Here is a 57,671-nt window from a genome sequence, read left to right as displayed (position 1 = left end):
ATCCGCATCGCCGAGGATCGGCACCGTTTCGTGCTGACCAATCACCACATCGTGCTCGACGGCTGGTCGATGCCGATCCTGCTGAACGAGATCTTCGCCGGGTATGGCGGGCATCGACTACCCCCGGCCGCGTCGTACCGGAAGTTCATCACCTGGCTGGCCGACCGAGACCTCGATGCCGCCCGCGAAGCCTGGCGCGACGTCCTCGCAGGCTTCGACACACCCGCACTGGTCGGTCCCCAGAATCGGCTGCAAGATCGGTTGGGGCTCGGGCGCAGAGGGTTTGCGTCGTTCCAGGTACCCGAACAGACCACGCAGGCACTTGGCGAACTGGCCCGCTCGTCTCACACCACCGTCAGCACCGTGCTGCAGGCCGCCTGGGCGGTGCTGCTGTCCTCGTTGACCGGCAAGCACGACGTTGCCTTCGGAACGGCGCGGTCCCGGTTGGGCCAACTCGAGGTGGCCGACGCGGAGACGATGGTCGGCCTGCTGATCAACACGGTGCCGGTGCGCGCCAACATCACCGCGGCGACCACTGCCACCGATCTGCTCGAGCAGCTGCAGACCGCCCACAACGACACACTCGAGCACCAGCACCTGGCGCTCAGCGAGATTCACCGCGCCACCGGCCACGAGATGTTGTTCGACACCCTCTTCGTGTACGAGAACTACCCGGTCGACACCAGCGTGCCATGGGGTCACCAGGAGTTGGGTATCGCCGAGTTCACCAACCGCGAATACAACCACTATCCGCTGACGGTGGAAGCCCTGCCCGGCCGCGAACTCAGCCTGCACCTCGAATACGACACCGACGTGTTCACCGAGGCCAGCATCGAGGGGCTGACCGAACGGTTGAGCCGGCTCCTGGTGGTGATGACCGCCGATCCGACGCGGAGGCTGTTGTCGATCAACCTGCTCGATGCCGGCGAGCAGGCTCAGTTGCAGCGTTGGTCTGGCGCCGGACAACTGGCGCCGATCGCGACGGCGCCGCAGCTGCTGGCCACGGCCGTTGCGGCCGACCCCGAGGCGGTGGCAATCGTCGACGGCGCCCGCAGCTGGTCGTACCGCGAACTCGACGAGTGGTCGACCCGGTTGGCGCGGTTGCTGATCGAGGCGGGAGTCGGTCCGGAGCGTGCCGTCGGCGTGGCCGTGGACCGATGCGCCGAACTGGCGGTGACATGGTGGGCGGTGATCAAGGCCGGCGGGATCTACGTTCCGGTGGATCGTACGCATCCCGTCGAACGGATCGCCACCGTGTTGGATTCGGTTGCGGCCGTGTGCGTGTTGACGTGCGATGCCGACACGGTTGCCGGCGCCGGGCCGCGCCAGGTGGTGCGCCTCGACGGTCTGGATCTGTCCGAATACAGCGCGGAGACAATCACCGACGGCGACCGACTTGCGGCGCTGGCCGTGGACAACACCGCCTATGTCATCTTCACGTCGGGGTCGACCGGCGAGCCAAAGGGTGTGGCAGTCAGCCATGCCGGTCTGCTGGGATTCGTAGCGGCGCAACGCAACATGTACGGATTGGGCGCAGCCGACCGGGTCCTGATGGTGGCCTCGCCGACGTTCGATGCGTCCCTGTTCGAGATGTTGATGGCGACGGGCTCGGGTGCCGCGTTGGTGGTGGCGCCCCGGGATGTGTATGCCGGTGAGTCGCTCACCGCACTGATGCAGCGGCACCGGGTCAGTGCGACACTGCTGACCCCGACGGTGGTGGCGTCACTGGATCGGGCACGCCTGGACGACCTGACGACGCTCATCACGGGCGGGGAGGCCTGCCCGGACGAGTTGGTGCACGCCTGGGCGCCGGGCCGTCGCATGTTCAACGCGTACGGCCCCAGCGAGGCCACCATCTGGGCAACCGGCGCGCCTCTGTCGCCCACTCGACGGGTCAACATCGGCACCCCGATTGCGGGCGTGCGGACGCTGGTGCTCGACGCGCAGTTGAACCCGTCGCCCATCGGTGTGGTGGGCGAGCTGTATCTGGCAGGGCCGGCCCTGGCCCACGGCTACCTGGGCCGCGTGAAGCTCACTGCCGAACGGTTCGTGGCCAATCCCCATGGCGCGCAATCGGCGCACGGCACGCGCATGTATCGCACCGGTGACCTGGCGCGGTGGAATCCGGACGGCACCCTTGACTATCTGGGTCGCGTCGACACGCAGATCAAGTTGCGCGGACAGCGGATCGAGCTCGGCGAGATCGAGAGCGCCCTGCTGGCCTGCCCACAGGTCAGCCAGGCGGCCGCCACCGTGCACCACGGCACCACCGGCTCCCAGCTGGTCGCCTACATCACCTTCGAGCACGCATCGACCGCCAACCGCGACACCGACCACGACGCGGAGATCGTCGGTGAGTGGCAGAGCATCTACGACGAGCTGTACGGCGCGGACGGCGAGGCGCCCGAGTTCGGGATGGACTTCCGGGGCTGGAACAGCAGCTACACCGGTGAGCCCATTCCGCTCGAGGAGATGGAGGAGTGGCGCTCGGCCACGGTCGATCGGATCATGGCCCTGCAGCCGCGCAGGGTGTTGGAGATCGGCGCAGGCTCCGGGCTGGTGTTGTCCCAGATCGCTCCGCAGTGTGAACGCTACGTCGCCACTGACGTCTCGGCGGCGGCCGTGGACAAGCTCGCACATGAGTTGCAGGAGTTGAAGATTCCTTGGCGCGACCGCGTCGAGCTGCTGACCCGCCCTGCTCACGACACCGAAGGGCTGCCGCGGGGATACTTCGACACCATCATCGTGAACTCGGTCGTCCAGTACTTCCCCAATGCGGCGTATCTGACCGAGGTCATCGACAACGCCGTGGATCTGCTCGCCCCCGGTGGAGCGCTGTTCATCGGCGACGTCCGTAATCACAGCCTGCAGAACGCGTTCCAGACCGCGATCGCGGTGGCCCGCACCGATTCCACCGCCACCATCGATGCCGCGGTGATCCGCCAGCGAGTCGAACACGCCGTCCTTGGTGAAGCCGAATTACTGCTGTCCCCAGAATTCTTCACCACGTGGGCCGCCCAACACGGGTCGGCGGTCGGACTCGACATTCGAGTCAAACGTGGATCTGCCGACAACGAACTGAACCGCTACCGCTACGACGTGGTCATCCACGAGGCGCCCGCCCTTGTGCACTCACTGGCCGAAACCCCCATCTGGCCATGGTCGGACGCAATCGATCTGCAAGACCGATTGGCCGTCCAGCGTCCCGATGCGGTCCGCATTACCGACATTCCGCGTGCCGGTGTGATGACAGACGTTCGACTCGAGAAGGCTCTGGGTTCCGGGTTGTCGATTCTCCCGTCGCTTCGCTCGCCCCATCCGCTGGCCGGCGCGCTGGCCGATGATCCCGAAACACACAACGCCACAACCGAACAGCTGCACCGCCTCGGTGAGGCTGCCGGATACCGTGTCGCCATCACCTGGGGTCGGGCGCCCGGCACCGTCGATGCTGTTTTCGTCACGCCTGACGACACGGTCCTGACCGACCTGTACCTACCCGTCGTACATCAGCACGTGCACGCCAACGAACCCCACAGCAGCACCAAGATCAGCGCGGTGCGTCAGCGATTGAGCACGTGGCTGCCTGATTACATGGTGCCGCCACACATCGTGGTACTCGACGAGATGCCCTTGACCTCCTCGGGCAAGCTGGACCGCAAGGCACTGCCCGCACCCGAGTACTCCGACGGCGACGGCTACCGTGCACCGGCGGGCGTGGTCGAAGAGATTCTGGCCGATATCTACGCCGACGTCCTTGGCGTGCAGCGGGTCGGAGTGGACGATTCGTTCTTCGACCTTGGCGGAGACTCGCTGTCCGCGATGCGACTGATCGGTGCCATCAATTCCAGCCTGGACGTCGACCTTTCGGTGCGCACCGTATTCGAGGCGCCCACGGTTGCCGAGTTGGCACCCTGCATCGGCGGCGATGCGGCCCAGCTGGAACCGCTGGTGGCGGGTCAGCGGCCCGCGGTGGTGCCATTGTCGTTCGCCCAGAATCGGTTGTGGTTCTTCGACAAACTGCAGGGACCCTCGGCAATCTACAACTTGGCGGTGGCGTTGCGGCTGCGTGGGCGGCTGGACGCCGATGCGCTGCACGCCGCGCTGGCCGACGTCGTGGCCCGCCACGAAAGCCTCCGCACCCTGTTCGCCGCCCCGGAGGGCACACCTGCGCAGATCGTCCTGCCGATCGAGCAGGTCGACATCGGCTGGGACACAATCGATGCCGGTGGATGGTCGGCCAACCGGCTGGATGACGGCGTGAGCGCGGCGGCCCGCTACACGTTCGATCTGACCACCCAGATCCCCTTCCATGCCACCCTCTTCCGGGTAGCCGACGACAATCACGTGCTGGTGGCGGTGGTGCATCACATCGCCGCCGACGGCTCGTCGATCGCGCCGTTGGTGCGTGATCTCGGCCTGGCCTATGCCAGCCGTTGTGCGGGACAGGCCCCCGGTTGGGCGCCGCTGCCGGTGCAGTACGTCGACTACACCCTGTGGCAGCGCGCGCAGTTCGGCGAGCTCGACGACCGTGACGGCCCGATCGCCGCGCAGCTGGACTATTGGGAAGAGGCCCTGGCCGGCTTGCCCGAACGGCTTCAGATTCCGACCGATCGGCCCTACCCGCCGGTGGCCGATCACCGCGGTGCCCGCGTGTCCGTGCAGTGGCCGGTGGAGCTACAGCAACAGGTCCGCCGCGTGGCACGCGAACACAACGCGACCAGCTTCATGGTGATCCAGGCCGCTTTTGCCGCTTTGCTCGCCAACATCACCGCGACTTCCAATGTCGCGGTTGGGTTTCCGATCGCTGGGCGTCGAGATGCAGCGCTGGACGACGTGGTCGGCTTCTTCGTCAACACCTTGGTGTTGCGTGTCGACTTGGGAGAACATCCAGACGGTGACCCGACTTTCGTCGAGCTGCTGGCCCAGGTGCGCCGGCGCAGCCTGGCCGCCTACGAGCATCAAGACGTGCCCTTCGAGTCACTGGTAGAACGCCTCAACCCGACCCGCAGCCTGACCCACCACCCGCTGGTTCAGGTGTTGTTGGGCTGGCAGAACTTCTCCTGGCAGACGAACGACGCCGCCGGGTTGGCGTTGGGCGACTTGCAGGTGACACCGTTGTCGGTGGATACCAAGACCGCCCGGATGGATCTGGCCTTCTCGCTGGGCGAGCGGTGGGGTGAGGGCGCAGAGCCCGCGGGACTCGACGTGATGGTGGAGTTCCGCACAGACGTGTTCGACGCGGAGAGTGTCGAGGCGCTCATCGGCCGGTTCGAGCGCGTGTTGTCGGCGCTCACCGCTGATCCGTCGCGGCGGCTGTCGTCGGCGGATCTGCTCGACGAGTTGGAACGTAGCCGGTTGGACCGCTGGGGTAACCGCGAGGTATTGAGCCGGCCTGCCGCCGTTGCGACGGTGCCGGAGTTGTTCGCCGCGCAGGTGGCCCGCACTCCGGAGGCGGTGGCGCTGGTGTGCGAGGCGCGGTCGTTGACCTACCGGGAACTCGACGAGGTGTCGAACCGGTTGGCTCACCTCTTGGTCAGCCGCGGCGCAGGACCGGGACAGGCTGTGGCGCTGATGCTTCCGCGGTCGGCCGAGGCCGTCGTGGCGATCCTGGCGGTGCTCAAGTCGGGCGCGGCCTATCTGCCGATCGACCCGGCGCTGCCGTCGGCGCGGATCGAGTTCATGCTCGCCGACACCGCGCCGGTCGCCGCGGTCACGACGAGTGATCAGGCGGACCGGTTCGCCGGGTACGGCGTCAACCTCATCGACCTCGATCTCAATGCCCCCGTCAACGAGACCCAGCCCACCACGGCACCACCCGGCCCGGCACCCGACGACGTGGCCCACATCATCTACACCTCCGGCACCACCGGGATGCCCAAGGGCGTGGCCGTCACCCAGTACAACGTCACCCAGTTGTTCCAGGGGTTGGAGATCGGCTTCGAACTGGGCCCAGATCTGGCACCGCAACAGGCGTGGACGCAATTCCACTCATATGCGTTCGACTTCTCGGTGTGGGAGATCTGGGGTGCGCTGCTGCACGGTGGGCGGCTGGTGGTGGTACCCGATGCGGTGGCACGCTCGACGGAGGACTTCCACGATCTGCTGGTTCGTGAGCGGGTCACGGTGTTGACCCAAACGCCTTCTGCGGCAGCGGTGTTGTCGACGGAGGGCTTGGAGTCGGTGGCGTTGGTGATCGGCGCCGAGGCGTGTCCGCCGGAGATGGTGGATCGGTGGGCGCCGGGTCGGGTGATGGTCAACGTCTACGGTCCGACCGAGACGACGATGTGGCTGTGCAAGAGCACACCGCTGAAGCCGGGGTCCGGTGCTCCGCCGATCGGTTCGCCGACGGCGGGGGCGGCATTCTTCGTGCTCGATGAATGGTTGCGGCCCGTGCCACCCGGGGTGGTCGGTGAACTGTATCTGACGGGTCGCGGTGTCGGCATCGGCTATTGGCGTCAAGGGGCGCTGACGGCGTCGCGATTCATGGCCTGCCCATTCGGGCAGCCGGGCACGCGGATGTATCGCACCGGGGACCTGGTGTCCTGGCGCCCCGATGGGCAGCTGGACTACTTCGGGCGTGCCGACGAGCAGGTCAAGGTCCGCGGCTACCGCATCGAATTGGGTGACGTGCGTTCGGCTTTGGCAGCGGTGGCCGGGGTGGAGCAGGCGGTGGTGATCGCCCGCGAGGACCGCCCCGGTGACAAACGGCTGGTTGGCTACATCACCGGTACCGCTGACCCAATCGCGGCGCGCAGTGCAGTGGCCAAGCATCTCCCTGCGTACATGGTGCCCGCTGCGGTGGTCGGGTTGCCGGTGCTGCCCGTCACGGTCAACGGCAAGTTGGACACTCGTGCGCTGCCTGCGCCGGATTACCAGGACGCTGCGCGTTACCGTGCCCCGGACGGTGCAATCGAGGAGACTCTGACCGCCATCTACGCGCAGGTGCTCGAAGTGGAACGGGTCGGGGTCGATGACTCGTTCTTCGACCTCGGTGGGGATTCACTGTCGACGATGCGCCTGATTGCGGCGATCAACGCCGCCCTCGGCGTCGACCTTCCGGTGCGGACGGTGTTCGAGGCGCCCACTGTTGCCCGGTTGGCGCCGCGGGTCGGCAAGGGCGCGTCGCCCCGGGAGCCGTTGCTGGCGGGGGAGCGGCCCGCGACCATTCCGTTGTCGTTCGCCCAGAACCGACTGTGGTTCGTCGACCAATTGCAAGGCCCGTCACCGGTTTACAACATGGCGGTGGCGCTGCGGCTGCGCGGGCCGCTCGATGCCGACGCGCTGCACGCGGCGCTTTCCGATGTGGTCGCCCGCCACGAAAGCCTGCGCACCGTCTTCACCTCGACGGACGGCGTTCCTGCGCAGGTGATCATTCCCACCGAACAGGTCGACGTCGGCTGGGAAACGGTCGATGCCGGTGAATGGCCCGAAGACCGGCTCGCCGACGCCGTCCGCGCGGCGGCACAGTACGCCTTCGATTTGTCCGCGGAAATCCCCTTGCGGGCCAGCCTCTTCCGGTCGAGCGACGACGAACACATGCTGGTGGCCGTGGTGCACCACATTGCCGCCGATGGATGGTCGCTGCGGCCCTTGGTTGCCGATCTGGGAATGGCGTATGCCAGCCGGTGTGCCGGGCACGCGCCCGGTTGGGCCCCGCTGGCGGTGCAGTACGTCGACTACACGCTGTGGCAGCGCGCGCAACTTGGCGAACTCGATGCTCCCGACAGCCCGATCGCCGCGCAGGCGGCCTATTGGGAAGACGCCCTGGCCGGCATACCGGAACATCTCGACCTGCCAACGGATCGGCCGTACCCGCGGGTGGCCGATCAGCGCGGCGCCACGGTCGAGGTGGATTGGCCCGCCGAGGTGCAGCAGCAGATCGCCAGGATGGCCCGTGAGCACAACGCGACCAGCTTCATGGTGATACAGGCCGCCCTAGCGGTGCTGTTGTCCAACCTGAGCGCCAGTTCCGATGTGGCCGTTGGCTTCCCGATCGCCGGTCGCCGCGATCCCGCGCTCGACGACCTCGTCGGCTTCTTCGTCAATACCCTCGTGCTGCGGGTCGACCTGACCGGAAACCCCACGGCCGCCGAGCTCCTGGCCCAGGTGCGGGCCCGCAGCCTGACCGCCTACGAGCACCAAGACGTGCCCTTCGAGGTCCTGGTGGAGCGGCTCAACCCCGCCCGCAGTCTCACCCACCACCCGCTGGTGCAGGTGATGCTGGGTTGGCAGAACCTGCCATGGCAAAACGATGACACCGCAGCCGGATTGGCCTTGGGCGAACTAGAGGTCACACCGCTGCCTGTCGACACCCAAGCGGCCAGAATGGATCTGGCGTTCTCCCTGTCCGAACGCCGGGACGTGACAGGCGAGCCCGCCGGTATCGGTGGCATCGTCGAATTCCGCACCGATGTGTTCGACGCGGCAAGCGTCGAGACGTTGGTGGAGCGGTTGCGCCGCGTGTTGATCGCGATGACCGCCGACCCCACGCGGGCGTTGTCGTCGGTGGATCTGCTTGCCGAACCGGAGCGCGTGCGTCTTCATGCCATTGGCAATCGCGAGGTGCTGACCCAACCGGCGGCACATCCGTCGATTCCGGAGCTGTTCGCCACTCACGTCGCCCGCACGCCGGGGGCGGTGGCGGTCAGTGGCAGTGGCCGGTCGATGACCTACTCAGAGTTGGATGCGGCGTCGAACCGGTTGGCGCACTTGCTGGCCGGCCACGGCGTCGGTCCGGGACAGTGTGTGGCGCTGCTGTTGTCTCGGTCGGCCGAGGCGATCACGGCGATTCTGGCGGTCCTCAAGACCGGGGCGGCGTACCTGCCGATCGACCCGGGGCTGCCGTCGGAGCGGATCGAGTTCGTGCTGTCGGACGCGGCACCGGTGGCGGCGCTCACCACCGGCGAGTTCGTACATCGGCTGGCTGGATTCGTCGGGGTAGTCGTGGACGTCGAGGGTCCCGCAGACCCGTCCGTCGGCACCGATCCGGATACGAGCATCACGGCAGCGGACCCCGACGACCTCGCGTACGTGATCTACACCTCCGGCACCACGGGTGTGCCCAAGGGCGTGGGATTGACTCATGCCAACGTGACTCAGCTGCTCGGGTCGCTGGACGCCGGTCTGCCTGCGGCCGGGGTGTGGAGCCACGGCCACTCGCTGGCGTTCGATGCGTCGGTGTGGGAGATCTTCGGGGCGCTGCTGAGGGGCGGCCGGGTGGCGGTGATCCCGGACGCGGTCGCGCGTTCGGCAAAGGACTTGCACGCGATATTGGTCGCCGAAGGGGTCACGGTGTTGACCGAGACCCCGTCCGCGGTGGCGGCGCTGTCGCCGCAGGGGCTGGAGTCGGTGACGCTGGTGGTGGTCGGAGAGGCCTGCCCGCCGGAGGTGGTGGACCGGTGGTCCTTCGGGCGGGTCATGGTCAATGCCTACGGGCCGACCGAGACCACGATGTGCGTGGCGATCAGCGCCCCGCTCGCGCCGGAAACCGGTGTGGTGCCCATCGGGTCGCCGGTGCCGGGGGCGGCGTTGTTCGTGCTGGACGGCCTGTTGCGGCCGGTGCCGCCAGGAGTGGTCGGCGAGTTGTACGTGGCGGGCGCCGGGCTGGGTGTTGGCTACCTGCGCCGGCCGCCGTTGACCGGATCCCGCTTCGTGGCATGCCCGTTCGGGGCGCCCGGGCAGCGCATGTACCGCACGGGGGACCTGGTGTGCTGGGGCGCCGATGGCCAGCTGCGGTACTTGGGCCGGGCCGACGGGCAGGTCAAGATCCGTGGTTACCGCATCGAACTTGGCGACGTCCAAGCCGCATTGAGCGCGCTCGACGGGGTCCGGCAGGCCGTCGCGATCGCGCGCGAGGACCGCCCCGGCGACAAACGACTGATCGGGTACGTGACCGGTGACGCCGATCCGGCCGACGTGCGCGCCGCACTCTCCGATCGACTCCCGGCCTACATGGTCCCCGCCGCGATCATGGTGCTCGACGCGCTGCCGCTGACCCCCAACGGAAAACTCGACACGCGCGCACTGCCCGCGCCCGAATACGCCGTCGGTGTCTACCGCGCGCCAGCCAGCCCAGTCGAGGAAATCCTGGCCGGGATCTACGCGCAAATCCTGGGCGTCGACCAAGTCGGTGCCGACGACTCCTTCTTCGAGCTCGGCGGGGACAGCATCACCGCGATGCGGCTCATTGCCGCCATCAACGCAAGCCTGCACGCCAACCTTGCGGTCCGGACTCTGTTCGAAGAACCCACGATCGCGGAGCTGGCGCCTCGCATCAGCGTGGGTGCGGGGTGGCTGGAGCCGCTGGTGGCGGGTGAACGCCCGGCGGTGATTCCGCTGTCGTTCGCCCAAACCCGACTGTGGTTCCTCGAGCAGTTGCAGGGTCCCTCGGCGGTCTACAACTTGGCGACGACGTTGCGGTTGTCCGGAGACCTCGACACCGACGCGCTGCGCGCCGCGATGGGCGACGTGGTCGCCCGGCACGAGAGCCTGCGGACTCTGTTCGTGGCACCCGACGGGATACCGCAACAGGTCGTAATCCCCGTCGACCGAGCAGAATTCGGCTGGCAAGTCACCGACGCCATCGACTGGCCGACGGCGCGGGGAACTCACGCCTTGGATGAAGCCATAGCCGCAGCGACGCGCTATGCCTTTGATCTATCCACCGAAATACCCATTCGGGCAATCCTCTTCCGGGTCGCCGAGGACGAACACGTGCTGGTCGCCGCGGTGCACCACATCGCCGCCGACGGCTGGTCGATCACGCCGCTGGCGCGCGATCTGAGCGTGGCGTACGTCGCTCGATGCGCCGGGCGAACGCCGGCATGGGCCGAACTGCCGGTGCAGTACGTCGACTACACGCTGTGGCAGCGCGCGCAATTCGGCGATCTGCAGGACAGTCACAGTCCCATCGCCGGGCAACTCGCCTACTGGGAGGATGCGCTGGCCGGGCTACCCGAGCGGCTGCAGCTGCCAACCGATCGCCCCTACCCGCAGATCGCCGACCAGCGCGGCGCCACCGTGGCGGTCGAGTGGCCGGCCGAGCTGCAGCAGCAGATCGCCAGGGTGGCCCGTGCCCACGACGCCACCAGTTTCATGGTGGTCCAAACTGCGCTGCTTACTCTCCTATCTAGGATCGCCGCCACTTCCGATGTGGCCGTTGGCTTTCCGATCGCCGGCCGGCGTGATCCCGCGCTCGACGACCTCGTCGGCTTCTTCGTCAACACGCTGGTGCTGCGGGTCGACCTTTCGAGTTATCCAGCCGGTGATCCTACTTTTATCGACCTGCTGGACCAGGTGCAGCAGCGCAGCCTGGCTGCCTACGAGAACCAGGACGTCTCCTTCGACGTGCTGGTGGAGCGGCTCAACCCCGCCCGCAGCCTGACCCATCACCCGCTGGTCCAGGTGATGCTGGCCTGGCAAAACCTTCCCGGACTCGGGGGTGGCCCCAAGAACGGCGCAGCAGGCCTGACCCTCGGCGACCTGCAGGTCACACCAATGCCGGTGGACACCAAGACCGCCCGGATGGACCTGACACTCTCACTCGGGGAACGCTGGACCGAGGACGGCGAACTCGCGGGGATCGGCGGGACCGTCGAATACCGCACCGACGTCTTCGACGCCGCCAGCATCGTCACGCTCATCGGACGGTTGCAGCGGCTACTCACGGCCATGACCGACGACCCCAGTCAGGCACTCTCGTCGGTGGATCTGCTTGACGATCAGGAGCGCGCGCGCCTCGATGAGATCGGCAACCGAGCGGCATTGACCCAGCCGGGAATGGACGCGTCGATTCCGGAACTGTTCACCGCTGCGGTCGAGCGCACCCCGGATGCGATGGCGCTCACCTGTGAGGGCCGGTCATGGACCTACCGGGAACTCGACGAGGCCGCCAACCAGATGGCACAGCTGCTGGCCGCTCGCGGCGCGGGTCCGGGACAGTCTGTGGCGCTCCTGTTTTCGCGGTCCGCCGAGGCGATCATGTCGATACTGGCGGTACTCAAGACGGGGGCTGCCTACCTGCCGATCGACCCGGCACTCCCGTCGGCACGGATCGGGTTCGTGCTCGGCGACGCCACCCCGATCGCGGTCATCACCAGCACGGATCTGGCGGGACGACTCGACGGCTTCGAGGTACCGGTGTTGGACGTGAACGATCTCGAGGTCGACACGCAGCCTGCCACGCCGCTGCCCTCGCCTCGCCCGGACGACATCGCCTACCTGATCTACACCTCGGGCACCACCGGTGTGCCGAAGGGTGTTGCGGTTACTCACCGCAACGTCACCCAGCTGCTGGCCTCGCCGCACCCGGTGGGATCAAAGGGCGGCGGCTTGCCGAGCACTGGCGTCTGGTCGCAATGGCATTCACTGTCGTTCGACGTGTCGGTGTGGGAGATCTTCGGCGCGTTGCTTCATGGCGGCCGGCTGGTCGTCGTGCCCGAATCCATAGCGCGTTCACCGGAAGACCTGCACGCTTTGATCGTCGCCGAACAGATCACCGTGTTGAGCCAGACCCCGTCTGCGGCGGGAGCACTCTCGCCCACCGGTTTGGATGGCATCACATTGGTCGTGGCCGGGGAGGCGTGCCCGGCCGAGCTGGTGGAGCGGTGGGCACTGCCCGGCCGGACGATGATCAACGCCTACGGGCCGACCGAGGCGACCGTCTATGCCGCGATCAGTGCACCACTCACGCCGGAGCCAGGGGTGGTGCCGATCGGGTCGCCGGTGCCGAAGGCCGCGATGTTCGTCCTCGACGGCTGGTTGCGGCCCGTCCCGGTCGGTGTGGTCGGGGAGTTGTACGTGGCAGGCGCCGGCGTGGCGTCGGGGTACGTGCGCCGGGGCGGGCTGACCGCGTCGCGGTTCGTGGCCTGCCCGTTCGGTGAACCCGGCGCGCGCATGTACCGAACCGGGGATCTGGTGCGGTGGCGCGCCGACGGGCAGCTGGACTACCTGGGTCGCGCCGACGAACAGGTCAAGATCCGCGGGTACCGCATCGAGCTCGGTGATGTGCGTGCGGCGCTGGCCGGGCTGCCCGGCGTGGATCAGGCGGTGGTTTTCGCCCGCGAGGACCGCCCTGGCGACAAGCGCCTCGTCGGCTACGTCACCGGGTCGGCCGATGCGGCCGGGATCCGCGCCGCACTGGCCGAGCGGCTGCCTGCCTACATGATTCCGGCCGCGGTGGTGACAGTCGCGGAGCTGCCCCTGACCCCCAACGGCAAACTCGACACCCGTGCTCTTCCTGCGCCCGAATACATCGCGGTCGGATACCGCGCACCGGACAACGCGGTTGAGGAAATCCTGGCAGACATCTACGCCGAGGTGCTCGGGCTTGAGTCGGCGGCTGTTGGTGTTAATGACTCCTTCTTCGACCTTGGTGGCGACAGCATTTCGTCGATGCAAGTGGTGACGCGGGCGCGCGCCGCCGGCCTGACATGCAGGACGCGCGACCTCTTCGTCGAGCAGACCGTCGCGCGGCTGGCCCGGGTGGCGGAGGTCGCCGACCGTGCCGCAGGCGTGGTCGACGAAGGCATCGGGCCGGTGCTGGCCACCCCGATCATCAAGTGGCTGGCCAGCCTGGAAAGCGCAGGCGGCCCGGTGGACCAGTTCAACCAGACGGTCCTGGTGCAGGCGCCGGTAGGGGTCAGCCAGGTCGACGTCGTGGTGGTGCTGCAGGCCTTGCTCGATCGGCATGCCACGCTGCGACTGCGCGTCGACCGCGATGGTGCTTCCGGCGAGTGGTCATTGCTGGTTCCCGACACCGGGACCGTGGACGCTCGTCAGTGCCTGCACACGGTCGACGCGTTCACCGACGAGGCGCTGGTGGCAGCGCGGTCGCGGCTGAACCCCGCCACTGGTGCGATGCTCAGCGCGCTGTGGGTTTCCAGCACCAGCGAGCTGTTCGTGATCGTTCACCACCTGGCCGTCGACGCGGTGTCCTGGCGAATCTTGTTGGAGGACTTGAACATCGCCTGGGCCCAGCACCGGGCCGGGCAGCCTGTGGCGTTGCCGACGGGTGGCACGTCGTTCCAGCGCTGGGCGGCGCTGCTCAACGACCACGCCCGGCACCTGGACGTCGTGGCTAGTGCGGACGCCTGGAAGCGGGTGACTCAGGTTTCCGGGACCGCCGCCTTGCTGCCCGCCGTGCAACCCGCCGTGGACACCTTCGCCACGGCTGGGCACCTGTCCGTGCAGCTGGACGCCGAGACGACCAGCATGCTGTTGGGCGCGGCCCCTTCAGCGTTTCATGCCGGGGTGCAGGACATCCTTTTGATCGGGTTCGCCTTGGCGGCTGCGGAATTCCTTGGCGACGGCAGTGGCATCGGCGGGGTACCGATCGCCATCGACGTCGAGGGTCATGGGCGTCACGAGGAGCTGGACGGCTCAGACAATCAGGTCGACCTGTCCCGCACCGTCGGCTGGTTCACCACCAAGTACCCGGTGTCCCTATCGCTGGGTGGGGTGTCCTGGCAGCAGGTGATCGCCGGTGACGCGGCATTGGGCGCCGCGCTCAAGGACGCCAAGGAGCAGCTTCGCGCGCTACCGGACACGCTGACCTACGGGTTGCTGCGCTACCTGAACGCCGACGTCGACCTCGATGCGTCCGACCCGCCGATCGGATTCAACTATCTCGGACGCCAGTTCGGTGGGGCCGGGCTCTCCGACGATCTCTGGCGGATCGGGGAGGGCTGGTCGACAACCGGTGCCGCTGCGGCCATCCCGATGTCGATTCCGATGCCGCTGATGCACACCCTCGAGCTCAACGCCGGCACCATCGACACCGCGACCGGACCTCGGCTGCACGCCAACTGGACATGGGCGCCGTCGTCGCTCGACCACGCGCAGGTCGCCCGGCTGAGCCAAATGTGGTTCGACGCGCTGGCTGGCATCTGCGCCCATGTGCGAGCCGGTGGGGGAGGACTGACGCCGTCGGACATCGCACCCGCCCGTCTGGACCAGCAGCAGATCGACGAGCTGCAACGGCACCACCGCGTCGCCGACGTGCTTCCCCTGACGCCGGTGCAGCAAGGGCTGCTCTTTCACGCCAACACCGCCAAGGGCTCCCCTTCGAACGACGACGACGACCTGTACGCGGGGCAACTGGACATCAGCGTGACCGGCCGGCTCGACGAGGACCGCTTACGCGCCGCCGTGCACGCGGTGGTCGCCCGGCATCCGAATCTGGCGGCCCGCTTCTACCAGCCCATCCCCCCGGTCGCTTCGCTCCTGCCCACCGAACGCTTCGGCGAACCGGTGCAAGTGATTCCCGCCGATCCCGCGCTGTGCTGGCAGTACGTCGAACTCGACGCCGATGGCGCCGAGGAAATCCAGCGGTTCTGCGCCGCTGAGCGTGCCGCGGTGTGCGACCTCGCCGGCCAGCCGGCCTTCAGGGCGGCCCTGATCCGCGTCGCAGCGGACCGATACCGGTTCGTGCTGACGAATCACCACATCGTGCTCGACGGGTGGTCGATGCCAATCCTGTTGGGGGAGATATTCGCCGGCTACTACGGGCATCGGCTACCTGCGGCGGCGCCCTATCGCAACTTCGTCACGTGGCTGGCCGGCCGCGACCGCGCAGCCGCCCGCGCGGCGTGGGGCGAGCTGTTCGACGGCTTCGACACACCCACGTTGGTCGGCCCGCAAGATGGGCTGGAGCACGGCAGGCGAAGCGTTGACACGTTCGGGCTGCCCGAGGAGATCACCAGGGCCGTCGGCGAATTGGCGCGCTCGTGCCACACCACCGTCAACACCGTGCTACAGGCAGCGTTCGCGCAGCTGTTGTGCTGGCTCACCGGCCAGCATGACGTCGCGTTCGGCACCACGGTCTCGGGTAGGCCTGCCGAAGTCGCCGGCGTGGAATCAATGGTCGGGCTGTTCATCAACACGGTGCCGGTGCGCGCGAACATCACCGCGACCACCACTACCGCGGATCTGCTGACTCAGCTGCAAAGTGCGTACAACGACACCCTCGACCATCAGCACATGCCGCTCAGTGAGATCCACCGAATCACCGGTCAGGACAGACTGTTCGACGCTCTCTTCGCCTACGAGAACTACCCGGTCGACACCGACGCGTTGTCAGGCGAGCACGACTTGACCATCACCGACATCGCCACGCGGGAATCCACCCACTACCCGTTGGCGGTGCAAGCGCAGCCCGGCCACGAACTGAGTCTTCGCGTCGAGTACGACACCGATGTATTCGACGCCGCCGACGTCTCGACGTTGATCGAGCGGTTGGAACGGGTGTTGACGGCCATGACCACGGACCCGGGACGGCCGCTGTCGTCGATGGATGCGCTGGATGCCGATGAGCACACCCAGCTGGATCGTTGGGGCGGCCGGGCGGTTCTGACCCAGCCGGCTGTAGGAACGACGGTGCCGGAGTTGTTCGCCGCGCAGGTGGCCCGCACTCCGGAGGCGGTGGCGCTGGTGTGCGGGGCACGGTCGTTGACGTACCGCGAACTCGACGAGGTGTCGAACCGGTTGGCTCACCTCTTGGTCAGCCGCGGCGCGGGACCGGGACAGGCTGTGGCGCTGATGCTTCCGCGGTCGGCCGAGGCCGTCGTGGCGATCCTGGCGGTGCTCAAGTCGGGTGCGGCCTACCTGCCGGTCGACCCCGCGCTGCCGTCGGCGCGCATCGAATTCATGCTCGCCGACACCGCGCCGGTCGCCGCGGTCACGACGAGTGATCAGGCGGACCGGTTCGCCGGGTACGGCGTCAACTTCATCGACCTCGATGACTTGGCCGACCCCGCTCTCGGCACGCAGCCCAGCACGGCGCTGCCCTTGCCCGCCCCCGAGGACTTGGCTCACATCATCTACACGTCCGGGACCACCGGGATGCCCAAGGGCGTGGCCGTCACGCACCGCAATGTCTGCCAACTGTTCGACTCGCTGGACATCGGTATCGAATTGAGCCCGGCCCTGGCGTCGCAACAAGTCTGGACGCAGTTCCATTCGTATGCGTTCGACTTCTCGGTGTGGGAGATCTGGGGTGCGCTGCTGCATGGTGGTCGGCTGGTCGTGGTGCCGGATGCGGTGGCCCGTTCGGCGGAGGACTTCCACGATCTGCTGGTTCGCGAGCGCGTCACGGTATTGACCCAAACGCCCTCTGCGGCAGCGGTGTTGTCGACGGAGGGCTTGGAGTCGGCCGCGTTGGTGATCGGCGCGGAGGCGTGTCCGCCGGAGATGGTGGATCGGTGGGCGCCCGGTCGGGTGATGGTCAACGTCTACGGTCCGACCGAGACGACGATGTGGCTGTGCAAGAGCACCCCGCTGAGCGCGGGATCCGGGGCGCCCCCGATCGGTTCGCCGACGGCGGGGGCGGCATTCTTCGTGCTCGACGAATGGCTACAGCCCGTGCGAGCTGGCGTGGTCGGCGAACTGTACCTGGCCGGTCGTGGTGTCGGAGTGGGCTATTGGCGTCGAGGGGCGCTGACCGGATCCCGATTCGTGGCCTGCCCATTCGGCGGCGTCGGTGGCCGGATGTACCGCACCGGGGACCTGGTGTCCTGGCGCCCCGATGGGCAGCTGGACTACTTCGGCCGCGTCGACGAGCAGGTCAAGGTCCGCGGCTACCGCATCGAACTCGGCGAAGTGCGCTCGGCGCTGTCCGCCCTGGACGGGGTGGAGCAGGCGGTGGTGATCGCCCGCGAGGACCGCGACCGCGGCAAGCGCCTGGTCGGCTACATCACCGGCACCGCCGACCCCGCTGCGACCCGTGCGCTGCTGGCCGATCGGCTGCCTGCCTACATGGTGCCCGCTGCGGTGGTCGGGTTGCCGGCGTTGCCGATGACCATCAACGGCAAGCTCGACACCCGCGCCCTGCCGGAACCCGAATACACCGCCGGTGTGTACCGCGCTCCTGGCAGCCTCACCGAGGAGATCCTGGCAGGCATCTACGCACAGGTCCTCGGCGTCGAGCGGGTCGGGGTCGATGACTCGTTCTTCGACCTGGGCGGGGATTCACTGTCGACGATGCGCCTGATTGCGGCGATCAACCCCGCCCTCGGCGTCGACCTTCCGGTGCGGACGGTCTTCGAGGCGCCAACGGTGGCGCAATTGGCACCGCGGATCGGTCAGAGCGACGGCCGGCTGCAGCCGCTGGTCGCGGTCGAGCGGCCCGCGGTGATTCCGTTGTCGTTTGCCCAGAACAGGTTGTGGTTCATCGACCAATTGCAAGGCCCGTCACCGGTTTACAACATGGCGGCGGCGTTGCGGTTGAGTGGCGGGCTGGATGTCGCGGCGTTGGGAGCGGCACTCGCCGATGTGGTGGCCCGACACGAGAGCCTGCGCACGCTGTTCACGGCACCAGACGGAACGCCACAGCAGGTCGTCGTCCCCGTCGAGCAGGCCGATCTCGGATGGGACGTCATCGATGCGAGTCGGTGGCCGCCAAGCCGGCTGCGCGAGGCCCTCGAGATCGCGGCACGCGGCACCTTCGATCTGGCCACCGACATCCCGGTGCGGGCTCACCTGTTCCGCGCTGCAGACGATGAGCACGTGTTGGTGGCCGTGGTGCACCACATCGCCGCCGACGGTTGGTCGTTGCGGCCGTTGGTCGATGACCTTGGCGTGGCGTACGCCAGTCGGTGTGCGGGCCAGGCTCCGGACTGGGTGCCCCTGCCGGTGCAGTACGTCGACTACACGCTGTGGCAGCGCGCGCAATTCGGCCGTCTCGATGACGGCGGCAGCCGTGTCGCCGCGCAGCTCGCCTACTGGGACGATGCCCTGGCCGGGCTGCCAGAGCGGGTCCAGCTTCCCACCGACCGGCCCTACCCGTTGATCCCCGACATGGCCGGCGCCACGGTGGCCGTGGATTGGCCGGCCGAGCTGCAGCAGCAGATCGCCCGGATGGCACGTGAGCACAACGCGACCAGCTTCATGGTGATTCAGGCCGCGCTGGTGGCGTTGCTATCGAAGATCAGTGCCAGTTCTGATGTGGCCGTTGGCTTTCCAATCGCAGGGCGGCGTGACCCTGCACTCGATGATCTGGTGGGCTTCTTCGTCAACACCTTGGTGTTGCGCGCCGACCTGGCCGACGATCCCAGTTTCACCGAGCTGCTGTCGCAGGTCCGGGCGCGCAGTTTGGAGGCGTTCGAGTACCAGGACGTGCCGTTCGAGGTGCTCGTGGAGCGACTCAACCCGACCCGGAGCCTGACTCACCACCCACTGGTGCAGGTGATGCTTTCCTGGCAGAACTTCGCGGGACAGCGTGATGCGGCCACTGGTTCGGGGTTGAAGGGCGTTGACGTCACGTCCATTCCGTTGGACACCCAGTCCGCCCGCATGGACCTGACGTTCTCCCTGGCCGAACGCTGGACCGGGGCGGGTGCGCCCGCCGGTATCGGCGGCGAGGTGGAGTTCCGCACCGACGTGTTCGACGCCGAAACCATCGAAACGCTTGTCGCGCGGCTGGAGCGGGTGTTGACGGCGATGGCTGCCGACTCCGAGCGGTCGTTGTCGTCGGTGAGTCTGCTCGACGAACCCGAACAGGCCCGGCTCGACGAACTGACCAACCGCGAGGTGTTGACCGATCCGGCAGGCTGGCCACTAGCGGACGCGGCCATTCCGGAGTTGTTCACTGCTCAGGTCGACCGCACCCCGGATGCATTGGCGCTCACCTGCGAGGGCCGGTCGCTGACGTACCGGGAATTGGACGAGGCGTCGAACCGATTGGCACATCTGTTGGCCGGCCGCGGGGCGCGGCCGGGACAGACTGTGGCGCTGCTGTTCTCACGGTCGGCCGAGGCGATTACGTCGATTCTGGCGGTCCTCAAGACCGGGGCGGCCTACCTGCCGATCGATCCAGCGTTGCCGTCGTCGCGGGTCGAGTTCATGCTCTCCGACGCCGCGCCGATCGCGGTCATCACCACGACCGAGCTGGCCGACCGGCTCAACGGATTCGACGTGACGGTCATCGACGTGCACGATCCCGTCGACCCCGCCGACGACACCCGGGCCGAGACCGACCTCTCGCCGCCGGCCCCCGATGACTTCGCCTACCTGATCTACACCTCGGGCACCACGGGGGTGCCCAAGGGCGTGGCCATCACGCACCGGAACGTCATCAGTCTGTTGGGAGCCCTTGGCGGCGAGTTGCCGCCGGCGGGGGTTTGGAGCCAGTGGCATTCGCTCGCGTTCGACGTCTCGGTGTGGGAGATCTTCGGGGCCCTGCTGCACGGCGGGCGGCTGGTGGTCGTGCCAGAATCGGTCGCGCGCTCGCCGGAGGACCTGCACGCTCTCCTGGTAGCCGAACATGTCAGCGTGCTGACCCAAACCCCGTCCGCGGCAATGATGTTGTCGCCGCACGGACTGGAGTCGACGGCGCTAGTGGTGGCCGGTGAGGCCTGCCCAACGGAGCTGGTGGACAGGTGGGCCTTCCGCGGACGCGAGGAGCATGATCAGCCTGCCCGCGTCATGCTCAACGCGTACGGCCCCACCGAAGCCACCATCTACGCGACGGTCAGCAGACCGTTGACCGCGGGATCCGGCGCGGTGCCGATCGGCATGCCAGTGCCGAGGGCGGCGTCGTTCGTCCTTGACGAGTGGTTGCGGCCGGTTCCGATCGGCGTGGTCGGTGAGTTGTACATGGCCGGTGCGGGAGTGGCGTCGGGTTACGTGCGTCGGGGTGGGCTGACGGCATCGCGGTTCGTGGCCTGTCCATTCGGCGCGCCAGGGGCGCGCATGTACCGCACCGGGGATCTGGTGCGTTGGGGCGCCGATGGACAGCTGCAATACCTCGGACGGGCCGACGAGCAGGTCAAGATCCGCGGCTACCGCATCGAACTCGGCGACGTCCAAACGGCTTTGGCCGGCCTCGACGGGGTCGAGCAGGCGGTGGTGATCGCCCGCGAGGACCGTCCGGGTGACAAGCGTCTGGTCGGTTACATCACCGGCACCGCCGACCCGGCCGACGCCCGCGCCGCCCTGTCCAAGCACGTTCCGGCGTACATGGTCCCGGCGGCGGTCGTGACGGTGGCGGCGCTGCCGTTGACCCCCAACGGCAAACTCGACAAGCGCGCTCTGCCCGCCCCGACGTACGGAGACGTCGACCACTATCGCGCTCCTGGCACTGCGATCGAGGAGGTGCTCGCCGGCATCTACGCCGAGGTGCTCGGGCTCGACCGCGTTGGCGTCGACGACCCGTTCTTCGAACTGGGCGGCGACAGCATCATGTCGATGCAAGTCGTGGCCCGGGCGCGTGCTGCAGGGCTGACGTGCCGTCCGCGCGACGTCTTCGTCGAGCAGACCGTGGCCCGGCTGGCTCTCGTGGTTGGCGCGACCGACGGTAAAGCCGATGAGATCGACGAGGGCGTCGGTCCGGTACTGGCCACGCCGATCATCAAGTGGCTGGCTGCGGTGAATGGACCTGTCGACCAGTTCAACCAGACGGTGGTGGTGCAGGCTCCGGCGGGCGTCACCGAAGGTGACGTGGCAGTGGTGTTGCAGGCCTTGCTGGATCGGCACGCGATGTTGCGCCTACGCACCGAAGAAGGAGATCGAATCGGACTGGCTGGCACGTGGTCCCTTCACGTGCCCGAGGCCGGGGCGGTGGATGCACGCCTGTGCCTCGACTCAGTCGACGAATTGTCCGAAGAAGCCGTGGTAGCGGCGCGGTCGCGGTTGAACCCGGCGGCCGGGGTGATGCTCAGCGCGTCGTGGGCTGCCGCGTCGGGCCAGCTGGTGCTGATCGTCCACCATCTCGCCGTCGACGGCGTCTCGTGGCGAATTCTGCTGGAGGACTTGAACATCGCCTGGGTCCAGCATCGGGCGGGGCAGCCGGTGGCGTTGCCGGCGGGTGGGACTTCCTTCCAGCGCTGGGCGGAACTCCTCGGTGAACATGCCCGCACCGCGGGGGTCGTTGCCCAGGCGGACGCCTGGCGACAGGTGGCGGCCACACCCGCTGCGCTGCCCGCGGTGCGGCCCGAGGTCGACACCTTTGCCAATGCCGGGCAGCTGTCGGTTTCGCTTGACGACGCCGACGTGGTCCGGACGCTGCTCCGAGAGGCGCCTGCGGCGTTCCACGCCGGCGTGCAGGACATCCTGTTGATCGGGTTCGCCTTGGCCGCTGCGGAATTCGTGGGCACCGGCCTTGGCAACGCACCGATCGCGATCGACGTCGAGGGCCACGGGCGTCACGAGGAAGTAGCCGCCCCAGACAAACGGGTCGACCTATCGCGCACCGTTGGCTGGTTCACCACCAAATACCCGGTATCCCTGGACCTGGGTGAGCTGTCCTGGGCGCAGGTGGTGGCCGGAGACGCGGCGCTGGGCGCGGTGCTCAAGGACGCCAAGGAACAGCTGCGCGCCTTGCCCGACGGCCTCTCCTACGGTCTGCTGCGCTATCTGAACGGCGACGTGGACCTCGAAGGCCAGGACCCGACGATCGGGTTCAACTATCTGGGCCGGCTCGGTGGGGGACCCGAGGCATCGGGCGAGTTGTGGCGGATCAGCCGGGACGGCATGTCGGTCACCGGCATCAGTACCGCGACGCCGACGCCACTGATGCACACCGTGGAGCTCAACGCAGGCACCGTCGACACCGACACCGGCCCGCAGCTGCACGCCAACTGGACGTGGGCGCCCTCGGCACTCGACCATGCACGAGTCAGCCGGTTGAGCGAGTTGTGGTTCGAGGCGCTGGCCGGGATCTGCACGCACGTCCGTAGCGGCGGGGGCGGCCTGACCCCTTCCGACGTGGCGCCTGCGCGCATGCGCCAAGAGCAGATCGACGCGCTGGAGCTGCGACACCGGATCGCCGACATCCTGCCGGTAACCCCGCTGCAACAGGGGCTGCTCTTCCACGCCCGCACCGCGCGGGCCAGCGCCGACATGTATGCGGTACAGCTGGATCTGACCGTGACCGGTGCGCTCGACCCCCACCGCCTGCGCGACGCGGTGCGCACCGTGGCGGGTCGGCATCCGAACCTGGCCGCCCGATTCTGCGACGAGTTCGACGAGCCGGTGCAGATCATTCCGGCCGAGCCCGAAATCGCGTGGAATTCCCACGATTTCAGCTCGAACGGCGATCTGAGCGAAGAAGGGATCCAACGGTTCTGCGCCGCCGAGCGCGTCGCCGTCGGCGACCTCGCACATCAGCCCGGGTTCCGGGTCGCGCTGATCCGCACCGCGGCGAATCGGCACCGGCTGGTGCTGACCAACCACCACATCGTGATGGACGGCTGGTCGTTGCCGATCCTGTTGCGCGCGATATTCGCCAGCTACTACGGACAGCGACTGCCCGCCGTCGCGCCGTACCGGAAGTTCATCAGCTGGCTGGCCGATCGCGACCTTGACGCGGCCCGCTCGGCCTGGGGTGCGGTGCTGGCCGGCTTCGACACCCCCACGCTGGTCGGCCCGGCGCAACGGTTCGAGTTGGGCGCCCGAGGGGTGAAATCCTTTGCGGTGTCGGCCGAAACCACGCAAGCCGTTGGTGAGCTGGCCCGCACGTGTCATACCACCGTGAACGTCGTGTTGCAGGCTGCCTACGCGCAACTGCTGATTCAGCTGACCGGTCAGCACGACGTCGCATTCGGCACCGCGGTCTCGGGCCGGCCAACCGACGTGGCCGGGTCGGATTCGATGGTGGGCCTGATGATCAACACCGTGCCGGTGCGCGCGAACGTCACCGCGACGACCAGCACCGCCGAACTGCTCGATCAACTGCAGGACGCGCACAACGAGACGCTCGAGCACCAGCACCTGGCGCTTGGTGAGATGCACCGAATCACCGGACAGGACAAGCTCTTCGACACCCTCTTCGCGTACGAGAACTACCCCGTGGGTGCCGCCGCGTTGGGCGGCAACCACGATGGTCAAGAGCTGGCCATCACCGACTTCAGCAGCCATGAGCAGAACCACTATCCGTTGACGGTGCAGGCGATGCCGGGCCGGGAACTGAGCCTTCGCGTCGAGTACGACACCGATGTCTTCGATGCTGCCGCCATCGAGGCGCTGGTCGCCGGGTTCGAGCGGGTACTGGTGGCGATGACCGCCGAACCCACGCGGCGGCTCTCGTCGGTCGACCTGCTCGATGCCGACGAGCACGCCCGGCTCGGCGAGATCGGTCATCGCGCGGTGCTGTCCGAACCGGCGGCCGCAGCCGTGTCGATTCCAGAATTGTTCGCCGCCCAGGTCGAGCGCGCGCCTGCCGCGATGGCGGTGACCTTCGGCGAGCTGTCGATGACCTATCGCGAACTCGACGACGCCGCGAACCGGCTGGCGCACCTGTTGGTCGCTCACGGCGTGAGCGCGGGGGAGTCTGTCGCACTGCTATTTTCGCGGTCGGCCGACGCGATCGTGTCGATTCTGGCGGTGCTGAAGGCCGGGGCGGCCTACCTGCCGATCGACCCGGCCGTGCCCGCGGACCGACTCGCCTTCATGCTGGCCGATGCCTCACCCGTCGTCGCAATCACCACCAGTGGTCTCGCCGAGCGGTTCGACGGACTGGGCGTAAAGGTGATTGCCGTAGACAACCCTGCGGACCCTGCGATCGACTCCAACCCGTGCACGTCGCTACCGGTGCCCGCCCCCGATGACGTCGCCTACGTCATCTACACCTCGGGCAGCACCGGCGTGCCCAAGGGGGTCGCCGTCGCGCATGGCAACGTGACCCGGCTGTTCGGTTCGCCGGCCACCGGCCTACCGCCGGCGCAGGTGTGGACACAGTGCCACTCCTATGCCTTCGACTTCTCGGTGTGGGAGATCTGGGGTGCACTGCTGCACGGCGGGCGCCTGGTGGTCGTGCCGGAGTCGGTCGCGGCCACACCGGACGAGTTCCACGCCATGCTGGTCCGCGAACGGATCGACGTGCTCACCCAGACGCCGTCTGCGGCCGGGATGCTGTCGCCCGAGGGCTTGGGGTCGGTGGCGTTGCTGGTGGGCGGTGAGGCCTGCCCGGCCGAGCTGGTCGACCGGTGGGCTTCCCCCGCACGCGAGGAGGAAGGTCCGCCCCGCCGGGTGATGATCAATGCGTACGGCCCGACCGAGACCACGGTGTACGCGGCGATGACTGCGTCCCTAAAGGCTGGGCACTCCGGGGCATCCAGATCGGTGCCGATCGGTTCGCCCGTGCCAGGAGCGGCACTGTTCGTGCTCGATGCCTGGTTGCGTCCCGTCCAACCCGGTGTGGTCGGCGAGCTATACGTCGCAGGGGCAGGCGTGAGCGTCGGGTATGTGCGGCGGACCGCGTTGACCGCGTCGCGGTACGTCGCCTGCCCGTTCGGCGGCTCGCCAGGCTCACGCATGTATCGCACCGGGGATCTGGTGCGTTGGGGTGCCGATGGGCAGCTGCAATATGTCGGACGCGCCGACGAGCAGGTCAAGATCCGCGGGTTCCGCGTCGAACCCGGCGAGGTCCAGGCCGCGCTGGCCGGCCTCGACGGCGTCGAGCAGGCGGTGGTGATCGCCCGTGAGGATGGCGCAGGTGGCAAGCGCCTGGTCGGGTACGTCACCGGTACGGCCGACCCCGCGGCGATGCGCGCCCAGCTGGCCGACCGGTTACCGGCACACATGGTCCCGGCGGCGGTGGTGGTGCTTTCGGCGCTACCCATGACGGTCAACGGCAAGCTCGACACCCGCGCGTTGCCCGCCCCGGAATTCCGGGCCGGTGAGTACCACGCTCCGAGCAATCCCACCGAGGACGTGCTGGCAGGCATCTACGGCCGGGTCCTCGACGTCGAACGGGTCGGCGTTGATGAGTCCTTCTTCGACCTCGGCGGGGACAGCATCTCGGCGATGCGCCTGATCGCGGCCGTCAACACCAGCCTGAACGCCGACCTCTCGGTGTCGACCGTCTTCGAGGCGCCCACCGTGCGAACGTTGAGCGAGCGGTTACTGACGAACACCGCGTCGGCGGGAGAGATAGTCCCCGTTCAGGTTCTGAAGGACGGCGCCGGTGTTCCGGTGTTCTGTCTGCATGCGGTGAGCGGGGTCAGTTGGCCCTATCAGGTTCTTGGTGGTTACCTCGACGGCCCGATCATCGGGATCCAGCAAGCCCCGGACGGCGACGATGGCGAGGCACCACGATCGATCCGCGACATGGCGGCCAACTATGCCGACAGGATTCAAGCTATTCATCCGGACGGCCCGTACCACCTGCTTGGCTGGTCGTTTGGCGGCGTCGTCGCGCATGAAGTCGCCTCGGAGCTCGAGCGGCGTGGTGGCGCCGCACGGCTCGTCCTGCTCGACGCCGAGCCCAGTCTCAGCAGCATGGCGAGCCACGCCGTGGACAGGAAGCAGCTGGACGAACTGGTTGGCGAGCCAGGCGGCGCTGAATTTGCTGGATACGGTCAGCTGCTGGATCAGATGGTGGACAATTTCAACACCAACATCGCGTTTTACCGCGACCACGAAGCCGGTGTCTTCAATGGTGATGTGATCATGTTCTCCGCTGAGCGGGACGAGAGCGACCGAAGTGATTCCCCGTCGCTTCGCTCGCCTCGAAGTGATTCCCCGTCGCTTCGCTCGCCTCGAAGTTCGTTCCTGCACCGAAGCTGGCGACCGCACGTGGCCGGCGACATCGTCGTGCACTCGATCGACAGCACCCATCAGGCAATGTTGACCACCGAAGCGCTGAGTTCGTACGGCCGGCAGCTCGGCCAGTTGCTCAGCGGTGAGACGATGTGAACTTGACTTGGCCGCGGAGACCGAACGGGGTGGTACGCGACGACCTCGCCGAGAGGTCGCCGGTCAACACCGTGTTCGGGCGTCTGGCACACGTCGTGCTGCGATGGCCGTGGTTGGTGATCGGCGCCTGGTTGATTCTGGTCGCGGTGCTGTCGGTGGCCGTCACGCCCTTGATGCAACTGGCGAGCGACCGCGATCAGGAGCTGCTGCCGGGTAACTCCGCGGTGATGGCGGCGACCCGCCAAATGACGGAAGCCTTCCACGAACCGGGGATCCAGAACATCGCCCTGGTGGTGCTCACCAACGACCACGGGCTGACCAGCGCCGACGAGGACGTCTACCGCACCTTGGTGGACAAGTTGGATCGCAACCTTCGCGATGTCGTGATGGTGCAGAACTTCATCTCCCAGCCGCCGCTGCGTGACGTGATGGAAAGCAAGGACCACCAGGCGTGGTTCATCCCGGTTGGCATTGCGGGCGAATTGGGTTCACCGACCTCGAATGAGGCCTACCAGCGCGTCGTGGCAACCGTCAATCAGACCGTCGCGGGCTCGGCGCTGACGGTGCACATGACGGGGCTTACCGCCACTGTCGCCGAACGCGAGGAGATCGGGCTGCGCGATCTGCGGGTGATCGAGACCGCGACCATCGTCATGGTGCTGCTGATTCTGATCGTGGTGTACCGCAACGTCTTCACCATCCTGCTGCCGTTGGCGACCATCGGCGTCTCGCAGGCCGCCGCGACGCAGGTGGTGGCCGCACTCGCGGAGATGGGCCTGGCCATCTCCCAACAGACGATCGTGTTCATGAGCGCGATGATGATCGGCGCCGGCGTCGACTACGCCGTCTTCTTGATCAGCCGATATCACGAATACCTAAGGCAAGGGCTGGATTCCGATCTTGCCGTCGCACGCGCGCTGTCATCGATCGGCAAGGTGATCGCTGCCTCCGCGGCGACCGTCGCGATCACCTTCCTCGGCATGAGCTTCACCTCCCTCAAGGTGTTCTCCACCACCGGGCCTGCGCTGGCCGTCTCGATTGCGGTGGCCTTCCTTGCTTCGATCACGCTGCTGCCCGCGATGCTGGTGCTCGGCGGCCGCCGTGGCTGGGCGAAGCCGAAAAGGGAGCTCACCAACAAGCTCTGGCGGCGGTCCGGAATTCACATCGTGCGGCGCCCCGGCAGGCACCTCGTCGCCAGCCTCGTCATCCTGGTCCCGCTGGCGGCTTGCGTGGCCCTGTTGCACACCAGCTACGACGCGCGGACCTCGTTGCCGTCATCGGCCGAAAGCAACGTCGGAATGGCTGTGATCGAGCATCATTTCCCGGCGAGTCTCACCGCTCCGCAGTACGTTTTCATCAACTCCCCGCACGACTTGCGGACGACCAAGGCGCTCGCGGATCTCGAGCAGATGGCACAACGGGTCAGTCAGTTACCCGACATCGACACGGTGCGGGGCGTCACCCGGCCCACCGGCGCGCCGCTGGAGCAGGCCACGCTCAGCTATCAGGCAGGCGAGATCGGCAACAAACTCGCCGACGCGACGTCGAAGATCACCGACAGCACCGACGCGCGGGCGGAGCTGACGGGGGGTGCCGACAAACTCGCCGACAGCCTCAGTACCGTGCGCAGCCAATTGACGAAGATGACCGGGATTCTCGACGGCCTGAACAAGACGATGTCCAGCGTGCGGGAGCAACTGCAGAGCTCCCAGGAGTTCCAGGATGCGCAGCGGGAGTTGGCCGACGCGCAGGCCGCAGGCGATCCTGGCGACCCTGGGGACCCGGGCACGCCGAGCCAGCCACCCCGGTCGGGCAGCCAGAATTTCCAGGACATGGTCGGCATGGCCACCGACGCACTCGAAGGGCTGAAGAACGATCCCGGGTGCGACACCGACCCGAACTGCGGCGAACAACGGGACCGGCTGCAAAACCTCGTCGATGGCTTGCACAAGATGCAACCCTCGCTCGACGCGGCCGCCAAAGCCATTCGCACGCTTGGCGCCAACAACCCCAATGGGTTGGGCTCGAGCATGGCAAGTCTTCAGCAGGGTGCCGATGCCCTTGCGGACGGCAGTCGAAAGATCGCCGATGGGCTTCGGGTCCTCGATGACCAAACCAAGCAGCTGGGCGAGGGACTGTCGCGGGCCTCGGCCTTCCTGTTGTCGATGAAGCTCAACGCGTCGGATCCTGGCGTGGCGGGCTTCTACATTTCGCCGGAGATCCTTGGCAACGACCAATTCAAGGATGTCGCCAAGGTCTTCATGTCACGAGACGGGCACTCGGCGCGATATCTGGTGCAATCCTCGCTGGACCCGTACGACACCAAGGCCATGGATCAGGTCAAGACGATCCTCGCCACGGCCCGCGGTGCACAGGCGAACACGTCGCTGGCCGATGCATCGATATCGATGTCGGGCATGACCCCGTACTACAGCGAACTGCGCGACTACTTCAACCATGATCTGCGGTTCATCGTGTTGATCACCGTCGCCGTGGTCTTCTTGATACTGGTACTGCTCCTACGGGCAGTGGTGGCGCCACTGTATCTCGTTGGCACGGTGATCCTTTCGTGCCTTGCGTCGCTGGGCATCGGGGTGATCGTGCTCCAGCTCATCGGTGGCCAACCCATGGCTGCGAGCACGCCGGGGATGGCGTTCATCGTGCTGGTCGCCGTCGGCGTCGACTACAACATGTTGTTGATCTCGCGGATTCGCGACGAATCCCCGAACGGAATCCGATCTGGTGTCATCCGCACGGTCCGCACGACGGGCAGCGTAATCACCACTGCGGGGATGATTTTCGCCGCACCCATGTTGGCCATGCTGTTCAGCAGCATCGGGTCGATGGTGCAAGGCGGCTTCATCATCGGCGTCGGTCTGTTGGTGGACACGTTCATAGTGCGCACCATCACCGTGCCCGCGCTGGCGGTGCTGGTGGGCAAGGCCAACTGGTGGCCGTCGGGCCGGACCGGCAAGCCCCGTTCATCGCAGCGCCGGTCGAAGTGGCTGACGTCGCTTCAGGCCGCCGCCCGCGCACGGTGGTCAAGGCGATCGGGTCAGGCATATCCCGTCGCTTCGCTCGCCCCGATTCCGGAGCCGCAGGGATAGCGAATCAGCCGGTGAGCTGACCTAGTCGTTGAGGTCTGGTTCTGAACGCTGGAATCGCTGCTGCTGGCGTGCTCCGTAAGCCGCCTGCTTGACGGCTTGATCGTCTTCCAATCCAGACCCCAAGGCGCCACCCAACGTTGCGACCGCAGCCACCAACCAGGCCAGCCGCAGATAGTCCGACGGGCCGACTCCGTGGCCGATATTGTGTTCGAGCAGCGTTGGCGGAAGCGTCCACCACGCGGTCAGCACGAGCAGCACGAACGACGTTAAGTGCAGGACTACCACCCCGATAGTCAAGGCGACGGCAGTTGAGGCGTTGTAGAGCGCGGCACGTTCCCGGTCAACGGAGGAATCCGGTCGTTCCCACAACTTGTGGTTGACGATCAGCCAGCCGACCATCGCCGCTGTCGCTAGAACCGTCACGACACTGAGACGCCATGGACCCATCGTGGCGGAGAGCTGCCAAATGGTGGGGTAGGCCAAACTGACCGCGCCAGTGGCGAACGTCGCCATCATGACACGCGACATTCCGGCCGCCAGTCTCCATGGGCGGTTGGCATAGACCATGCCAATGAGTAGGCGCAGCCGTGCGAACGCGGGTGGCGCGGTGTACCGCACACTCTGCCCGTCCTCGGTCCTCGTCAGCTTGCCGACAGCTGACGGCCGATCACTCTGGTCGTCGACTTCGGCGACGACCGACTTGACCATGTCGCCCACTCGTCGACTGATGAACAGTCCGCCGACGCACGCCAAGGAGACAACGCCGAAGCGGCGAGCGATGCTGATATCGGCGACCACTGGAAGTGTGCCGTCACGACGTGGCAGGTCGGTCAGGTACACCACGACGTCCTGAGGTTGACTTGCCGGATCGACTCCGTCCATGACCTCGGTCAGCGTCGCTTGTTCGTTGAGGTGATACGCCTCTTCCAGCACTGAGATCGTCCACTCCCGGCTCGATGACGAACTTCCGGCCATCGCCTCCGGCAGCGTCTGGGCGAGGTCTTGGGCCAAAGCCGCTGGGGCGCCCGGATCTGCGATCAGCAGAAGTGAAGAACTCACCTTGCCGGCACTACCCGACCTTGCATCGCATAAACGCTCGGTGTTCCGTGCAGGCGGGCATGGCGGTGACCCGCAACTCGTGCTGTCGGCGGTTTGAGCGTCTCCCTCCCGTGCGAGCTGTGGTGCATGACTACCGCAAACTTTAGTGATGCATCACTAATAATGACGCCGTCTGTTTCGGTCGCGTTGTCGGTTCGTCCCGCGCGGTAGGCCGGTTAGTTCGGAATCGGTGGCAGCGAGCTGTTGAGATTGAGGGTGACGTTGACGTGTTCCAACGCTGCGGTCAGCGGAGCCACCAGTTCGTCGGGAATCGAATCGAAGAACAGTCGCTGCACGAGCTCGACGTGCCCTGGCGCCGCTTGCTTGATGGCTTCGCGGCCTGTGGCGGTCAGCCATGCCTGGGTGGCCCGGCCGTCGTCGGGTGAGGGCTGGCGTTCGGTTAGACCCCGCGCGCACATACGCCGCAAATGATGCGATACGCGGCTACGCTCCCAGCCGATCTGGGCAGCCAGGTCGGCGACTCGCATCCGGGTGTGCGGAGCGTTGCTCAGCGCGACAAGGATGTCGTAGTCGGACAACGACAGGCCGCTGTCGAGCTGCAATTGGCGATTCATCTCGTAATTCATCCGAAGCTGTACGCGGATGTAGGCAAGCCAGGCACGCTGCTGTTCCGGCGTGAGCCACCGCGGCTGACCTCGCCGCTTCGACGGCTGAGTACCGGACATGGTGTGGCCTTCTCGCAGCGGCGGCGTCACAGGGGCAGTATGCGGTCGGTGACGCGGTGCCGACCGCATCTCCTGAGAATGCCAGATCACAGCTGATTTCGGTCGTTGGCGCGCGGCCTTTCTGCGTGTCTGCGCGGACGGCGATACCGCGCGGTACGTCAGTGGCGGCGGCCTGGGCCTGCGCGGCGCGGCACTCGGTTGACACATCACGTATTGCCGTTACGATAGGTGACATATCACGAATAAATGACGCGCCCCTCCAGGAACTCGGCACCTTCCGCCGTAGTCACTGGCACTGCAAACATGTGTGAAAGGACAAAATTTGCCATGACCATCGACTACGTCGGAGCTGTCCGCAACGCATACGAGGTTGCCGAACGCAAAGACCTCGAAGGCTGGATCGCGCTGTTCGCCCCCGACGGTGAATTCACGGACAATTCCGTGGGAGCAACCTACCGTGGTCATGACCTCGCCGAACCGGTCCGCAATTACGGAACCGCGTTCTCCAACATGCATCGCGAACTTGGCCGTATCTACACCGACGGCAATGTGGTTGTCGTCCAACTCGCCCTTCAGGGCACCCATGACGGACCGTTGCAACTGCCCTTCGGCGAGTTGCCCGCTACCGGGAAGCAGATGGACGCCCCATGCGCCGACGTTTTCGAACTCGACGAGAACGGCAAGATCATCAGGTTTGACTGCTACCCGGAAGGATCGATCATCTTCGCCCAACTCGGCGTGCTGACCAACCTCGAGGGAGCGCTCGCATGACCAAGCTGGCCGTCATCTACTACTCGGCTACCGGGCATGGCACGACCATGGCTCAACACATCGCCAACGCCGGCGAACGCGCCGGGGCGGAAGTCCGCGTACGCCACGTCGCCGAAACGCAGGACCCCACTTCCTTCGAGCACAATCCCGCCTGGACAGGCAACTACAACGCAACCAAGGACCTACCCGCCGCAAGTGGAGACGACATCCTTTGGGCTGACGCCGTCATCTTCGGATCTCCGACCCGATTCGGCTCTCCTGCAGCTCAATTCCGCGGTTTCATCGACTCGCTGGGCGGGCTTTGGGCGCAGGGCAAGCTCGCCGACAAGGTCTACGCCGGCTTCACCTCCTCGCAGACGCTCCACGGAGGTCAAGAAACAACTCTGCTTAGTCTCTACATTTCCCTGATGCACTTCGGCGGCATCATCGTCCCGCCTGGCTACACCGACCCGATCAAGTTCGCCGACGGCAACCCGTACGGTGTCAGCCACGTCACCGGACCCGACAACCTCACTCAGGTCGCCGAACCCACCACCGCAGCACTGACACACTTGGCTCACCGGGTGGTGTCCGTCGCCGCGCGCCTGGCCACATAGCGGAGCCCGCCTGGCCGGGCGAATCATCCAACGCGAGAGCGTGTCTCTTCGAGGAGGGGTAATAGTGACCGAGCGTATTGCAGAACTTCTTGATCGAAACCTTCAGGAGGTCTTCGGCGAAGGTGATGCGGCTCGTCGCCGCGCTGCCGTCGAAGAGTTCTATACCGACGATTGCGTGGTCCATGTTCAGGACGGCGTCTTTGTCGGACACGACGCCGTGGACAAGTTCGCCGGGGAACTCCGCGCGACCCATCCGCACTTCGTCTATACACCCTACGGCGAGCCTCAAGCGCTCCACGACGGTGGAATCCTTGCGTGGGGCTCCGGTCCGAAGGACGAGACGCCCGAGTACACCGGACTCGACGTCGTCGTCGTTCGTGAGAACAAGATCGATACGCTATACGTCTTCCTCAATCCGAAATTGTCTCGATAACAAGTCAAGTCAGGCGGTTTCGGCGGGTGCGAGTTTCTCGTAGAGAAGCCCCGCGAGGCCACGAATGGTGGTGATCTCCGTCGCCCTGACGCGCACTCCGGTCTCGGCCTCGATGCGGGTGATCAGTTCGAGGGCGCCCAACGAGTCGATGCCGCATTCGGGCAGCGGCCGGTCCGGATCGATGCTGCGACGCACGATGACGCTGACCTGATCGGAGATCATCCGCCGCAACCGCAAAGGCCATTCGTCGTGGGGCAGTTCGTCGAGTTCGGCGCGCAACTTGCTTGCGCCCACTGGGTTCTTGCTGGTGGCGCGGAATGCCTCGGCGAAGGGTGTGCGTTGGGCGAAGGCCGACAGCCACGGGGTGCCGGCGATCGGGGCGTAGCCGCCGTAGGCGCGGTCATGGCGCAACAGGACTTCGAATGCGTACGCGCCTTCGTCTGGAGCGATGGCAACCTCGGCGCTCGCCGCCATCGCGGTACCGCGCCCGATCTCGGCCCACGCGCCCCACGCGATGGTATTGGCGGGTAGGCCACGATCTCGACGCCACCTCGCGAAGGCGTCTAGCCAGCTGTTGGCCGCAGCGTAGGCGCCCTGCCCCGGCGAGCCGACCAGCGCGGCCGCCGAAGAGAAGGAGCAGAACCAATCCAACGGTTCGCCGACCGTAGCGCCATGCAGATTCCAGGCACCGTAAACCTTTGGTGCCCAGTCACGTTCGATCAGATCGTCGGTGACGTTGGGCAGCATGGCGTCCTCGATCACCCCGGCGGCATGCAGAACGCCGCGCACTGGCAGCCCGGTGGCGGTCGCCGTCGCGACCAACCGCGACGCGGTGTCGGGTTCTGCGATGTCGCCGCACTCGACGACGACGTCGGTGCCGCTCGCCCGGATGGCGTCGATCCTCTCGAGCAATTCCGCGGTTGGCTGGGTCCGCGAGGACAGCACAATGCGCCCGGCACCCGCGGAGGCCATGTGATCGGCCAAGAACAGGCCAAGGCCCCCAAGTCCGCCGGTGACGATGTACGCGCCGTCTCGCCGGAAGACCTCGACCTGAGCCGGCGGCACCGCCACTCGCACCCGGCCGGTGGTCGGGACGTCGAGTACCAGCTTGCCGGTGTGCTGCGCGCCGCTCATCGCCCGAATGGCCGTGATGGCCTCGGAGAGCGGGTAGTGGGTGCAGTCGGGCGGCGGCAGCGAACCGTCGGCGGTGAGTTGATACACCGTGGTCAACAGTCGCCGAAACCGGTCCGGGTGGCTGTGTGCCAGCAGCCCGAGGTCGACGGCGTAGAACGTGAGGTTGCGCCGGAAGGGGAAGAGCCCCATCCGGGTGTCGCCGTAGATGTCGCGTTTACCGATCTCGACGAATCGTCCACCGAACGCGAGTAATTCGAGGCTGGCGCGCTGAGCCGCGCCGGTGACGGAGTTGAGCACGACGTCCACGCCGTACCCGTGGGTGTCGTCTCGAACCTGATCGGCGAACTCCAGGCTTCGTGAGTCGTACACGTGCTCGATGCCCATGTTGCGCAAAAGGTCTCGACGTGCATCGCTGCCCGCGGTGGCGTAGATCTCGGCCCCCGCGGCGCGGGCGATGGCGATCGCCGCTTGGCCAACCCCGCCCGTCGCGGAGTGGATCAACACCTTGTCGCCGTCGGTGAGGTGGGCCAGGTCGTGCAGGCCGTAGTAGGCGGTGGCGTGCGCAGTGGTCGCCGCGGCCGCGTGGGCGTCGGAGAGGCCGGCAGGCAGCGTGACGGCCAGGCGCGCGTCGCAGGTCAGGAAGGTGCGCCAAGAGCCGTCGGCGCAGAGACCTGCCACGTGATCGCCCACCGCGTGGTCGGTCACGTCGGGTCCGACCGCGGTCACCACCCCGGCGAAGTCGGCGCCCAGTTCCGGTAGTCGTCCCTCGAAGGAGGGGTAACGGCCGAACGCCACCAACACGTCGGCGAAGTTGATGCTCGACGCCAGAACCGTGACCTCGATCTGGCCCGGCTCCGGCGGAACCCGTTCGGTGGCAACGAGTTCCAGCGACTCCAAATCGCCGGGTGTGCGCATCTGCAGACGCATTCCGTCGCGCTGCGGGTCGGCGTCGGCGGTGTGCCGCTCTTCGGGGCCAAGCGGCCTTGGATACAGCCGAGCGGTGTGCCAGTGGCCGTTTCGCCACGCGGTCTCGTCCTCGTCCGACCCGACGAGAAGTTGCCGTGCCAGCAGTCCGGCGACTCCTTCGGCGTCGTCGACGTCGACGTGGGTGGCGCCGAGAGGTGGATGCTCATTGCCGATCACCCTGATCAGGCCACGCAGCCCGGCCTGCTCCAAGTTGGGCCGCTCGCCTTCGAGCACCGCCTGTGCGCCGCGTGTCACCACGTACAGACGCGGTGGCTCCCCGGACGTCTCCACCAATTCGCTGGCGACATGCACCAGATGCTGCACGTACTCGCGGCCTTGCAGCGCGCTCTGCTCGTCTGCGGCGTCCCGAGGCCCGGTCACGACCACCACACCGGTCAATTCACCGCTGCGCAATTGGTTTCTGAGCGTCTCGACGTTCGAACTACCGGCGTGGTGGGGCCAGTCCATGCTGAGGCAATGCGCGCCATGGCTCTCCAGTGCCGCGCTCAGCTCGGTGACCACCACATCCTCAGTGGGACAGCCGATGAGCAGCCACGTTCCCGCGTCGGCCTTGGGCAGCTCGGGCAGCTGGCGCTGCTGCCATTCGATGGTCAACAAGCGTTCGGACAGCACCCGGTCCTTGCGTGCGTTCTCGGATGCGCCGGTCGAGAATCGCAGCCCCTGTACGACGAGCAGCACCGTGCCGTGCCGGTCGAGCACCTCGACGTCGGCTTCGATACCGGTGGAACCGGCGGTGACGCGAGTCAAGCAGAACCGGGCGTTGCGCGCCGAGTCGTAGGCGCGCAGGCGTCGGGCACCCGTCGGCACGGCCAGCGCGTCCCCGCCGATCGCTTGAACGTCCGGGTGAGCGGCGACCGACTGGAAACAGGCGTCCAGGAGCGCGGGGTGCACGCCGTACGCGGCCTGCTCCGCGCGGATCGGCCCGGTCGGCGCGACTTCGGCCAGCACGGTACCCAACCCGTCCGCACCCGTATGCACGGCAATCAGGCTCGTGAAGGCCGGACCATAGTGAATACCGTTCTGGCCAAGCCGATCCCGAACGACGCTGCCGTCGTGGCGGTCGGGGTGCGCGGCCAGCAGGCCCGACACGTCGTGCGTGGGCGGTCGTTCGTCGTCTGCAGCATGCAGAACGGCTGCGGCATGCCGCACCTGCTCGCCCTGCTGATTGGTCGCCACCACGAAGTCGAAGACGCCCGGCGTCTCGATCGATGCGACGACACCGACCGCGGTCTGCGCATCGAGGAGCAATGCCTGCTCGAAGCGGATGTCGCGGGCTTCGGCGGATTCGCCGAGCACCGTGCCAGCCGCGGCCAGAGCCATCTCACAATAGGCCGCCCCTGGGAACACGGCGACGTCGTGGATCTGGTGATCGCCCAGCCACGGTTGGGTGTCCGTCCCGACGGCGGACTGCCAGACGTGGCGCTCGGGCTCCTCTTGCAAGCGAACGTGTTGACCCAACAGGGGATGTACCGACACGGTGTGACCGCCGCGCGGTGCGCCTTCATCACCGTCGTTGCTGAACCACAGCCGCTGGTGGGTCCAGGTCGGCAGCGGTGCATCCACCAGCTGCCCATTCGGGTAGAGCACCGAAAAGTCGACCGCTGCGCCCGCGCAATGAAGTTGGCCGACGAATTCCTTCAGCCCGTGGGGGAGTTCTTGATCCCTGCGCATACCCGCCAGAATCGCCGGGTGCATGTCGATGCTTCTGGCGGTCTGTTCGATCGCGTGGGTGAGAAGGGGATGGGGCGCCAACTCGGCGAAGACTCGGTGGCCATCCTCCAGAGCGGCGCGCACCGCCGCGGCGAACCGCACCATGCGGCGCATGTTGGCCGCCCAGTAGCGGGCATCGCATACCGGTTGTTCCCGTGGGTCGTACGACGTCGCCGAGTAGAAGGGAATCTCCGGCGTCATCGGCTTGAGCTCGGCGAGTGACTCGGTGAGGTCGTTGACGATCGGGTCGACGTGAGGCGAATGGAATGCGACGTCGGTGGGAATCTCGCGGGCCATCACGTCACGCTGCTCCCAGTTCGCGACCAGTTCGCGAACCAGCGGCGCCGCGCCGGCAATCACCGTCGACTCCGGTGACGCGACTACCGCGACCACGACGTCGTTCTTGCCGCGGACCGCCAACTCCGAAAGGACTTGCTGGGCAGGAAGTTGCACCGACGCCGTGGCGCCGGCACCGGCGACCCGGGACATCAGTCCGGCGCGGCGGCACACCACGCGCAGCCCGTCATCCAGCGAGAGCGCGCCCGCGACGACGGCCGCCGCGGCCTCGCCGACCGAATGTCCGATGACCGCGCCAGGGCGCACACCGTATGCCTTCAGGATGGCGGCCAAGGCAACCTGCATGGTGAACAGCGTCGGCTGGATCCGGTCTTGGCCGGTCACAGTCTGGCCTGCCGACATCGCCTCGGTCACCGAGAATCCGCATTCGGATGAGATCACCCGCTCGGCCTTGGCGACGGTGGCGGCGAACACCGGTTCGTTCGCCAAAAGCTCAGCTCCCATCCCGGCCCACTGGGAACCCTGGCCGGAGAACACCCACACCGGTCCCTGATCGTCGTACCCGGTCGCCGACCCGTAAGGGGTGACGTTCTCGGCGACCTCGCGTAGCGCCGCAGTGAGTTCCGGCTTGTCGCGCGCGATGACGGCGGTGCGGACCGACCGGTGCGCGCGCCGACGGGCCAGTGTGTACGCCAGATCGGGCAGCCCCACGTCGTCGTGTGCGCCGAGCCATTCGGCGAGCCGGCCTGCGGTGCGACGCAGCTCGTCGGCCGAGCTGGACGACAGCGGAAACAGCAGTGGCGCAGCCTCATCCGGCTCGTCTTCGGCCGTGGATGTCGGCGCCTGCTCCAACACTGCATGGACATTGGTTCCAGAAAGCCCGTAGTTCGACACCGCCGCGCGGCGGGGCTGGCCGCCGTTGCTGGTCCACGGTGAAACCTCTTGCGGTACGAAGAGTTTGGTGTCGATGCGGGCCAGCGCGTCAGGCAACCGGTTGAAGTGTAGGTTCTGCGGCACCAATCCGTGTTGTAGCGCGAGGACGGCCTTCATGAGTCCGAGTGCCCCTGCGGCCGACTGGGTATGGCCGAAGTTGGTCTTCGACGACCCGAGCGCGCAGGGGCCATCGATGCCGTAGACCTCGGCCAGGCTCGCGTACTCGATGGGGTCACCGATGGGGGTGCCGGGGCCGTGAGCCTCCACCATGCCGACCGTGTTGGCGTCAACACCGGCCGCGGCCAGCGCCTTTCGGTACACGGCGCTTTGCGCCCGTTGCGATGGCGTCCCGATGTGCACGGTGTGGCCGTCCTGATTCGCCGCGGTGCCACGCACCACGGCCAGGATCCGATCGCCGTCGCGCAACGCATCGGGCAAGCGCTTGAGCAGGACCATGGCGACACCCTCGCCGGAGGTGAATCCGTCCGCCGCCGCGTCGAACGCACGACAGCGTCCCGTTGGTGACAGCATGCTCTGCGCCGACGCCGCAGCGTACTTGCGCGGTTCCAGCATCACGTACGCACCACCCGCCAGGGCGAGGTCGCTTTCGCCATCGTTGAGGCTGCGACACGCCATGTGCACGGCGAACAGACTCGACGAACAGGCGGTGTCGACCGTGACGGCGGGACCGTGTACACGCAGGGCATGGGCAATCCGCCCTGACGCCATGCTGAAACTGTTGCCCTGAAAGCCGTATGGCCCTTCCATGGTGGGGGATTGGGCGGCCACCAATTGATAGTCGACGTGAGTCAGTCCGACGAACACACCGGTCAGCGAGCCCGTCACCAATTCCGGTGTGAGACCGGCATGTTCGACGGCTTCCCAGGAAGTCTCAAGCAGCAGCCGATGCTGCGGATCGAGCGATGTCGCCTCGCGCTCGTTGATGCCGAAGAACTCAGCGTCGAAGCCGCTGACGTCGTCGAGGAAGGCGCCCCACTTGGAGACCGACCGGCCGTGCATGCCGGGCTCGGGATCGTAGAAGTCATCGGCGTCCCAGCGGTTGGCCGGAATCTCGGTGACCAGGTCATCGCCACGCAGCAACGCTTCCCAAAGTTGCTCTGGTGAATCGATGCCGCCTGGCAGTCGACACGCCATGCCGATGACGGCAACTGGGGTAACTGGTGCGACGCTCGTCGCGGACGAATGATCGGCCGACGCCGAAGACCAACTCACAACCTTGACCGCTCCCTGGCGTGGCACCGTGTCACGGCGACAACGATAGACCGCGGCGGCTGGGTCCAGACCCTGAGCACGTTGGGTTCTGAGACGCCGTTTTTCACAGCGCTTTGGCAGTGACTGCTCGCGGTAACCTGACGGACGTGATTGAGGCTTCCATCCCCGCCGTTCTGCGCGAGCGCGCCAGTTTGCAGCCGGACGACGTAGCGGTCACCTTCATCGATTACGACCGGAACTGGGAAGGCGACCCCGAGTCGCTGACGTGGTCGCAGCTGTATCAGCGATCGTCAAGCGTTGCCAAGGAGCTTGCTCTTCGCGGGTCCGTGGGTGACCGCGCCGCCATCTTGGCGCCGCAAGGGCTCGATTACGTGGTGGCGTTTCTCGGCGCGCTGCAGGCGGGTCGCATTGCGATTCCGCTTTCGGTACCGCTCGGTGGCGCCATCGATGAGCGTGTCGGTCTGGTCTTCCGCGACGCGTCACCCACCGCGGTGCTGACGACGTCCGCGGTCGCAGGCATCGTCGCCGAACACCTCGGGCCGGACTCGGGCGCGGCCCCGGTCGAGGTCGACCTGCTGAGCCGAGACTCTCGGTCCGGTCCTCACGCCGAGGTGGACGGCGGCAGTACGGCGTACTTGCAATACACGTCCGGCTCGACCCGGCAGCCGGCCGGCGTCATGATGTCGCACGACAACGTTCAGGCCAACTTCGACCAACTGATGGCCGGCTACTTCGCCGACTACGGCAAGGTTCCGCCGCCGGACACCACCATCGTGTCGTGGCTGCCCTTCTATCACGACATGGGCTTGCTGCTTGGCATATGTGCACCGGTCATCTTGGGGCTGCGCACCGTTCTCACCAGCCCGGTTGCCTTCCTGCAGCGGCCGGCGCGGTGGATGCAGTTGATGGCGAGCAATAGGCACGTCTACACGGCGGGTCCGAACTTCGGGTTCGAACTGGCGGCGCGCAAGACCTCGGACGAGGACATGACAGGCCTCGATCTTTCGGACGTGTTGATCATCGTCACCGGTAGTGAGCGCGTGCACCCGGCGACCCTGCGCCGCTTCACCCAGCGGTTCTCCCGTTTCAATCTGCGGGAGTCGGTGGTCCGACCGTCCTACGGACTTGCGGAGGCGACGGTGTACGTATCCACCCGGGCACCGGGTGAGCCGCCGAAAGTCGTTCACTTCGACGCCGAGAAACTATCCGATGGGCACGCGAAGCCGCTCGTGGGTGGGCGAGGTACCGCGCTGATCAGTTACGGCGAACCGGAAGCCCCGGTGGTGCGGATCGTGGATCCCGACACCAGCACCGAGTGTCCGGCGGGGACGACGGGCGAGATTTGGGTGCACGGCGGCAACGTCGCTGAAGGGTATTGGGGCAAACCGCAAGAGACTGACGACACCTTCCGGGGCGTGCTGGTCGGTCCGTCGGATGGCACGCCGGAAGGCCCTTGGCTGCGGACTGGAGATCTCGGCTTCATCTCCGACGGTGAGCTGTTCATCGTCGGACGCATCAAGGACCTTCTGATCGTTTACGGACGCAATCACGCCCCCGACGACATCGAGGCGACGATCCAGGAGATCACCGGAGGCCGTGTCGCGGCGATATCGGTCGCGGACGGTCAAACGGAGAAACTCGTCACCATCATCGAGCAGAAGAAGCGCGGCGCGTCGGACGACGAGGTGACGGAGAACCTGGTCGCCGTTCGGCGCGAAGTGGCGTCGGCGGTGTTCAACACGCACGGACTCAGCATCGCGGATCTGGTTCTGGTGCCTCCGGGTTCGATACCGATCACGACCAGCGGCAAGGTCAGACGGGCGTCGTGTGTCGAGCAGTACCGGCACGGTCAATTCGATCGTCTGGATTCGTGAACCCGTTGCACCACAGTCGAAGCCATCGCGACGCGGCTTGTTCGGCGACGGACGGGGCGCGGTAGGTTGTCGGCAATGTGGAGTTCGGTGGCGGTGCTGGCACTTCCGATCGCACTCGACCCGGTACGTCTCGGCGTCAATCTTCTGCTGATCTCCAGGCCACGCCCTGCGCAAAACCTGCTGGTGTATTGGATCGGTTGCGTGAGCGCGAGCTTCGTCTTGCTGTTGGTCCCGCTTCTGGTGCTGCACTTCACGCCGTTGTTCTCGTCCTTCGCGCACGATTTGGCCAATCCCGCCACCACTGCGAGTTCCACCGTCCGGCGCGTCGAAATCTTCCTGGGTGTACTGGTGCTGGCGATCGCGGCCCTGATGGCGGTGCGCTTCGTGACACGTCGGCGGGCCCGGGACGCCAAAACAACGACCGCGGTTGCGGATTCGGACGCGTCGTCGCCCATCTCGCGTTTGTTGAAGCGGGGCCAGGATGCGCCGGCGAAGGGCGCATCGGCCACGCAGCGACTGCTGAGGCGCGCCCACAGGGCGTGGGAGAGCGGCGCTTTGTGGGTTGCGTTCGTGATCGGCTTCTGGGCGGGGCCGAACCCTTCCCTTGTCATGTTCTCGCTCGCCACGATCCTGGCGTCGGGGGCCGTGATCGGCGCGCAGATCGGCGCCGCGGTCGTGTTCGTCGTCGTGAGCCTCGCGGTCGTCGAGATCGTGCTGATCAGCAATGTGCTCGCACCGACCAAAACCCAAGCGGCACTGCGGCTGGTACATGACTGGGTAGGTGGCTATCGCACACCGATCCTGGTAGCTATCCTGACGCTGGTGGGATTCGCGTTCGTGGCTCAGGGCACGGGCATCTTGTAATCGGTCCGCGCTGGTGTGCTGGGGCGTCATCGATCGCGTAGATACTCGTCCATCCGGGCGACCAGCGGTGCCCTATCTCGTACTGGGCTGCCGGGTCAGCGCCGTCGTCGAGGAGCTGGCTGGCGATCGCGAAACGTGTTGTCGTGTCGTAGTTCCCCAACGACCGGAGCAATAGGTCATTGATGATCAACGACGCGTCGGAGCTGTTGTACACGCTCATGAACTCGGCGTATGAGTGGTAGTTGACGACTTCGTACAGCGTCGGCACGGCTACTCCCTGGTTGTCGGCTTTGCGGACTGCTAGCCGGCGGTGACCCTCGTGGGTCCGAGGTGGACGGGCAAGTGTTTGATTCCGTGCAGCAGGGTGCTGTCGTTCAGTGTGGGTTCGCCGGCGAGGGCTAGTTGGGGGAAGCGTTCGAACAGTGCTCGCAGGCCGATGTGCAGTTCCATGCGAGCGAGCGGGGCACCGAGGCAGACGTGAATACCGGTGCTGAAGCTGATGTGGTCGCGGGCGTTGGCACGGGCAGTGTCGAATTCGTCGGGACGTTCGAAGACGGCGGGATCACGATTGGCGCCGCCGACGAGCAGGACGATGGCCGATCCCTTCTGCACGGTGTAGTCGTCGATGTGAATTGACTCGGTGGCCACCCGGGCAGCGATTTGGATGACCGAGTCGTAGCGCAGCACCTCCTCGACGGCGTTGGGCCAGCCCTCGGGACATGCCTGGAGCCGTGCCAGTTGATCGGGGTGACCCACGAGTGCCACGACTGCGTTACCGAATGCATGGGCCGTAGTGATGAACCCGGCACCCAGGAGCAGCCCCGCGAACATCCGGACTTCGTTGTCGGTGAGATCGCTGACGGCTGACAAGATGCTGTCGTCGGCGCCGCGCCGTCGGAGCCGCTCGATGTGCGCGGCGATGTAGTCTTCGAACTCGCGCAACGCTGCGATGGCGGTGCGGAAGTCGTGCCAAGAGACGGCCGTGTCGGCGAGCAGTTTGGTGCCGGGGTCGGCGAATGCGTAGAGGTGCGTTATCTCGTCGCGGGGTATGCCCAGCATCTCGGCGATGACTTCGATCGGGATTTGCGAAGCGTAGGTGGCGACCAAATCACACTGGGTGCGGTCACTCAGATCGTCGAGCAGGGTGCTGGAGATCTCCTCGATGCGGCGACGAAGCCCGTCGATCGCGCGGGGGGTGAATGCCCGCGAAACCAGGCGTCGCAACCGTGCATGCTCGGGTGGATCAGTGACGAGCAGGGACGGCGGTTCGGTGGCGTTGAGCACGCCGGGATTGGTTTTCGCCAGCATCCGCTGTACGACGTGAAATGGTGACCGGTCCTTCGGTTTGAGGGTCCGGAACCTGCCGTCGCGTAGCACGTCACGGACAATCTGCGCGTCAGCGGTGACCCACCCGTTGCCGACGACCGGGGACATCCGCCCCCGCTGGCGGACCTGCTCGACGAGGTCATACACGTTCTCGGGCTGGCTGCTGTCGATCATCAATTGGGCAAACGGATCACCCTGGCGAGCGAGCAGCTTCATCGTCGCGCGGGACAGTCCATAGCCCATCAGCCAGTGCGATCGGGTCTTGATGTCCGCAGCCACGTTCTTCGCCCCTGCCGATCGACTACTAGACGAGGCTAGTGGTGGATGAGCAGCGCTGCACCCACTTCTGGACGTTCGCAGAGACGACCGGTCGTGTAGGCGTGGGTCGCAGTGGGAAGTCGGGGAGGGGCAGTCACTGAGAAGAAACGGTCAGAAATGGGCGTGGCGCGTCGCACATCAGCGCCTTGAACGTGAGCGTGAACATAATGTGCGCAATCTGGCGGACCGCATTGCCGGGGGTGACGATAGACGCGACATCGCCCGAGAGAGAGGTGGTCGGCGTGACAGTTTCATCGCAGGTCGCGGAGCGGATCCGCAGGCCGCACTGGTCGTTGGCCCGGACGTGGCTGTTACAGCCAGGGGTCCCGGATGGCTGCGGCCTGTTCGAAGCCGCGGTCGCCGGCAGCGCCGATGCGGTCGTGTTCGACATCGAGGATGGGCTGCCCGATGCTCAGAAATCCGCAGGCCGCCAGTCGGTGGCCGAGTGGCTGTGCGGCGGTGGCCAGGGATGGGTGCGGATCAACAGTGCGAGCACGCCTGCCTGGACGGCTGATTTGAACGCCCTCTCCGGCGCGCCTGGACTCGCCGGCGTGATGCTGGCCAAGACCGAATCGGCCGACGAAGTCGCCGCAACCACCGCCCGGCTGCCTGCCAACACACCGTTGGTGGCGCTGGTCGAGTCAGCGGTGGGCATCGAATCGGCTGCTGATCTCGCAAAGGCCACGGGCTGTTCTCGAATTGCATTCGGGGTGGGGGACTTCCGCCGCGACACCGGGATGTGCGCCGATCCGATGGTGTTGGCGTATCCGCGCGCGAGGCTAGTGATCGCCAGTCGAGCTGCAGGACTCCCAGCACCCATCGACGGACCTACGATGCGTGACCAGGCGTCCGACCTGGCACGTGAGACCGAGGTGGCTAAAGCTGCCGGCATGACCGGCCGGCTGTGTCTGGATCTCGCCCATGCTGAGACGATCAACAGTCTGCTCAGCCCATCACCGCTGGAGATCGATGAGGCGCGTTGCACGCTCGCCCGCCTGGACACGCCCACCGGACCCTATGACGGCAGTGTTGGTCCCACCCGCGCCCGGGCCGAAGCCGTGCTCGACCTCGCCGAGAAACTCGGCCTCATCAGCTAGTACTTCGGTTGTGCTGCCCAAGTTGATCTGCACCCCAAGAATCCGCCAAGGCGTTGGCCGCAACCTTTATGCCAAGGGCCCACATGTGGACCATGCAAATGAAGGGGAAAGCCATGATCGCTACCCGCAACATGACGAAGATGGCTGGCGTGGCCCTGTTGTCGGGCGCCCTCGGGCTCGCTGCAGTGGGGATGGCAGGTACTGCCCAAGCCGACTCCGGGCCATTCCATTGGTGCCCAGGAGATCCCATGCAGTACCCACAACCCGCCCCGCGATCCGGCGGCCAAGCGGGGCCAGGAGTTTATTACAACTGGGACATGAACATCTGCCACACCTGGTACTGGGTCGCACACGAACAAGGCAACGTTCCGTACCAGGGGAGCCTGCCGAGCGGCGTTTGGGACGGAGATAATCCGCCTGCTCTCGAGCCCAATAGGTGCGACTTCTGCTGGTAGTGATTCAGCTCGTCGTGCCGAATGGATCGTGTTCTGCGATCAGCTTCTCCAGCCGTGCTTCATCGAGTCTGACGCGGATGGTGGCGGCCTCCTGTTGGTCTCGAATGACTTTGGCCAGCGTGAAAGAGCTGGAGACGACAAAGAGCGCAGTCATGGCGAGGAACGATCGTTGCCACAGATCCAGTGGTAGGAAGTAGATTCCGGCAACCAAGGCCAGGGAGCTCACGCCGAACGCGATGGCGGCCTGAACGAAGAAGGCGGGGCTACTCTTCGAGAGCGCATTGAGGGCATTCATGCCAAATACCTTGCCGTACTGCACCAGTCAGCGGATGGGTAGGACTACTCGATTTTATCGCTGATCGGCTCGTGGATGGCGTCACGACCATGGAGACGTCGGTGGCGGGGCACTCGTTGGCCGTGGCCAGAATTGAGGTGCATGGATACGTGTCAACGGGCGCGCAAACACAGACTTAGAATCGAACACCGTGTCGCCTGAACTGAGGGGTCGATGACGTGGAAGTTGTGCAATCCGGAATGAGCGGCGGCCATCGTGGGAATATCGCAGCCTGCGTCGCCCGAATGTCCCTGCGCCCCACAGTATTACGTCACTGTGACGTATAGACGGCGGGGGAGTGTAGGTCGTCCGAGAGCGGCACGATGGGTTTGATGGACCCGATGGTTTCGAAAGGGGTGGGTGGCATGCATGGCGAGAAGTCGCCAGGCGCAGGCGCACCATGTGGCGGCCACTCTCCTTGAGCCCGGCGCTGCGTCCGATGGCGAGTCGCCGGGAGGTCTTGGAAACAAAGTGCGCAAGAACGTGATTCGTCGATGGACGTCGATCGGACCGCCGTAGACAATTCGTCACTGTGACGAAATGGCCAGGGTCGACGCAGAGGCCGGGCAGGGGGTTCAGTGGCGCTCTGCGCTGTGTCGGTCGTCGCGACGGGTGTAACCGATGCGGCGTCTCACGGCGACGGGATCCTTGGCTGGCCGACTGGCGCCGCGACGCTTGCGGGGGTTTGCGCACATCCGCGCCATGAGCACGAGGGGTGACGATTGGGCTTCGATGCCTACGCGCCGAAGGTGCTATGGCGACTCTCGTCCAGGTCAGCCAAATGCCGATAAGCCACATTATGTCAGGTAAACCGGGCACCACTGTCTGGCGACGTTGTGAGTGAGACTTTGAAAACGGCGTTGGGACGCCAAACCTGTGAAATTGCTGTCAAGATAAACGCATGGCCATCCGCATCATTAGTGCCGCACTGATCGGCACCGCAGCACTACTACTTTCAGGCTGCGGTGCGGACGCCGCCTCAGCCTCACCGCCTGCGCCGACGTCGACGGTTTCTGGCGAGGATCAGATCCGCGACGTGATCGCCCGGGTCTCCGAAGCGCACGGCACATCGGATTTTGCCAAAATCGCCCCGTTGACCTGCGCGAAGTACCGCGATCAGGCCAGTGAGCCGATCCCGGCGCCCATGCAGTTCAAACTCGGCAAGATCGAAAACGTCCTGGTCAACGGCGATACCGCAACGGCCGACGTAACTCTCATCATCGACCTAGGCGGCCAATTCACCTACACCGCCGATCCCAGCCAGTTCACTCTGGTCAAGGAGGACGGCCAGTGGAAGGACTGCACACCGCTGGACGAGTAACGGCCTCCTTGACGATCGGCACACCCCGCTGGGCGTGGGTTCTCCCCTGCCGGATTTCAATTGGCTCGATGCCTCGCGACCGGAGGAATACGGCAGGATTGGATACGGCGAGTTACCGGTATGACATATCGAATCGCGTACCGCACCAAGCGGTTTGATTGTTGGTAATCGTCGTCCACCGCTACCGGGCATGCACAGCGCCTTCACGACCGATGGCGCGGGTGGTAACCGGGCGGAGTTCCAATCGCGGGATACCCGCGGAGTCGTCTGGATTGCAGGTGCAGAGCGGAATGCCGTATGCGATTGCACTCGCTGCAATAAGCGCCGACCTGCAGAAGTGGCATCGCTTCCCCGGCCCAGGACGTCGAGCGCGCGACGGTCAACGCCGCTGGTTCGGTCCGGAGTGCGGCCCCCTGGGACCATATGCAGGAATCGAATATGAAGGATTACCAGTACTCGTCGCCGAGAAACTTGTGACCAATTCCGCCAATTCCGCCAGTCGCGCTCATATCGCTCGTTGGCCTGGCAGGGCCCACCGCCATTCGTTGTGGACGTCCCAGCCGTCCACAACCTCCACCAATGCCATGACTCCAGTGGGATAAACGAGAGACACCAGCCAACGGCGTGAGCCGCCTTCGCTAACGGAAAATCCCGCGTTCAGAAATTGCTTGAGCCACTTGATCTTCAGCTGCTCACGCCGGAAATCGAACGCCACAACCGCCTCGCCAGCTTGAAGCCGAGATCTGAGATCTGAAATCCCCAAGGCCTTCTCGACCCACTTCGAGTACTCCTTGACTGTGCAGCGCAAATTGTCATCGGTGAGTTCGAGCGTGGCTCGCGTCGAGATCGGGTTGAGGCGGCTCTCTACCAAGAAAACCTCGGCGCGAGGTGGTGGAGACAGGGTCATGTCAGTGCCTTGTTTCGTCGTCGACCTTGAAGTCGAACTTGACGTTGCGGGGTCGGCCTTCAAGGACAGCATCGGACTGCACAGACTGAAGTATCTCGGCCGATAGGCTGAGTGCCGGTCGTTTCGTCGAGGGGGATTGATGAACTATCCGTACGGGCCCTACGGTCAGGGGTTTCCAGGGCAGCCTGGCTACCCGCAGCAGCAGCCTGGCTACCCGCCGCAAGGCGGCTACCCACCGCAAGGCGGCTACCCGGGCGGACAGCAGCCTTACCCACTGCCGCCCGCATCCAGGTCTCCGAGCGCAGCCACAGGCATCATCGCGGTTGTTCTCTCCGGACTCGGCGGCTTGGCGAATGTCGTCGGCGGCCTCCTCATGGCCTTCGGACTTACCGCGATGATCAGCGAATCGACTTACGACACCGGGTCCGGCGCTTGGACAGGGCTGATCGCCATCACGATGCTGAACATCGTCGCGGGCGTGCTGTTGTCGGTCGGAACGGTGATGTTGTTGCTTCGCAAGAGGACCAGCCAGTGGATCGTGGTCGCGGGGTGCGCCGTGTCGATCGTCAGCACTCTGATCAGCCTCTCGCTGGCCTCCACCATCGCGGAGTACCAGTATGGCGGCACAGGAGCTGACGTCGTGGGCCTGGTCTTTCCGATCGTGACGATCGTGCTGGCCTTGCTCCCGTCCACCGCTGCGTGGATCCGAGCGAAGGAGAATGGTGCTCCGTATCCGCACTGGCCGACGCGCTGAAGAGGCAGCGCGAAGCCGACTACGCCGTGTTGCGGTGTTGCGGTGTTGTGATTCCATCTGTCTTCGTTGATTCCGCTCGTCGGATTGCGACTGCACCGTTCGTCGGACTTGGTAGAGGGTGGAGCATTCGGTTCCGCTCGTCATCAAGGACGGACAGTCGCATCATGAGACTCAACGACATGGCACGCCAACTCATCGGTTCCGACCCAGCGACGCTGGTCACCATCAATCGGGATGGCAGCCCGCAAATCAGCGTGGTATGGGTGAGGGTGCGGACCACGGCCGACGGCGGTGACGAGCTCGTCAGCGCTCATCTGTTGGAGCATCAGAAGATTCGTAATATTCGGCGCGATCCCCGCGTGGCGGTGACCGTCGTATCCACCGACCGCAGCGGGCCGCAGACACCCTATCTGTCGATCAAGGGCACGGCCCGAGTCGAGGAGAGCGGTGCCCCCGAGCTGCTCGACGAGATCGCTACGTCGATATTCGGCCCCGGCACCGGTTTCCCGCCGCCTGATGCACCGCCCGGGTACCTGACTCACATCACGATCGGCACGGTTGGCGGCGTGGGGCCATGGGCGTCGTGAACCGCTGCATTCGTGAAGTGTCGGTCGCAGCATCACCCGAGCCGCCGAGTGCGCCACCGCGACAGATCCGTGTCCAGCACCGCAGGATCGCGTTCGGGAAACACCTCTCCGATGATCTCCAGGTGCCGGATGCGGTGCAGCTGAAATCCGCGGATGCCTTCGCGCAGCCGACACCATCCCACGAACAGCCACGCATCACCTCCGCGCAGCAGACCCATCGCCTCCACGTCACGGGTGGTAAGTGTCTCGCCGTCCTCGGAGATGTAGTCCAACCGTACGACCCGGCGCGCGGCGATCGCCTCGGGAATCAGCGAGACCGCCGCCTCGGACGGCGATTGGGAGTCGATGACGAACATCGAGGCCAACGCCTCATCGACCGGTGCGAGCTGATCCTCGCGGCTGATCGCGAGGACCTTCGCTCGCGCCCGACGCGCCGCCGCACCGTACGGCGAGGTCTCAAGCAAACCAAGCCCCGCGAGCACCGCCAGCGACTCCGGCAACGTGAGATTTAGCGGCGGCAGGGAGTGTTCCCGCAGGATCGAATACCCGCCCGACACCCCGTGGTCGGCATAGATCGGGACCCCCGCGAGCTGGAGGGACTGGATGTCACGCTCAATCGTGCGCTTCGACACCTCGAACTCCTCCGAGAGCCGAGCGGCTGACACCGGCCGGCGTGATCCCCGCAGCAGATCCACCAGCGCGTACAGCCGCTCGGCTCTCCTCATGGATTCGAGTCTCCCCCGGATCTCAGGTGAGGTGCGCGCGCGTCCCGGTCACCGACCACACCTCGCGGATCAGCCCATCGTCGGTGAAGTCGAAGACGTCGATCCCGCCCGCAGCATGGTCCCCGACCTGAACGTTCCACAGCATCCGCCCGTGCGCGCCGTCCACGGCCCGCGAGGCCTCGGAGAAGACCACCTCCGGATGCTGCTCGCGGTACCGATCCAGGAACCGAGCGAAACTCTCCGCGCCCAGCACGTCGTCGCCCGGGTTCGACCCGTCCGGATCGGAGATCAAGAAGTGAATCTGGAAATCCTCACTGCAGATCCGACGAGCGATCTCACCGTCGGTGTTCCACATCTCCAACCACAGCGCAAGTGCGGCATCCGCAACAGCCCAGCTTGTATTCATGACTTTCGTGTTCTCGTTCATGACATCAGCATCAGACAGTGCAGCGACAACGGTATGTCGGTGTTTGAGTGCCAAGTCGAGGGAGGAATGATGCCGGAAATGAGCCCCGTCGCCGAGTTCGATTTCGTCATCGTGGGAGCAGGCAGTGCGGGCTGCCTGCTCGCCAACCGGCTCAGCGCCAACCCTGATCACCGTGTGCTCTTGGTTGAGGCCGGCGGCAAGGACGACTGGTTCTGGATCAAGGTGCCGGTGGGCTACCTGTACACGATTGCCAATCCCCGCACCGACTGGTGCTTCACGACCGAGGCCGATCCAGGTCTGGCCGACCGCAGCATTCACTACGCGCGCGGCCGCGTCATCGGCGGCAGCTCGTCGATCAACGCCATGATCCACATGCGCGGACAAGCAAGCGATTACGACCTATGGGCGCAGGCCACCGGTGACGATCGCTGGCTTTGGGGTGGCCCGGACGGTGCCGGCGAGACGCTGTCGATCTTCAAGGAGTTGGAAGACTACTTCGGCGGAGCCGACGAGTGGCACGGCGCCGGTGGCGAGATCCCGGTCGAGCGGCCGCGGGTGCGCTGGAAGATCTTGGACGCCTGGCAGGCCGCCGCTGCCGAGGTGGGCATCGTCCCGATCGACGAGTTCAACCGAGGCGACAACGCCGGCAGTGCGTACTTTCACGTCAACCAACGGCGTGGCCGTCGCTGGTCGATGGCCGATGCCTTCCTGCATCCCGTCGTCCAACGACCAAATCTCACCGTCTACACCCACACCCAGGCCTTGAAGCTGCTGATGGACGACCAGGTTCACGAAGAGCAGCGTCGTGGTGCCTGGACCACAGCTCAGCGCCGCGCCACCGGTGTGCGGCTACTCAAAGACGGCCAGATCATCGACGTCCAGGCGCGCAGGGAAGTGATCCTGAGCGCCGGTGCGATTGGGTCGCCGCATCTCATGCAGGCCTCGGGTCTGGGCCCGGCCGGGCTCCTTGCCCAGCATCAGGTCCCGCTGGCCGTCGATCTGCCGGGCGTGGGTGAAAACCTCCAGGACCACCTGCAGCTGCGAACGGTCTACCGGGTGCGGGGCGCCCGCACCGTCAACACGCTGTACCGCAATTGGATCACCCGTGCAGGCATGGGACTTCAGTACCTGCTGCTGCGCTCAGGACCCATGACCATGCCGCCCTCCACGCTGGGCGCTTTCGCCAAGAGCGATCCCGCGTTGGCCAGTCCCGATTTGGAATGGCATGTACAGCCGCTGTCCTTGGCCAAGTTCGGCGAACCGCTACATCCTTTCGGAGCGATCACTCCGTCAGTCTGCAATCTGCGACCCAGCTCGCGGGGCAACGTGCGCATTGCCAGCGCAGATCCGCTGACCTACCCGAAGATCTCCTGTAACTACCTGTCCACTGACGCCGATCGTCAAGCCGCCGTGCGGGGCTTGAGGATGACCCGGCAGATCATGGCGGCGCCGTCCCTGGCCCGCTACCACCCAGAAGAATTGCTTCCCGGCCCGCAACTGGTGAGCGACGAAGACCTCGGGCAGGCGGCCCGTGAGCTCGGTACAACCATCTTTCACCCCGTGGGCACCTGCGCGATGGGAGCCATTGATACACAAGGTGTTCCGCGGTCGGCCACCACGGTGCTCGACACCGACTGTCGCGTGTACCGCGTCGCCGGCCTTCGAGTGGTCGACGCTTCGGCGATGCCCACCATCACTTCCGGGAACACCAATGCGCCGGTCATGCTGATCGCAGAACGCGCAGCGCGGGCGATCCTGGGATGAATCGGTCAAATCCGAAACGTGCCGATCCGGAATAAACCCGCACCCGGTGAACTTGGCTCAAGAGTCGCCCTCCCCCGACTCAGGAGCATCCATGACCCGTCCCGTCCGCGTCGCCGTGCAAATCCAGCCCGGCGGCACGCCCGACTACGCCACATGGCGCGACGCCGTGCTGGCCTCCGACGATCTCGGCGTCGACGTCATCTTCGGCTACGACCACTTCCACCGCCCAGCGATGAAGGAAATCGTCGACGGCAAGCCCGTCATGTTCGATGAGCAGCCCGACGTCGCCAACTTCGAGGGCTGGACCGCGCTCGCGTCATGGGGCGAGATCACTTCTCACGCCGAGATCGGGCTCCTCGTCACCGGCGTCGGCTACCGCAACGCGGACCTGCTCGCTGATATGGCGCGCACCGTCGACCACATCAGCGGTGGCCGGCTCATTCTGGGCCTCGGCGCGGGGTGGTACGAAAAGGACTACACCACTTACGGTTACGACTTCGGCACCTTCGGGTCCCGCTTCGATCTGTTCGACGAGAGCCTGATCCGCATCGAGAACCGACTCGCAGCACTGATTCCGCCGCCCGTGCGCAAGCTCCCGATCCTGATCGGCGGCACGGGGCCCAAGCGCTCGCTGCCCGCCGTTGCCCGGCACGCCGACATCTGGCACGCGTTCCAGGACCTCGACGCCTTCCGCAGGTCCAGCGACCGCGTCGATGAGCTGGCAGCGACGTTCGGCCGCAACGGCGCCGACATCGAACGCTCGACGCTCTGGGAGAACGCCGACAGTGCCGATGCCTTCCGCGAGGCAGGAGTCACTTTGTTCCAGACCGAACTCACCTCCGACGACGGTTACGACCTCGCGTCACTCAAGCAGGTGCTCACATGGCGGGATAACGGCTGACCACGATCAAGCTCGATGCAGGTCCGAGTCGCCACCCGCCATCTACAGCCCGGAGGGTACGACCTTGCCGTTGACCGTCACCTCGACCTGGCCCGTCTTCGCGTCGTAATCGATCTTGCCGTGTTCAAAGGTCGTAACGAGGAGATCGCCGACGGTGTTCTCGTCGCTGGTGGGCGCGCCCAGCGGACCCACTGAGCCGTTATCGCCGGTGACCGCAGGCACGCCCTCTGGGTCGCGCGGGACATTCCAGGCCTCCCGGATCTTGCCCCACGTGATGTATCCAGGCGTGCCCGCTTCGTCGTTCTTGGCAGTGATCACGCCGCCCTGGAACTGCTGGAACACCACACCGCTCTCCCGTGCCCCCGCATTGCGGTCACCCGTCAGTGGCTTGCCGAGAGCCTGCCGCTGATTCTCGGTTGCCGACGCGTACTTGGCTGCAATCGGACCGGTCAGCGTCACCTCGACGTCTCTCTCCCCGGTGAGCTTCACTTCGGTGGGCGGGGCTTGAGTCTCGGAGGTGGCGATCAACCCGACCTGCGGCGGCGCCGACGCATCGATGCTCTTGCCATTGCTGCAGCCCACGGTGATCAATGCGACGACGGCCAGGCCGACGACTGCCGTGTGGCGGTATGCGATCGTCTTCATGGGCTCACTCTTGCGTCTTCCTTCGGTGTGGGTCAAATTTTCGGCTGAACCGCTCGCCCGGCCGGAACTATGACCGAATCGCTCAAGCGACACGCAGTCGGCGGGCATCGGAGTGGTCGAACCTCGGCGCGCAAAAGCCTCTAGGAGCAGGGGTATTGCCCGTTGAGCACACAATTCGACGGTGGTGTGTAGAAGCCGGTCAGCACGCCTCTCAGACCACCTGTCGCCGAACCGCCCGGCGCAATGATGCGATTCCAATTCGCAGGGGTGAGAACATAGTGCGTGCCGTATTGCCCAAGGGTGCTACTCCACGTGTGCGAGACGGATTCACCAGCCGGCAAGTCGAATTCGAGCCGCCAATCCGTCATCGGCGCCGTGCTCGCGTTGACGATGGTGAAGTGGGCGATGAAACCGGTCTGCCACGTCGATGACACCGACAGTCTCGCCGCGGCGGCAGCCGCATGAGCCACCGGGGTGATCGCCAGTCCGGAGGTGACAACTATCAACAACGAAACAATTACATGCAGCGCGACCCTCCAGCGCGTCACACAACTGTCCAGTCCGACCACAGCAGCCAACACTAAAGCCACGCAGTCGATATCGGCCCTCGCATCGCGGGTTGGCTGCGGTTCCTTTGCTCAATTGAAACCGCCACGACATTTCGGCGTCGGGCGACGTGATCCACCTGCCTCCCCCATCGGCGCCGCTCGACGGTTCCACAGCGACCGCACGCGCAGGGAAGACGGCGGTATCGAATATGGCGAGTTACCAGTACGAACGAATTACACTGAAAACAAGCCCTATTCGTGCTTCGATAGCGCCGTTGCCCTGGTGGCAACTCCATGGGTTGACGGCGTCGCCCCCGATCAAGGAAGGATTGGTTCCAGCAATGCGGTCCTTGACGCAGACGGACTGAAGGACGGGTTATCCGCCGGTAGCATGGAGCGCGTTTCCCAACGTCTCCTGGCTCGCCCACGACGCCAACAGGGCCAGATTGTCAGCGGCCGGGCCTCCCGCAGGTGCGGTGTAGACATTCAACTGCAGGCCAGATTCGGTGGGTAGATCCATGGACTCGAAGTTCAAGTCGAGCCGCCCCACCACCGGATGGTTCACACGCTTGCTCCCGTATCCCTTTAGTCGCACGTCCTGAGATGCCCACTGCTGCCGGAATAGCTCACTGCACGTTGATAATTCACCCACTAAGGCGATGAGCTCCTCGTCGTGGGGATTACGGCCCACCTCCATGCGCAACATCGCGGCCGCGTTCCGCGCCACCTGGTCGTAGTCGACGAAGAACGGCTCGGCATCGGTGGGATTCAAGTACACGAATCGCGCCATGTTGGCAGGGCGTCGCGGGTCGGCCAGCACCGGCGAATACAGCGCGCGACCCAGTTGATTGATGGCGAGCACGTCGTGGCGCCCATTGCGGATCAACGCCGGTGCACCGGTAATGGCGTCGAGCACCTGCTGCAGCGCCGGACGCACCGTCGCGGGAGGTGTGCGGCGCCGTCGACCGACGGGCGCCGCGGACTGGCGTGCGAGATGCAACAGGTGATCGCGCTCCGCTTCGGTGAGTTGTAACGCCGTGGATAGCGCATCGAGCACGCCCTCCGAGGTGCCAGCCAGGCTGCCGCGCTCAATGCGTACGTAATACTCGACCGAAACCCCAGCGAGTAGTGCTACCTCCTCTCGACGTAGACCCTTGACCCGACGATTGCCACCGTAGGCGGCCAGGCCAGCCAGCTCCGGCGCGATGCGGGCGCGACGCGACCTCAGAAACTCTCGGATCTCGGTGCGCAGATCAAGTGTGGCGGCCATCCACTCACCGTAGGCCCGCGCCGCAAGAGAAGGGAGGTACCGCCAATACCCTGAAGCCTCAGCGTCCGACAGATCAGACGTCGGTCATGACCGGAGACTGCATGCCACGGTGAGGGAAATTGTGGAGCCCGGCATCGCGCCGATGTCGCCGCCAAAAGGATCACGCGGTCGTGGCGATCCCTCCGTCGACGGGGACGATGGTGCCCGTTAGGTAAGCCCCTGCGCGGCTGGCGAGGAACACGGCGACACCCGCCATGTCGTCGTCGCGGCCGATCCGGCGCAGCGGGGCCGACGCCGCGATCACCTCGCCGAACTCGTCGAGGGTCGCAGCCATCATCGTCGAAGGGAACGGTCCCGGCGCCACCGCGTTCACCGTGATGTGCTGTGGGCCCAGCTCCTTGGCGAGCACTCTGGTGAGTTGATGCAGCGCAGCCTTGCTGCTGGAGTACGAGTAGTTGGGCCGTTGGGGAATGTGTATGGCGGCGATGCTGCCGATGTTGATGATCCGCGCGGGATCGTCGGCGGTCCCAGCGTTACGAAGTGCGGGCAGCAGCGACTGCACCAGCCAAAACGGCGCCTTCAGGTTGAGGTCGATGACCGTGTCCCAGGCAGCGTCCGGGAACGTCGCCAATGGCTCGTCCCACATTGCACCCGCATTGTTGACGAGGATGTCGAGACTCCCAGAATCGGCCGTGACGAGGCGAGCGAGGCGCTCACACTCCTCGTGCCGGGACAGATCGGCGGGGACCGCCCAGACGTCGCCGAATTCGGAGAGCTGTTCCTGCGCCTGAGCGCACGCTTCTGCGCTGCGTGAGCTGATGACTACGCGGACGCCCGCCTGGAGAAGCCCGCGCGCGATCATCATCCCGATGCCCCTGGTACCACCGGTGACGAGGCCGTGCTTACCACTCAGATCGAAAAGTTCTGCATGCGTTGTAAATTGGCTGTTTACCACTGTCGCCTTTCTCGTTGGTCGGACAAGACCGTTAGTTCAGCCGGGCATCTCTCGTAGCAAGTTATGCGGTATTCCCGACGCCAAGGAGACCCCCGTAATACGGGTACTGTCAGAGTCCCCCTTGTCCGGTAGCCACTTGACGGAGAGCCTGCACCTCTCGGCCATGGTGCGGCGGGACCGCCGACTGCGTCCTGTGCGTCTCTATGCGAGAGCTGTGGCTTGCTAAGAGTTTCATCGCGAGGCTGGGTGTGCCCGGCAGGCGCGCGTAGATTTTAGTTGTGCTTAGTAAATCTGGTCGCTAGGTCTAAAGCCGGAGCCAGCAAGCACCTAAGCATCCGCAATCGCGCGGCTATCGGTCGTTGTCAGGAGGTCGGCATGACGGCTCTCAGTCCCCCACCCGTCCCCGAGGACGTTCTGCAGTTTGCCGAGCCGGCCGAGCAACCGATGTCGCGGTGGCGCAGGCTCGTACCCCGTTCGCGCCGCGGCAAGGTGGCCACCGCTGGCGGATTGGTCGTGTTACTCGTCGTGGGTCTGCTGGGCGCAACGTACGAGGCCTCGCCGGGAGGCGCTCTGTGGGGTGCCGAGAAGGCAGTCTTTCCCGAGCATTCACAGGACGTCGTCCTCGCCGCCGTCGTCAACGATCTGAAGCAGGCCCAGGACATTCTCGGCAGCGGACAGCAGCCCACACCCGATCAGCTGACCGACGCGCGCACCTCACTCAATGAGGCGAAACAGGACTTGGACTACCTGTCGGCATCACCTCAGCGGACCAGCCTGCAGAACCTGTATTTGCAACTGACACAAGAACTTCTGCAGTACACACCCGATTCGGCGCAACAACTGCCCGCGCTGCCCTCGCCACTTCCCGCACCGCCAGCCGCCGACCCGGGCGACCCCTCGCAGCCGCCGGATGTGGCCCTGACGAGCGCGACTGCGCCCAGCTGGGGATACCCAACCTCGGATGAGGCAGGGACCCCGGCGCCCGA

Annotated in this window: 26 protein-coding genes (2 of these 26 running past the window's edge); 14 read left to right on the top strand and 12 right to left on the bottom strand. The window is 65.9% G+C overall.

The annotated features are described in order from the left end of the window. Together HNP02_RS06015 and HNP02_RS06010 are read left to right on the top strand one after the other, a co-directional pair. Window positions 1-26,628: the 3' portion of a non-ribosomal peptide synthase/polyketide synthase gene (locus HNP02_RS06015; RefSeq protein WP_184436095.1), read on the top strand. Its footprint begins 4,962 nt before the window's first position; the window shows 26,628 of its 31,590 coding nt (coding positions 4,963-31,590); the start codon falls outside the window, past its left edge; its stop codon occupies window positions 26,626-26,628. Between the two features lie 29 nt (window positions 26,629-26,657). Further along, a complete protein-coding gene (locus tag HNP02_RS06010; RefSeq protein WP_309241431.1) occupies window positions 26,658-29,735 on the top strand; it encodes an RND family transporter in 3,078 nt (1,025 codons plus the stop codon). Window positions 29,736-29,756: 21 nt separating this feature from the next. On the opposite strand, the gene HNP02_RS06005 is transcribed toward HNP02_RS06010, so the two are convergent. Further along, window positions 29,757-30,794: a hypothetical protein gene (locus HNP02_RS06005; protein ID WP_184436087.1), complete on the bottom strand. Its 1,038-nt coding sequence runs from the start codon at window positions 30,792-30,794 to the stop codon at window positions 29,757-29,759. Between the two features lie 215 nt (window positions 30,795-31,009). Then, window positions 31,010-31,519: a MarR family winged helix-turn-helix transcriptional regulator gene (locus HNP02_RS06000; protein ID WP_255506224.1), complete on the bottom strand. Its 510-nt coding sequence runs from the start codon at window positions 31,517-31,519 to the stop codon at window positions 31,010-31,012. 327 nt (window positions 31,520-31,846) lie between these two features. Between HNP02_RS06000 and HNP02_RS05995 the strand changes: the two genes are divergently transcribed. Genes HNP02_RS05995 through HNP02_RS05985 form a run of 3 tightly spaced genes read left to right on the top strand, consistent with a single transcriptional unit; the run spans window position 31,847 to window position 33,319 of the window. Beyond that, complete coding sequence (locus tag HNP02_RS05995; RefSeq protein ID WP_184436085.1) at window positions 31,847-32,290, top strand: nuclear transport factor 2 family protein; 444 nt, start codon at window positions 31,847-31,849, stop codon at window positions 32,288-32,290. Beyond that, the gene (gene wrbA / locus HNP02_RS05990) at window positions 32,287-32,886 is read left to right on the top strand and encodes an NAD(P)H:quinone oxidoreductase (protein ID WP_184436083.1); all 600 of its coding nucleotides are present in this window, start codon (window positions 32,287-32,289) and stop codon (window positions 32,884-32,886) included. The genes HNP02_RS05995 and wrbA overlap by 4 nt, the downstream gene beginning before the upstream one ends. 40 nt (window positions 32,887-32,926) lie before the next feature. Further along, on the top strand, window positions 32,927-33,319 hold the full coding sequence (locus HNP02_RS05985; RefSeq protein ID WP_255506222.1) for a nuclear transport factor 2 family protein: 393 nt from the start codon (window positions 32,927-32,929) through the stop codon (window positions 33,317-33,319). A 9-nt stretch (window positions 33,320-33,328) separates the two neighbouring features. On the opposite strand, the gene pks2 is transcribed toward HNP02_RS05985, so the two are convergent. Continuing rightward, window positions 33,329-39,613, bottom strand: a complete 6,285-nt coding sequence (gene pks2 / locus HNP02_RS05980; RefSeq protein WP_309241430.1) for a sulfolipid-1 biosynthesis phthioceranic/hydroxyphthioceranic acid synthase — start codon at window positions 39,611-39,613, stop codon at window positions 33,329-33,331. Between the two features lie 146 nt (window positions 39,614-39,759). Here pks2 and HNP02_RS05975 point away from each other — a divergent pair, with 146 nt between their 5' ends. Both HNP02_RS05975 and HNP02_RS05970 read left to right on the top strand, forming a co-directional pair. After that, window positions 39,760-41,487 (top strand): AMP-binding protein, encoded by a 1,728-nt coding sequence (locus HNP02_RS05975; RefSeq protein WP_184436079.1) that lies wholly within the window; start codon window positions 39,760-39,762, stop codon window positions 41,485-41,487. Window positions 41,488-41,574: 87 nt separating this feature from the next. Next, on the top strand, window positions 41,575-42,351 hold the full coding sequence (locus HNP02_RS05970) for a GAP family protein (RefSeq protein ID WP_184436077.1): 777 nt from the start codon (window positions 41,575-41,577) through the stop codon (window positions 42,349-42,351). 300 nt (window positions 42,352-42,651) lie between these two features. Here the strand turns inward: HNP02_RS05970 and HNP02_RS05965 are convergent, their stop codons facing one another. Then, entirely contained in the window at window positions 42,652-43,920 is a 1,269-nt protein-coding gene (locus HNP02_RS05965) for a cytochrome P450 (RefSeq protein WP_221317286.1), read from the bottom strand. A gap of 317 nt (window positions 43,921-44,237) precedes the next feature. Here HNP02_RS05965 and HNP02_RS05960 point away from each other — a divergent pair, with 317 nt between their 5' ends. Further along, a complete protein-coding gene (locus HNP02_RS05960; RefSeq protein WP_309241429.1) occupies window positions 44,238-45,092 on the top strand; it encodes an aldolase/citrate lyase family protein in 855 nt (284 codons plus the stop codon). Window positions 45,093-45,551: 459 nt separating this feature from the next. Here the strand turns inward: HNP02_RS05960 and HNP02_RS05955 are convergent, their stop codons facing one another. After that, the gene (locus HNP02_RS05955; protein ID WP_184436073.1) at window positions 45,552-45,842 is read right to left on the bottom strand and encodes a YiaA/YiaB family inner membrane protein; all 291 of its coding nucleotides are present in this window, start codon (window positions 45,840-45,842) and stop codon (window positions 45,552-45,554) included. Window positions 45,843-46,782: 940 nt separating this feature from the next. Between HNP02_RS05955 and HNP02_RS05950 the strand changes: the two genes are divergently transcribed. Then, entirely contained in the window at window positions 46,783-47,202 is a 420-nt protein-coding gene (locus HNP02_RS05950; protein ID WP_184436071.1) for a hypothetical protein, read from the top strand. Between the two features lie 505 nt (window positions 47,203-47,707). On the opposite strand, the gene HNP02_RS05945 is transcribed toward HNP02_RS05950, so the two are convergent. Then, on the bottom strand, window positions 47,708-48,109 hold the full coding sequence (locus HNP02_RS05945; protein WP_255506221.1) for a hypothetical protein: 402 nt from the start codon (window positions 48,107-48,109) through the stop codon (window positions 47,708-47,710). A 139-nt stretch (window positions 48,110-48,248) separates the two neighbouring features. Between HNP02_RS05945 and HNP02_RS05940 the strand changes: the two genes are divergently transcribed. Together HNP02_RS05940 and HNP02_RS05935 are read left to right on the top strand one after the other, a co-directional pair. Beyond that, entirely contained in the window at window positions 48,249-48,863 is a 615-nt protein-coding gene (locus HNP02_RS05940) for a hypothetical protein (RefSeq protein ID WP_184436069.1), read from the top strand. A 164-nt stretch (window positions 48,864-49,027) separates the two neighbouring features. Continuing rightward, window positions 49,028-49,450, top strand: a complete 423-nt coding sequence (locus HNP02_RS05935; RefSeq protein WP_184436066.1) for a TIGR03618 family F420-dependent PPOX class oxidoreductase — start codon at window positions 49,028-49,030, stop codon at window positions 49,448-49,450. Window positions 49,451-49,482: 32 nt separating this feature from the next. Here the strand turns inward: HNP02_RS05935 and HNP02_RS05930 are convergent, their stop codons facing one another. Together HNP02_RS05930 and HNP02_RS05925 are read right to left on the bottom strand one after the other, a co-directional pair. Continuing rightward, complete coding sequence (locus HNP02_RS05930) at window positions 49,483-50,175, bottom strand: YafY family protein (RefSeq protein WP_184436064.1); 693 nt, start codon at window positions 50,173-50,175, stop codon at window positions 49,483-49,485. A 22-nt stretch (window positions 50,176-50,197) separates the two neighbouring features. Next, entirely contained in the window at window positions 50,198-50,602 is a 405-nt protein-coding gene (locus HNP02_RS05925; protein WP_184436062.1) for a nuclear transport factor 2 family protein, read from the bottom strand. Between the two features lie 78 nt (window positions 50,603-50,680). Between HNP02_RS05925 and HNP02_RS05920 the strand changes: the two genes are divergently transcribed. Both HNP02_RS05920 and HNP02_RS05915 read left to right on the top strand, forming a co-directional pair. Continuing rightward, window positions 50,681-52,366, top strand: a complete 1,686-nt coding sequence (locus HNP02_RS05920) for a GMC family oxidoreductase (protein ID WP_184436060.1) — start codon at window positions 50,681-50,683, stop codon at window positions 52,364-52,366. 91 nt (window positions 52,367-52,457) lie between these two features. Then, window positions 52,458-53,267 carry an LLM class F420-dependent oxidoreductase gene (locus HNP02_RS05915; protein ID WP_184436058.1) on the top strand — a complete coding sequence of 270 codons (810 nt, stop codon included), beginning with the start codon at window positions 52,458-52,460 and terminating at the stop codon, window positions 53,265-53,267. 42 nt (window positions 53,268-53,309) lie between these two features. Here HNP02_RS05915 and HNP02_RS05910 read toward each other — a convergent pair whose 3' ends face one another. The 4 genes from HNP02_RS05910 to HNP02_RS05895 form a co-directional block, all read right to left on the bottom strand. Beyond that, complete coding sequence (locus HNP02_RS05910; RefSeq protein WP_184436056.1) at window positions 53,310-53,912, bottom strand: LGFP repeat-containing protein; 603 nt, start codon at window positions 53,910-53,912, stop codon at window positions 53,310-53,312. Between the two features lie 140 nt (window positions 53,913-54,052). After that, window positions 54,053-54,481: a cellulose-binding domain-containing protein gene (locus HNP02_RS05905; RefSeq protein WP_184436054.1), complete on the bottom strand. Its 429-nt coding sequence runs from the start codon at window positions 54,479-54,481 to the stop codon at window positions 54,053-54,055. Between the two features lie 355 nt (window positions 54,482-54,836). After that, entirely contained in the window at window positions 54,837-55,730 is an 894-nt protein-coding gene (locus HNP02_RS05900) for a helix-turn-helix transcriptional regulator (protein ID WP_184436052.1), read from the bottom strand. A 160-nt stretch (window positions 55,731-55,890) separates the two neighbouring features. Then, a complete protein-coding gene (locus HNP02_RS05895; RefSeq protein WP_184436050.1) occupies window positions 55,891-56,685 on the bottom strand; it encodes an SDR family oxidoreductase in 795 nt (264 codons plus the stop codon). A 375-nt stretch (window positions 56,686-57,060) separates the two neighbouring features. Here HNP02_RS05895 and HNP02_RS05890 point away from each other — a divergent pair, with 375 nt between their 5' ends. Beyond that, window positions 57,061-57,671, top strand: partial view of a hypothetical protein gene (locus tag HNP02_RS05890; RefSeq protein ID WP_184436049.1) — the start only. The gene runs 1,522 nt beyond the window's last position; only the first 611 of its 2,133 coding nucleotides appear in the window; it begins with the start codon at window positions 57,061-57,063; the stop codon falls past the right edge of the window.

The organism is Mycobacterium sp. AZCC_0083 (assembly GCF_014202335.1).
GTDB lineage: Bacteria > Actinomycetota > Actinomycetes > Mycobacteriales > Mycobacteriaceae > Mycobacterium.
Note: the sequence above shows the minus strand (reverse complement) of the source record. Positions and strands in the feature narration are given on the sequence as shown.

Coding starts and splice junctions, on each gene's coding strand:
- HNP02_RS06000 (WP_255506224.1), bottom strand. CDS start 31,519: ATGTCCGGTACTCAGCCGTCGAAGCGGCGAGGTCAGCCGCGGTGGCTC.
- HNP02_RS05995 (WP_184436085.1), top strand. CDS start 31,847: ATGACCATCGACTACGTCGGAGCTGTCCGCAACGCATACGAGGTTGCC.
- wrbA (WP_184436083.1), top strand. CDS start 32,287: ATGACCAAGCTGGCCGTCATCTACTACTCGGCTACCGGGCATGGCACG.
- HNP02_RS05965 (WP_221317286.1), bottom strand. CDS start 43,920: ATGGGCTATGGACTGTCCCGCGCGACGATGAAGCTGCTCGCTCGCCAG.
- HNP02_RS05955 (WP_184436073.1), bottom strand. CDS start 45,842: ATGAATGCCCTCAATGCGCTCTCGAAGAGTAGCCCCGCCTTCTTCGTT.
- HNP02_RS05950 (WP_184436071.1), top strand. CDS start 46,783: ATGGCCATCCGCATCATTAGTGCCGCACTGATCGGCACCGCAGCACTA.
- HNP02_RS05945 (WP_255506221.1), bottom strand. CDS start 48,109: ATGACCCTGTCTCCACCACCTCGCGCCGAGGTTTTCTTGGTAGAGAGC.
- HNP02_RS05940 (WP_184436069.1), top strand. CDS start 48,249: ATGAACTATCCGTACGGGCCCTACGGTCAGGGGTTTCCAGGGCAGCCT.
- HNP02_RS05935 (WP_184436066.1), top strand. CDS start 49,028: ATGAGACTCAACGACATGGCACGCCAACTCATCGGTTCCGACCCAGCG.
- HNP02_RS05930 (WP_184436064.1), bottom strand. CDS start 50,175: ATGAGGAGAGCCGAGCGGCTGTACGCGCTGGTGGATCTGCTGCGGGGA.
- HNP02_RS05925 (WP_184436062.1), bottom strand. CDS start 50,602: ATGAACGAGAACACGAAAGTCATGAATACAAGCTGGGCTGTTGCGGAT.
- HNP02_RS05920 (WP_184436060.1), top strand. CDS start 50,681: ATGAGCCCCGTCGCCGAGTTCGATTTCGTCATCGTGGGAGCAGGCAGT.
- HNP02_RS05915 (WP_184436058.1), top strand. CDS start 52,458: ATGACCCGTCCCGTCCGCGTCGCCGTGCAAATCCAGCCCGGCGGCACG.
- HNP02_RS05910 (WP_184436056.1), bottom strand. CDS start 53,912: ATGAAGACGATCGCATACCGCCACACGGCAGTCGTCGGCCTGGCCGTC.
- HNP02_RS05900 (WP_184436052.1), bottom strand. CDS start 55,730: ATGGCCGCCACACTTGATCTGCGCACCGAGATCCGAGAGTTTCTGAGG.